At 45.8% G+C, this 57671-nt stretch carries 51 protein-coding genes, 1 pseudogene, 1 CRISPR repeat array and 1 riboswitch; of the genes and pseudogenes, 21 read left to right on the forward strand and 31 right to left on the reverse strand.

Going from position 1 to position 57671, the window contains the following annotated elements; genetic code table 11:
• Positions 1-492: Uma2 family endonuclease (locus QUA58_RS18615; RefSeq protein ID WP_333395211.1), on the forward strand; the 492-nt coding region annotated here is incomplete at its 5' end.
• A 262-nt stretch (positions 493-754) separates the two neighbouring features.
• Here QUA58_RS18615 and QUA58_RS18620 read toward each other — a convergent pair.
• Positions 755-1741: a glycosyltransferase gene (locus QUA58_RS18620; RefSeq protein ID WP_333395212.1), complete on the reverse strand. Its 987-nt coding sequence runs from the start codon at positions 1739-1741 to the stop codon at positions 755-757.
• A gap of 93 nt (positions 1742-1834) precedes the next feature.
• On the opposite strand from QUA58_RS18620, the gene QUA58_RS18625 reads away from it, so the two are divergent.
• Positions 1835-2065 carry a hypothetical protein gene (locus tag QUA58_RS18625; protein WP_333252038.1) on the forward strand — a complete coding sequence of 77 codons (231 nt, stop codon included), beginning with the start codon at positions 1835-1837 and terminating at the stop codon, positions 2063-2065.
• A gap of 23 nt (positions 2066-2088) precedes the next feature.
• Here QUA58_RS18625 and QUA58_RS18630 read toward each other — a convergent pair whose 3' ends face one another.
• The 5 genes from QUA58_RS18630 to atzF form a co-directional block, all read right to left on the reverse strand.
• Positions 2089-3303 carry a response regulator gene (locus tag QUA58_RS18630; RefSeq protein WP_333252037.1) on the reverse strand — a complete coding sequence of 405 codons (1215 nt, stop codon included), beginning with the start codon at positions 3301-3303 and terminating at the stop codon, positions 2089-2091.
• A 216-nt stretch (positions 3304-3519) separates the two neighbouring features.
• Positions 3520-3750 (reverse strand): membrane protein insertion efficiency factor YidD, encoded by a 231-nt coding sequence (yidD, locus tag QUA58_RS18635; protein WP_333252036.1) that lies wholly within the window; start codon positions 3748-3750, stop codon positions 3520-3522.
• A gap of 147 nt (positions 3751-3897) precedes the next feature.
• Positions 3898-4839: a tRNA pseudouridine(55) synthase TruB gene (gene truB / locus QUA58_RS18640; RefSeq protein WP_333395213.1), complete on the reverse strand. Its 942-nt coding sequence runs from the start codon at positions 4837-4839 to the stop codon at positions 3898-3900.
• Positions 4840-5091: 252 nt separating this feature from the next.
• A complete protein-coding gene (locus tag QUA58_RS18645; RefSeq protein WP_333252034.1) occupies positions 5092-5835 on the reverse strand; it encodes a calcium-binding protein in 744 nt (247 codons plus the stop codon).
• Between the two features lie 40 nt (positions 5836-5875).
• Positions 5876-7690, reverse strand: a complete 1815-nt coding sequence (gene atzF, locus QUA58_RS18650) for an allophanate hydrolase (RefSeq protein ID WP_333395214.1) — start codon at positions 7688-7690, stop codon at positions 5876-5878.
• A 195-nt stretch (positions 7691-7885) separates the two neighbouring features.
• Between atzF and QUA58_RS18655 the strand changes: the two genes are divergently transcribed.
• The 8 genes from QUA58_RS18655 (at position 7886) to QUA58_RS31575 (ending at position 17876) form a co-directional block, all read left to right on the forward strand.
• Complete coding sequence (locus tag QUA58_RS18655) at positions 7886-8143, forward strand: hypothetical protein (protein WP_333395215.1); 258 nt, start codon at positions 7886-7888, stop codon at positions 8141-8143.
• 126 nt (positions 8144-8269) lie between these two features.
• Positions 8270-8424, forward strand: a riboswitch (guanidine-I (ykkC/yxkD leader).
• Positions 8425-8566: 142 nt separating this feature from the next.
• Positions 8567-9634, forward strand: a complete 1068-nt coding sequence (locus QUA58_RS18660; RefSeq protein WP_333395216.1) for an ABC transporter substrate-binding protein — start codon at positions 8567-8569, stop codon at positions 9632-9634.
• 107 nt (positions 9635-9741) lie between these two features.
• On the forward strand, positions 9742-10593 hold the full coding sequence (locus QUA58_RS18665; protein WP_333395217.1) for an ABC transporter permease: 852 nt from the start codon (positions 9742-9744) through the stop codon (positions 10591-10593).
• 59 nt (positions 10594-10652) lie between these two features.
• The gene (locus QUA58_RS18670) at positions 10653-11429 is read left to right on the forward strand and encodes an ABC transporter ATP-binding protein (RefSeq protein WP_006630934.1); all 777 of its coding nucleotides are present in this window, start codon (positions 10653-10655) and stop codon (positions 11427-11429) included.
• Positions 11430-11870: 441 nt separating this feature from the next.
• A complete protein-coding gene (locus tag QUA58_RS18675) occupies positions 11871-12605 on the forward strand; it encodes an urea amidolyase associated protein UAAP1 (protein WP_333395218.1) in 735 nt (244 codons plus the stop codon).
• A gap of 77 nt (positions 12606-12682) precedes the next feature.
• Complete coding sequence (locus tag QUA58_RS18680) at positions 12683-13324, forward strand: urea amidolyase associated protein UAAP2 (RefSeq protein WP_333395219.1); 642 nt, start codon at positions 12683-12685, stop codon at positions 13322-13324.
• A 466-nt stretch (positions 13325-13790) separates the two neighbouring features.
• Positions 13791-17408 (forward strand): urea carboxylase, encoded by a 3618-nt coding sequence (gene uca / locus QUA58_RS18685; protein WP_333395220.1) that lies wholly within the window; start codon positions 13791-13793, stop codon positions 17406-17408.
• A gap of 336 nt (positions 17409-17744) precedes the next feature.
• The gene (locus QUA58_RS31575; RefSeq protein ID WP_445301887.1) at positions 17745-17876 is read left to right on the forward strand and encodes a WG repeat-containing protein; all 132 of its coding nucleotides are present in this window, start codon (positions 17745-17747) and stop codon (positions 17874-17876) included.
• Positions 17877-17919: 43 nt separating this feature from the next.
• Here the strand turns inward: QUA58_RS31575 and QUA58_RS18690 are convergent, their stop codons facing one another.
• Positions 17920-18708 (reverse strand): class II glutamine amidotransferase, encoded by a 789-nt coding sequence (locus tag QUA58_RS18690; protein ID WP_333252025.1) that lies wholly within the window; start codon positions 18706-18708, stop codon positions 17920-17922.
• Between the two features lie 353 nt (positions 18709-19061).
• Here QUA58_RS18690 and QUA58_RS18695 point away from each other — a divergent pair, with 353 nt between their 5' ends.
• Both QUA58_RS18695 and QUA58_RS18700 read left to right on the forward strand, forming a co-directional pair.
• Positions 19062-19238 (forward strand): hypothetical protein, encoded by a 177-nt coding sequence (locus QUA58_RS18695; RefSeq protein WP_333309558.1) that lies wholly within the window; start codon positions 19062-19064, stop codon positions 19236-19238.
• A 751-nt stretch (positions 19239-19989) separates the two neighbouring features.
• A complete protein-coding gene (locus QUA58_RS18700) occupies positions 19990-20265 on the forward strand; it encodes a hypothetical protein (protein WP_333309555.1) in 276 nt (91 codons plus the stop codon).
• A gap of 244 nt (positions 20266-20509) precedes the next feature.
• Here the strand turns inward: QUA58_RS18700 and QUA58_RS18705 are convergent, their stop codons facing one another.
• Together QUA58_RS18705 and QUA58_RS18710 are read right to left on the reverse strand one after the other, a co-directional pair.
• The gene (locus tag QUA58_RS18705; protein WP_333252022.1) at positions 20510-21400 is read right to left on the reverse strand and encodes a thermonuclease family protein; all 891 of its coding nucleotides are present in this window, start codon (positions 21398-21400) and stop codon (positions 20510-20512) included.
• Positions 21401-21468: 68 nt separating this feature from the next.
• Complete coding sequence (locus QUA58_RS18710) at positions 21469-22074, reverse strand: ACP phosphodiesterase (RefSeq protein WP_333252021.1); 606 nt, start codon at positions 22072-22074, stop codon at positions 21469-21471.
• A gap of 43 nt (positions 22075-22117) precedes the next feature.
• On the opposite strand from QUA58_RS18710, the gene QUA58_RS18715 reads away from it, so the two are divergent.
• A complete protein-coding gene (locus QUA58_RS18715) occupies positions 22118-22405 on the forward strand; it encodes a hypothetical protein (protein ID WP_333395221.1) in 288 nt (95 codons plus the stop codon).
• A gap of 134 nt (positions 22406-22539) precedes the next feature.
• Here QUA58_RS18715 and QUA58_RS18720 read toward each other — a convergent pair whose 3' ends face one another.
• The 5 genes from QUA58_RS18720 to QUA58_RS18740 form a co-directional block, all read right to left on the reverse strand.
• Positions 22540-23400 carry a restriction endonuclease gene (locus QUA58_RS18720; protein ID WP_333395222.1) on the reverse strand — a complete coding sequence of 287 codons (861 nt, stop codon included), beginning with the start codon at positions 23398-23400 and terminating at the stop codon, positions 22540-22542.
• A gap of 119 nt (positions 23401-23519) precedes the next feature.
• Positions 23520-24098, reverse strand: a complete 579-nt coding sequence (locus QUA58_RS18725; RefSeq protein WP_333252018.1) for a Uma2 family endonuclease — start codon at positions 24096-24098, stop codon at positions 23520-23522.
• A 134-nt stretch (positions 24099-24232) separates the two neighbouring features.
• Positions 24233-26203, reverse strand: a complete 1971-nt coding sequence (gene acs / locus QUA58_RS18730; RefSeq protein ID WP_333395223.1) for an acetate--CoA ligase — start codon at positions 26201-26203, stop codon at positions 24233-24235.
• A gap of 121 nt (positions 26204-26324) precedes the next feature.
• Positions 26325-26687 carry a DUF5615 family PIN-like protein gene (locus QUA58_RS18735; protein WP_333252016.1) on the reverse strand — a complete coding sequence of 121 codons (363 nt, stop codon included), beginning with the start codon at positions 26685-26687 and terminating at the stop codon, positions 26325-26327.
• Positions 26665-27015, reverse strand: a complete 351-nt coding sequence (locus QUA58_RS18740; protein ID WP_333252015.1) for a DUF433 domain-containing protein — start codon at positions 27013-27015, stop codon at positions 26665-26667. Before QUA58_RS18740 ends, QUA58_RS18735 begins: the two co-directional genes overlap by 23 nt.
• Before the next feature lie 257 nt (positions 27016-27272).
• Here QUA58_RS18740 and QUA58_RS18745 point away from each other — a divergent pair, with 257 nt between their 5' ends.
• From QUA58_RS18745 to galT, 3 genes are all read left to right on the forward strand, one after another.
• Positions 27273-28367 (forward strand): hypothetical protein, encoded by a 1095-nt coding sequence (locus QUA58_RS18745; protein WP_333395224.1) that lies wholly within the window; start codon positions 27273-27275, stop codon positions 28365-28367.
• 109 nt (positions 28368-28476) lie between these two features.
• Complete coding sequence (locus QUA58_RS18750) at positions 28477-29136, forward strand: restriction endonuclease subunit R (RefSeq protein WP_333395225.1); 660 nt, start codon at positions 28477-28479, stop codon at positions 29134-29136.
• A gap of 243 nt (positions 29137-29379) precedes the next feature.
• On the forward strand, positions 29380-30402 hold the full coding sequence (gene galT / locus QUA58_RS18755; protein WP_333395226.1) for a galactose-1-phosphate uridylyltransferase: 1023 nt from the start codon (positions 29380-29382) through the stop codon (positions 30400-30402).
• A gap of 245 nt (positions 30403-30647) precedes the next feature.
• On the opposite strand, the gene QUA58_RS18760 is transcribed toward galT, so the two are convergent.
• The 4 genes from QUA58_RS18760 to QUA58_RS18775 all read right to left on the reverse strand — a co-directional run bounded on the left by QUA58_RS18760 (position 30648) and on the right by QUA58_RS18775 (position 34921).
• The gene (locus QUA58_RS18760; RefSeq protein ID WP_333395227.1) at positions 30648-30932 is read right to left on the reverse strand and encodes a hypothetical protein; all 285 of its coding nucleotides are present in this window, start codon (positions 30930-30932) and stop codon (positions 30648-30650) included.
• Between the two features lie 156 nt (positions 30933-31088).
• Complete coding sequence (locus tag QUA58_RS18765; RefSeq protein WP_333252010.1) at positions 31089-32066, reverse strand: acetamidase/formamidase family protein; 978 nt, start codon at positions 32064-32066, stop codon at positions 31089-31091.
• 554 nt (positions 32067-32620) lie between these two features.
• On the reverse strand, positions 32621-33826 hold the full coding sequence (locus QUA58_RS18770; RefSeq protein WP_333252009.1) for a DUF4336 domain-containing protein: 1206 nt from the start codon (positions 33824-33826) through the stop codon (positions 32621-32623).
• Between the two features lie 252 nt (positions 33827-34078).
• Positions 34079-34921 carry a Uma2 family endonuclease gene (locus QUA58_RS18775; RefSeq protein WP_333395228.1) on the reverse strand — a complete coding sequence of 281 codons (843 nt, stop codon included), beginning with the start codon at positions 34919-34921 and terminating at the stop codon, positions 34079-34081.
• 243 nt (positions 34922-35164) lie between these two features.
• Here QUA58_RS18775 and leuB point away from each other — a divergent pair, with 243 nt between their 5' ends.
• Positions 35165-36250, forward strand: a complete 1086-nt coding sequence (gene leuB / locus QUA58_RS18780; RefSeq protein ID WP_333252007.1) for a 3-isopropylmalate dehydrogenase — start codon at positions 35165-35167, stop codon at positions 36248-36250.
• Between the two features lie 530 nt (positions 36251-36780).
• Here leuB and QUA58_RS18785 read toward each other — a convergent pair.
• The gene (locus QUA58_RS18785; RefSeq protein ID WP_333252006.1) at positions 36781-38067 is read right to left on the reverse strand and encodes a Glu/Leu/Phe/Val dehydrogenase; all 1287 of its coding nucleotides are present in this window, start codon (positions 38065-38067) and stop codon (positions 36781-36783) included.
• A gap of 320 nt (positions 38068-38387) precedes the next feature.
• Between QUA58_RS18785 and QUA58_RS18790 the strand changes: the two genes are divergently transcribed.
• Positions 38388-38999 (forward strand): DUF4126 domain-containing protein, encoded by a 612-nt coding sequence (locus tag QUA58_RS18790; RefSeq protein ID WP_333395229.1) that lies wholly within the window; start codon positions 38388-38390, stop codon positions 38997-38999.
• A 216-nt stretch (positions 39000-39215) separates the two neighbouring features.
• On the opposite strand, the gene hemH is transcribed toward QUA58_RS18790, so the two are convergent.
• Positions 39216-40379, reverse strand: coding sequence for a ferrochelatase (gene hemH / locus QUA58_RS18795; RefSeq protein ID WP_333252004.1), 1164 nt, complete (start codon positions 40377-40379; stop codon positions 39216-39218).
• Positions 40380-40846: 467 nt separating this feature from the next.
• Here hemH and QUA58_RS18800 point away from each other — a divergent pair.
• Positions 40847-41501, forward strand: a pseudogene (locus QUA58_RS18800) (class I SAM-dependent methyltransferase).
• 167 nt (positions 41502-41668) lie between these two features.
• Here the strand turns inward: QUA58_RS18800 and QUA58_RS18805 are convergent.
• The 3 genes from QUA58_RS18805 to QUA58_RS18815 form a co-directional block, all read right to left on the reverse strand.
• A complete protein-coding gene (locus QUA58_RS18805; RefSeq protein WP_333395230.1) occupies positions 41669-42790 on the reverse strand; it encodes a hypothetical protein in 1122 nt (373 codons plus the stop codon).
• A 367-nt stretch (positions 42791-43157) separates the two neighbouring features.
• Positions 43158-43874, reverse strand: a complete 717-nt coding sequence (locus QUA58_RS18810) for a GDYXXLXY domain-containing protein (protein WP_333252002.1) — start codon at positions 43872-43874, stop codon at positions 43158-43160.
• Positions 43875-43983: 109 nt separating this feature from the next.
• Complete coding sequence (locus tag QUA58_RS18815; RefSeq protein WP_333395231.1) at positions 43984-45384, reverse strand: DUF2157 domain-containing protein; 1401 nt, start codon at positions 45382-45384, stop codon at positions 43984-43986.
• 191 nt (positions 45385-45575) lie between these two features.
• On the opposite strand from QUA58_RS18815, the gene QUA58_RS18820 reads away from it, so the two are divergent.
• Positions 45576-46190, forward strand: a complete 615-nt coding sequence (locus tag QUA58_RS18820) for a Uma2 family endonuclease (RefSeq protein ID WP_333395232.1) — start codon at positions 45576-45578, stop codon at positions 46188-46190.
• A 257-nt stretch (positions 46191-46447) separates the two neighbouring features.
• Here the strand turns inward: QUA58_RS18820 and QUA58_RS18825 are convergent, their stop codons facing one another.
• The 3 genes from QUA58_RS18825 to QUA58_RS18835 form a co-directional block, all read right to left on the reverse strand.
• Entirely contained in the window at positions 46448-46729 is a 282-nt protein-coding gene (locus tag QUA58_RS18825; protein WP_333376365.1) for a hypothetical protein, read from the reverse strand.
• A 45-nt stretch (positions 46730-46774) separates the two neighbouring features.
• Positions 46775-47821: a CRISPR direct-repeat array (repeat unit 37 nt; unit sequence GTTTCAATCCCTGATAGGGAGTTAGGTTGATTGCAAC).
• Positions 47822-48069: 248 nt separating this feature from the next.
• Entirely contained in the window at positions 48070-48780 is a 711-nt protein-coding gene (locus QUA58_RS18830) for a DUF547 domain-containing protein (RefSeq protein ID WP_333395233.1), read from the reverse strand.
• A gap of 47 nt (positions 48781-48827) precedes the next feature.
• Positions 48828-49061, reverse strand: a complete 234-nt coding sequence (locus tag QUA58_RS18835) for a pentapeptide repeat-containing protein (RefSeq protein ID WP_333395234.1) — start codon at positions 49059-49061, stop codon at positions 48828-48830.
• 255 nt (positions 49062-49316) lie between these two features.
• Here QUA58_RS18835 and QUA58_RS18840 point away from each other — a divergent pair, with 255 nt between their 5' ends.
• Positions 49317-50795 carry a bifunctional orotidine-5'-phosphate decarboxylase/orotate phosphoribosyltransferase gene (locus QUA58_RS18840; RefSeq protein WP_333395235.1) on the forward strand — a complete coding sequence of 493 codons (1479 nt, stop codon included), beginning with the start codon at positions 49317-49319 and terminating at the stop codon, positions 50793-50795.
• 177 nt (positions 50796-50972) lie between these two features.
• Here the strand turns inward: QUA58_RS18840 and nrdJ (QUA58_RS18845) are convergent, their stop codons facing one another.
• The 5 genes from nrdJ (QUA58_RS18845) to QUA58_RS18865 form a co-directional block, all read right to left on the reverse strand.
• Positions 50973-52046, reverse strand: a complete 1074-nt coding sequence (gene nrdJ / locus QUA58_RS18845) for a ribonucleoside-triphosphate reductase, adenosylcobalamin-dependent (RefSeq protein ID WP_333276568.1) — start codon at positions 52044-52046, stop codon at positions 50973-50975.
• A 5-nt stretch (positions 52047-52051) separates the two neighbouring features.
• Positions 52052-53086 (reverse strand): NUMOD3 domain-containing DNA-binding protein, encoded by a 1035-nt coding sequence (locus tag QUA58_RS18850; protein WP_333395236.1) that lies wholly within the window; start codon positions 53084-53086, stop codon positions 52052-52054.
• 104 nt (positions 53087-53190) lie between these two features.
• Complete coding sequence (nrdJ, locus tag QUA58_RS18855; protein ID WP_333395237.1) at positions 53191-54435, reverse strand: ribonucleoside-triphosphate reductase, adenosylcobalamin-dependent; 1245 nt, start codon at positions 54433-54435, stop codon at positions 53191-53193.
• Positions 54436-54640: 205 nt separating this feature from the next.
• Positions 54641-54928, reverse strand: a complete 288-nt coding sequence (locus QUA58_RS18860) for a hypothetical protein (RefSeq protein WP_265236994.1) — start codon at positions 54926-54928, stop codon at positions 54641-54643.
• Positions 54929-55102: 174 nt separating this feature from the next.
• A complete protein-coding gene (locus tag QUA58_RS18865; RefSeq protein ID WP_333251994.1) occupies positions 55103-57265 on the reverse strand; it encodes a DUF4394 domain-containing protein in 2163 nt (720 codons plus the stop codon).
• Between the last annotated feature and the right edge of the window lie 406 nt (positions 57266-57671).

Raw genomic sequence — 57671 nt, forward strand, 5'->3', positions numbered from 1 at the left:
CAAGGTTTCATCCTATTTTACCTCTTGCAAGTCTACCCCCTTGACAATTTGCACTTTTTCTTAACTTGTCACAAATGGGTTTATCCCCGCCGTCTGGGCCGAATTTTTGACTCCGCAGGTGGCTTTATTTTACCTGATGCTAACCTCACAGCACCTGATGTTTCTTTTGTCCGAGCCGCACGTCTCAGGCAAAGTCCCCGTTATTTCGGAGAATTAGTCCCAGATTTAGTAGTAGAAATTAAATCACAGAGCGATCGCATTAAACCGCTCGAAAAAAAGATTCTGAATTTTATTGCACTCGGAGCACAAGTAGGAATTCTGATCGATCCAGACGAAGAAACTGTAACAGTTTATCGTCAGGAAGGTGAACCGCTTGTGTTGGGAAATGAAGATATTTTGACTGTAGGCGAACTTTTTCCTGGTTGGGAATTGCCAATTTCCCAACTGTGGCCACCAATTTTTACTGAAACAGAAACTCAAACTGAAGCATAATAAAGTTTAGGCAGGTTTCACACTGCAAGAAATGCGAAAACCCTCTCTTCTCTTCCTCTGTGATCTCTGCGTTCTCTGCGGTTAAAAAAAAACTCATTTACAAATCGGCGTTGCGGATTTAGGGTATGAAAGACTAAATATGCAAATCATAGAAACCATTATCCACAAAGCTTCTGGATTTTCAACTTATTTTTTTTCATACCCTGATTAAGCAACGCCTCAACCAGACATGACATAAAAGCTCGATCGACTATCCACACAATCAAGCTGGCGTACCGAGAATTACCCACTGCATTAACTCTTGCCACTCGGGAGATTGAGCTAATAAATCTGCATCCAATTCATTTCCCGCATCCTGCGAAAACTCGGCGAAAGCTTCCGCCCAATTAATTACTGTTTCCACAGGCAAATAAGGCGCATAATTCCAAGAACGCTGCAAAAACTCTACCATCTCAACAGAATGACCGGTGCGGTACAAATACCAAGCAATCCAAACTAAGGTACTGTACTTGATTTGCTTTTCCAACAAACGTATTTTATCCGGCAATTCGGGGCGGGCAAAAAAATTGTCCATGACTGCGGCGAGGGATTTAGCCTGGGGTAAACCTTTGTACATGGCGCTTTGTTCGTGCTGGCGGTAGCAAACAGTTACTTGCTGCAACCACTCTGCTTCGCATCCCATTAAGGCTAAACGCAGCACTAAATCTGTATCTTCTGCCGGGGGAAATCGAGGATCAAATCCGCCGGCGCGCTCTAACCACTGACGGCGAAATACCATCGCGCTGGGTAATACTGGTTTCCACCGCAGCCACATTTCTAAGTCTAATTTAGGGACATTTTGCCAGGGTTTGACATCTTTTAGCGGTTCGCCTATACTATTAACTAGACGCCAGCCGCTGTGGACTATTCCTAAATTTGGTTGCGCTGCAAATACAGCGATTTGTGCTGCTATTTTGTCTGGTAAGAAGTAGTCGTCCGCATCAAGAAAGGCGATAAATTCTCCTCGCGATAGCTCGATGCCGTGATTTCTGGCCATCGAAACTCCTTGATTTTGTTGGTAAATGTAGCGAATTCGATCGCCATATTTCTCTAAAACTAATTTGGTATCGTCTCGGGAGCCGTCGTCTACGACAATAATTTCCCAGTTAGCATAGGTTTGGTGCAGAACGCTATCTACGGCTTGGCCGACGTAAGCAGCGCAGTTGTAAGCCGGAATTACTACGCTCACCTGCGGGGTGCGATCGCTCATAATTAATATCAAGTTTTATGGATTATACCATTTTAGATTTTAGATTTTAGATTTTAGATTTTAGATTTTAGATTTTAGATTAAAAAACTGGAAATGACTGATGAGCGTCGGGCTTGGAACTTGCCTACAGTTGCATTCTTTTTGTCAACTGGTTGGAACTGGTATTATAATCCATACGCGCTGAGCTGGTTTACGGAAATCCCGGCTTTGAAAGCAAGAAAAACCATGCAGCCGCCCCTACAAGATTTATTGGTAAAATCCGGTGGCGTGTTTATTTTACAATACTTATCGGGTGCCCCGGAGGCTCACGCACCCGATAAGTGACGCTTGATGATCATAATTTGGGTTCAAGAATTTGCCAGGGTAAGTTGTCGTGAATGGAGTAAATCATGGGGGCGAATTGCGAAAGGGTAGCGATCACCTTTTACCTTCAAATACTTGTCAACTATTTGCAGAACCTGTTCGGGATTGGCTGGCTTGCTCAAAAAATCGGAAGCACCTGTCAATTTCGCCCGGGTGCGGTCAATTATACTGTCTTGACCGGTCAAAAACACGATCGGAGTTTCCCGAAAAGCAGGTGCTTTTCGCAAAAAATTGCACAAAGCAAAGCCACTTGTCTTCGGCATCACCACGTCCATAAAAATTAAGGCAGGCTTTTGTTTGGCGAGGAGGCCCACTCCCTGCATGGGATCTTGAATTTTTAGGACTCGATACCCCTCCGGCAACAAAATTTGCTCTAAAAATTCGCATACTGTCGGACTGTCATCGATACAGGCAATCAAAGGGCGACCCGGCCCTGCGATCGCCGCGGCCAGGCGCCACTGTTCTATAGGCGACGGCAAGTCTGGTACTGTTCGGAAATTTACTAAACCCTGTTTGATGTAATTAACTAAAGCGCGAGTTGCCACTGTCACGCACTGCTTTTTCTTAAATGCAATATCCCAAAGAGTATTCTCGCCGTTGAATACGTTACCCAAAGCGATCAAAGAATTAGAGCTAAATCGATTTTGCTGCAACTGGGCCGATGCTTTTAAAAGTGGTGCTTGTTCTGGATCTACCAGCCACAAACCCATTCCTTTCCACTTCTGCCAAATTTCTTCTGTACAACATAGAACTTTCTCTACTTCTGTTAAAGACAGCAGCAAAGAAGAGGTAATGGTAGAAAAATATTTCTGGGACGGACGCCACTCTCGGCGTAAACCCGATTGACCGATCAGAGCAAATAACACTTCGGAAAGGCTGCTGTGGACGATCGCCCTAGCTTGTTCCAGACTCATTTCGCTGGCTGCTACCCCTCGCTGAAGCAGTTGATATTCCCACAGTTCTCCAGCATCCAGGTTTCTGAGATCCACTTGAAAGTTTCGACAGTGTTGCCCGATCGCCCTGTACCAGCGCCTCGATCTGTGCGCTCCTCCTGTGGCATACACCAAACAACCCTGAAAAAAGTAAAGTTGCCACTGTTGTTCCCCTTGCTCTAACAGCAGTTTCCCCGTTGCTTGTTTCTGGCTGAGTACAGCCAGAGTATGGGACAACATTTTGTATCCAATTGCGGTAGCAGACATATCAACTCGCATCCCCTGTACTCTGTTTGTACCATTATATAGCTGCAGAGTTTTGAAAGATAACAGTGATATTACTGAATTTGGGTTAACAAAAACCACTAATTGTGCGAATTTAACCCCATCAGGGAGTGATTCCCCTCAGTAGTTTTAGCCATGAGGATGCAACGCCTATTTGCACTATTAACTAATTACTAAAATCCGGCTTCTAACTAATAACTAATTGCCCTCGCTATCTTTGGGAGGTACTGGATCGTAACCCCCAGCATGAAAAGGATGACAGCGCAAAATCCGCTTAACTGCCATTGAGCTGCCGCGGGCCGGCCCAAATCTTTCTATTGCTTCGATCGCGTATTGCGAACAAGTTGGCTGAAATCTACAGGCGTTAGGCAGGTAAGGAGAAATCCCCATTTTGTAGCCTCGGATTAATCCGATCAGCAATATTTTCACAATTTTTACCTCAGCGTTGGATTAGATTAATAGCAAAATCTGGTCCCATACCGCTGTAAGCTAGGTGAATCGAGAGCATTCCCAGCGGTTAGAGTTCCGCTAACTTTTAGTACCAATTATACCTATTTTTATTTTTATTTTAGATAGCTACAGCACAATTTGAGGAGATAATATGGTACTTGTCTCTGAGTTCGCTACTTGACCGATACCTAAAAAATTACCGTCTTGATCGTACACCTGTAAGGGATAGGGAGGTTGTGGTATTGGGTTGTGGGGGGGATTGGGGCTACTTTCCTCCTCTGGCCCGATCGGCGTTTCGGGAATCGGGAGGCGCTGTCCTTGAAACCAGCGTTTGGTATATTCAGGGGAAAGGACGATCGCGCCTAAATGTCCCAAAACCGCCGATGGCAAAATTGGGCAGAATTTATTTTCCTGCAATTGCAGTTCCAATTGTTCAAAACTGAGACTTTGGTCGATCGAAAAACCGCTACTTTCGGTGCGAGTCAAACAAGCCAAAGTACCGCCTGCATTCAACACCGCACCCAAATCCCGCGCGATCGCCCGAATGTAAGTACCCGCCCCGCAAGCGATCAACAAATCCAATTCAGGAAAATCCCCCGGCCGCCAATCCAAGATTTCCAGCCGAAAAACCTCAACATTTCTAGCAGCAACTTCGACCGTTTCGCCTTTTCTTGCTAACTCATAAAGGCGTTTTCCTCCCACCTGAACCGCACTAAAACTCGGCGGGAATTGCTCGATTTTTCCTAGAAATTTTGGCAGTGCAGCTTGCACTTTTTCTAAACTCAACTCCGGCACCGGTTGAGAATGGATAATTTCTCCTTCTAAATCGTCAGTAGCAGTAGTTAAGCCAAACCGAATCGTGCCTCGGTAAGCTTTATTGTGTTGGAGATATTGCAGCAGTCTGGTTGCTTTGCCCAGGGCGATCGGTAAGACGCCAGTCACAGCAGGATCGAGGGTTCCTCCGTGTCCGACTCGCTTGAGTTGCAATAGCCGGCGCACTCGCCCCACGCAGTCGTGAGATGTCATGCCCGCAGGTTTGTTGAGATTGAGAAAACCGTCAGTAGTCATTAGGAAGAAGGAAGAAGGAAGAGGGAAGAAGGAAGAGGGAAGAATGCAACGGGCAATGTATAGGATTTAACTTATACAAGGAAGCAGGAAAAAGGAAGATGAAAAGTTTTGAGATTGCTTTATTTGGGAATACAAAAGCTAACGTTACTCACAATGCGACAGCGGTTTTGAGTTAAAAAGTTCAACCTTAAAAACTTAAAACTAAAAAGTACCCGCCAGCCCAATTACCAATTCCCTATTAGCCATTACCCATTAAAAAATAAAGTCCGCCTGACTGATAGAAGAGGGGGCAACTCCGAACAAAGTAGCCAGAGTTACCTTGCTGTCTATAAGCTGAATAATTGTACTCGGCGAAGTTCCAGACCCAGCGGAAGTGATGAGTTTGTTAAAAGTGAGGCCGGCAGTCAAGCGAATTCGATCAGTACCATTAGTAAAATCTATAATCACATCCCCCTCTGCCGCAGACCCGATCGCAAAAGTATCGTTTCCGGCGCCGCCAGTTAAAGTATCTGCGCCGCGATCGCCCGATAAACAGTCATCGCCGATGCCACCAAACAGCGAGTCATCGCCGGCACCCCCAAAAAACGTGTCATTACCCGCGCCGCCCAACAAAGTATCGGTGTCTTGGTTGCCAAACAGCAAATCATTACCCTCGTCGCCGCTTGCCGAGTCAGCACCTTTGCCACCGTAGAAAGTATCGTCGCCCACGCCGCCCAAAACGCTGTCGCGGCCGGCACCGCCGAACAGTATGTCATTACCAGCGTCGCCCAGCAGTGAGTCATCGCCGTCGCCGCCGTAGAGGGAATCGTTTCCCCCTAAGCCCAAAATGCTGTCAGGGCCACCCAAACCAAATATCAAGTTAGCGCCCGCAGTACCCGTGAAGGAGTCGGGGCCGCTGGTTAAATTCCTGCCCCCAGGTGTCCCTCCGGGACTGGTACCGCTGGTGGGGGTTGGGGTTGTGACGGGAATTGGTACAAGTGGCACTGCTGATGGCATGATTTTGAAGATGGGTAGAAATTTGCAATTCTAACTTAACTTAAAAGCGGAAGTTATAACCTCGCCAACCGCCGAGATGAGAAATATCGATCGCACCCGCCACAGCATAAGATTCGCACAAAAAGCCCTGCACCGTAGAGCCATCCTCCAACACCAGCGTACCAATTCCCAAGGGCGGAGGAATTTTAGCGACAAATCCGCCAAAAGCCCCGATCGACAACTCCCAAACTTCCACCTCGATCGCACTACCGCCCTCTATCTGACGCACCAATCCCGGCTTGCCGATCGCAGTCCCCGTCAAAGCGTACAGCTTGTAAATCGGGCTAGTACGGCAGGCGCGCACCAAAATACCTCCGAGCTCGATTAATTGATAATTCAGCGGCTCACCGCTCAAATGAGCGCCAACCACAGCTATTTTGACTCGTTCTTCTGAGGGAAATTTGGCTGCGCTGGCGGGTTCCGGGAGGGTGGGCAGCGGTAGACCGGTTGCGCCCAAAGTTCCCCCCAAGCTGGCGTGGAAAGCAGAGCCCAAGCGGCAGAGGGATAAATCGTGCCACGCAGGAGCCATCAGCGTCAATCCTGCGGGCAATCCGCTGCTTTGAAACCCGCTGGGAACTGCGATCGCGCACAAATCGAGCAAATTTGCAAAGTTCGTGTAGCGCCCGAGATTGGTGTTGAGGGCGATCTGCGCGGCTGCAACTTCAGCCACAGTATAAATCGTACCTGTGGTCGGTACCGCCAAAACATCCATTGACTGCCACTGAATTTCTGCTTGCTGGCGGAGTTCGGCCAACCGGTACGACGCGCGGTAGGCCGAGACAGCATCGTAGCGTTTGCCGCCGCTGATAATCTCGTACACGATCGGATCGATCGCATCTGGGTGCGCGTCGAGGAAATCGCCGATCGCGGCCAACCTTTCTGCTACCCAAGGCCCGCCGTAGAGCAATTTGGCAGCCTCCGCAAAGGGTTTGAAGTCAATAGGTGCGATCGTGCAGCCCAAAGATTGCAAGCGCGCGATCGCTTCTCGGTAGCGCTGTTCGGCTTCTGCATTCCGGAAAAATTCAAGTTCGCCGTCTGCGGGAACTCCCACCCGTAAGCGGAATAAATCCGGCAAAACTTTCGTTTCAGGGTGGCGAGAAAACGCATCCTCAGCGTCAAAACCGCTGGCTACTTGCAGCACGGAGGCCGCATCCGCACAGGTGAGAGCGAACACAGAAACGCAATCGAGCGATCGCACTGCCGGTAGTAGGCCGCGAGTGCTGATTGATCCGCAACTTGGCTTCAGCCCGACAATGTTGGTAAAAGCAGCGGGAACCCGCCCCGATCCTGCGGTATCGGTACCCAGAGCAAAACTCACCAATCCGGCCGATACTGCTGCGGCGGAACCGGAACTCGATCCGCCTGGGATGTAGCGCCGATCGAACGGATTGCGGCAAACTCCATAGGGCGTGCGGGTTCCCACCAATCCCGTGGCAAATTGATCCATGTTTGTTTTGCCGATCGCGATCGCACCTGCGGCACACAAACGCTCTACAACTGCGGACGATCGCCCTGGAGTGCGAGCAAACTGCGGACATCCCGCCGTAGTGGGAACGCCCGCCCAATCGAGATTATCTTTGATCGCAAAAGGTATCCCGTAGAGCGGCAATTGTTGCGGGTCTAGGCTTTCCAAGGCTTTGGCGCGTTCGAGAGTTTCCGCCTGCGGTGCTAAATAAATCCATACTGCTGGATCTGCATAGCGTTCGATCCGATCGTACACGCTCGCGATCGCATCTGCAGGCGCGAGCGAGCCGGTGCGGTAGCGATCGAGCAGCGAATGAATGTCGAGACTGTTGCTGTAGTTAAGTTTTTCCATAATGCACCGTCAGTCGATTTTAGATTTTAGATTTTAGATTGAAGAGTTGACTTCATATCAATTCCGGTTATATGGGAATGATTTAACCGCAGAGAACGCAGAGAACGCAGAGGGAGATAAGAGTGAGATGAATAGTTCCCATGCTAAGGGATTTGAGAGCACAGGCTGTGTTTGGCGATCGTTATTGCAAATAGAATGTTAGTTTACCGCATTGTCGATATTGTCGATATTGTCGATCGTATTCGCATCCAGTCTAGGGCGATCGAAGTATTTATCAAAAAATCTTCAATCCTGGCCTTGCTGGTGCAAGTCTGTGTGCCCGTAAACTTCGCGATTTCCAACCGCCGGGTTTTATCCTCCAAAAACTTTAATTCTACAAATCCGAGAAAAGCTCTTTTTTGTAACATTCTACACAGTTTATCATCAAGCTTGCTGTTACCGTTTGAAACGTAGCAATCTAGTAAGATTGCACGCTACAGTATGCTTACCTTTCAAAAAGCTAAGCGCACTGCTGTTACCGACAGTCTCGCATAACTCTTTGGGTTGCAAACAGGATTTATACAGACAATAACCGAAAAATTTAACCGCTTCTAGGGTTCCGATTTGAATCAGTTTCTAACTTTGTTTAGACAGTTCGAGTGCTGGTCCGAGAGAAGCAGACTGGTCATCCCAATATTATATTAATTTGAGGGGAACACTAGCCAGTTACACGGCGGGATAAAAGCCCGGGAGAAACGCGATCGGTCAGCAAGGCTCGGTTCGTTAACTCTCGGGCTTTATCCTTGTATATCAAGGGTTTGCGGGAGCGAACAAAGCCAAGAAAGGTGCAAAAGCTCGATCGACATATTCACCTCTAACCAGCAACCAGAATATGCTATGAATATCCGATATTACTCCCCAAAAATAACGCGATCGCCCCTATCCTACTGCGCCATATTTTTCATTACCTTGTTTTTCGCTGTTGGCTGCGTCAACCCGGCAATTTACATCAAAACCACGACAGAAACAGAAGCAGCTTCTTCAGTAAGTGCTGATGCAGTTAGCCTCGGATTCAGCGCGTGGCCAGGCTGGTTTCCGTGGCAAATTGCCAAAGAGCAAAAGATATTTGAAGCCAACAATGTTGCAGTAGACTTAAAATGGTTTGACGGCTACTTAGAATCTATCAGCACCCTCACCGCAGGACAGATAAATGCTAACAGCCAAACCCTCGGCGATACAGTAAACTCTATATCAGGTGGCGCCGACCAAGTAATTGTTTTAGTCAACGACAACTCGACGGGAAATGACAAAGTTATTGTTGCCGAAGGCATCAATTCCGTTGCCGATTTAAAAGGGAAAAAAGTGGCAACCGAGGAAGGTACAGTCGATCACTTTTTATTGCTGTTAGGGCTGAGAAAAGCAGGTTTATCAGTGCGGGACATTCAATTTGTACCGCTGGAAACCGGCAAAGCAGCGGCAGCTTTCGTAGGAGGGCAAGTCGATGCGGTGGCAGTATTTGCGCCATTTACCACGCAAGCATTAAAACGATCGAACAGCAAGGAACTGTTTAGTTCCAAAGATTTTCCGGGGGCGATTTCCGACCATTTGGTATTCACGCGAAAGTTTATCAGCGAACACCCCGATCGCGTGCAAGCCCTGGTCAATTCATGGTTTGCAACATTGGAATACATGAAAGCAAATAAAGAGAAATCTTACGAGATTCTAGCCAACCGCGCCGGAGTTAGCGTCGAGGAATACAAAGAATATGAAAATGGCACTAAGATATTTACGATCGAGGAAAACTTGAAAGCCTTTCAACCGGGAAATGACATGACATCATTGCAGTTTGCGGCGGCCGAAATGACTAAATTTCTGGTCGATGTAAATTTAGCAAAAACCCAACCAGATATCAGCACATTATTTGACGATCGTTTTATAAAAGCTTATGCCGAAGGTAAAAGCTAAAAGGCATAATTTAGGATTGTGCAGACACAAAAAACCGTAAAAAAAATACTTTTTATAATCCCCAAAATCTACTCCAATTACTCGCCCAACCGTTCCGCAGTTAAATCATGCCACCAAATCCCGATCCGCGATCGATCCAATCCCACCTCAAGCAAAAAAGCCTAAATCCCACCGTTTTCTGGCGGATTGCGGAAGAGATACCACAACCCCTCAATATTGGGTTAACCGTAACATCGATCGCACTGCCGCTGCTGCTGTGGTGGCTAGTAACAACCTTCGCCAACGTAGACCCCAAATTTTTGCCTTCCCCCGGCAAAGTTTTAGAGGCATTTGGTCGGCTGTGGAACACTCGCGAACTTTTGAAAGACACGGTAGCGAGTTTGTGGCGGGTGGGAGTGGGCTTTCTGTTCGCCTTGGTTTTTTCCATACCAATTGGCGTGCTGATGGGCAGTTTTGCCAGTATTCGCGCCTTGCTGGAACCCATGTTCGGCTTGATGCGATATATGCCCGCACCAGCATTTATTCCCCTATTAATTCTCTACTTGGGAATCGGGGAAGAACCCAAAATAATGCTGATATTTATCGGCGTCTTTTTCTTCAATTCGCTGATGGTGATGGATACAGTCAAGTTTGTTCCAAAAGACTTGATCGAATCTACTTATATGTTGGGCGGGAATCGCTGGGAAATCCTCACTCAAGTTATTTTTCCCCACGTTTTGCCGGGGATTCTTGATGCTAGTCGCATCAACTTAGCTGCGGCTTGGCAATTGGTAATCGTCTCGGAATTGATTGCCGCAACCGAAGGCTTAGGCCGCCGGATCAGCGTCGCCGGTCGATTTCTCCGAACCGATGAAATTTTTGTGGGGCTGATTGTCATTGGGGCGATCGGACTGACTTTTGACTTGCTTTTTCAATATCTGCTGCGGGTTTCTTGTAAATGGTCAAGTCAGAAACAGTAAGCAGATGTTAAAAGTCAGAATGGTGTCATTTTTTTACTTACAACACAGAGGATAAACTCATGTTTCTACAAATCAACAACCTGCACAAAAACTTTGAAACGAAAAACGGTAAATTAGTTGTCCTCAAGGACATCAATATGAGCATCAAGCAAGGCGAATTTATCTGCGCGGTAGGCGCATCCGGTTCGGGCAAATCTACTCTGTTGAGGCAGATTGCGGGATTGGACAAGCCGACAACAGGGGAAGTGAAAATTGATGGCAAGGAAGTTGTTTCGCCTGGGCCGGATCGAGGTATGGTATTTCAGCATTACACTCTTTATCCTTGGATGAACGTGCAGGAAAATGCCGAGTTTGGCCTCAAACTTCAAGGCGTGTCCAAGAAAAAGCGGCGCGAACAAGCCAGCTATTATTTGAGTGTGGTAGGATTGACGCAGTTTGCTTCGTCGCTGCCGAAGGAATTGTCGGGCGGGATGAAACAGCGGGTGGCGATCGCCCGCGCCCTCGCTTCTGAACCTAAAGTGTTATTAATGGATGAACCTTTCGGCGCATTGGATATCCACACTAAAGAATCGATGCACGAATTCATGCTCGATTTGTGGCGCCGCACTCAGATTACAATCTTTATGATTACCCACGATGTCGAAGAAGCGGTGTTTCTTTCCAATCGGATTTATGCTTTGGGCGCTCGTCCAGGTACAGTGAGAAAGGAAATGTCGATTAATTTGCCCGATCGCACTCCCAGCATTAAACGGCACGCCAAATTCCACGATTACCGCGACGAACTCATGGATTTGATGCGGAAACACGGACAGGAAGCAGTTGCAATGGCTGCTTAAATAGAAATAGGTTTGTAGTTGGACTTTTTGGGCGGGCAGGATGCCCACCCCACAAGAAAACTCACTCTTTGTGGAACGGGCATCTTGCCCGTTGTTGAGAATGGTGCAAGATGTAAACGGACAGGAAGCAGTTGCAATGGCTGCTTAAATAGAAACAGGTTTGTACTTGCACTTTTTGCACCCGCGCCAACAGTACAACGGTCAACCTAAGTAAGTGGAAACTTAACATCTTGCACCCTTGTCAATTACCTATTTAGGAACGGGCAAGATGCCCGTTCCACAAAACTCAATTTTATTGTGGAACGGGCATCTTGCCCGTTCTTGAGACTGGTGCAAGATATCAGTGAAAATAAATATTACTTTGGGAGAGGGCGGGTTTGGCCGCTACAAAATACTATTGTTTTATTTCGCTGACCTACCCAAATACATCAAGAGGAACTTATGGTGCAACTATCATCGATCGACACAAACTCACAAATCGATTCAAGCCTCGTATTAATCGAAGAAACCGTACCGGGCGGCGCGTACTGGTCGGGAGTCATCAAGCGGGGAAACACCCTGCGAATCACCGATTTAGAAGGCTCTCGCGGCGTTTCCATGCTGTGCTACAACGCCGACAATGCGATCGAACGTTTCAACGCAGCAGACACCGCCAAAATTCAATTCAACGCCTTTCTCAAACAAGGCATGGCGATCTACACAGACATGGGGCGCATCCTATTTTCCATCACCCAAGACACCTCCGGCTGTCACGATTTGCTAGGAGGATGCAGCAACGCCATTAGCAATGCCAAAAAATACGGCGAAGGAGACTGGAAAAACTCCCGCGACAACTTCCTCAAAGCCCTAAGTCGGTGGGGATTGGGCAAAAAAGATATCATGCCTAACCTCAACTTATTTACTCGCATTGCCGTCAAACCAGACGGCACGATGGAGTTTCGCGAAGGCTGCGAAAAACCGGGTAGTTTTATCGATTTGCGAGCCGAGATGAACGTATTGACCATTATCTCGAATTGCCCCCACATCCTGCATCCGGGTTCAACTTACGACGATCCAAAACCCATCCAAATTCAGATTGTCAAAACCCCCGCACCCGCACCAGACGACTTGTGCCGCACCGCCAACCCGGAAGCAGTGCGCGGGTTCATCAACACTGATGCTTTGTTCGTGCAATAGACTCGATTCCAGCACTCAATCTTGTCCGCACCAATCTGCGGTAAAAAATTCTGCAATTCCATCACAAAAAGTGAACCATGACTGCAACTAGCCAACAAATCCTCGCTCCAGAAACAGCAATTTATAACGAAGTTTTACCAGCCAGACATCCCTGGTCCCGTGTCATCAAAAAAGGACAGATTCTCCGCATTGTAGATTTAGGCGGAAATCAAGCAGTAGATTTTTTAGTTTACAATGCCGATGACCCTTCCGAACGCTACAGCGCTCCCGATACGATCGTCAATCAAGGCAACATCTTTGTCACTACAAACAGCCAACTCATTTCCAACGAAGGGCGAGCCATGATGACCATAGTTGCTGACTCCTGCGGGCGGCACGATACCTCCGGCGGCGCCTGTAGCTGCGAGAGCAATTCGGTGCGGTTTGGGCTAGATAAAAAATACCAGCACGCCTGTGTTGAAAATTTCCTCGCCGCAATTCTTCCCCACGGTTTGGGTAAGCGAGATTTAGTCAGCAATATCAACTTCTTTATGAATGTTCCGGTTAGCGAAGACGGCACGCTTGAAATTGTTGACGGCATCTCTGATCCGGGAAGTACAGTAGATTTGCGAGCCGAAATGAACGCGCTGGTTGCTATTTCTAACTGCCCGCAAATGAACAATCCTTGCAATGCTTACAATCCTACGCCGATTCAGTTGATTGTTTGGGATTCTGTGTAAATGTAGGGTTGGCACTGTCTCCGCAATCTTTTTAGGGGCGGTATCTCGTGAATTGGTGTCAACAAAGACGTTAAACGTACTACGGATCTGCTGTCTGACGATTAGGGTTCGATCCCCCCTAGCCCCCCTTAATAAGGGGGGGGACAAGAGCGCTCAAAGTCAACCCCTACTCCCCTTAATAAGGGGGAAGAGCGCTCAAAGTCAACCCCTACTCCCCTTATTAAGGGGGAAGAGCGCTCAAAGTCCCCCTTATTAAGGGGGATTTAGGGGGATCGAGACTGGGCTACCAGCAAGAAATACGGAGGGTTTCAGCTTTAAGTTGACACCAATGGCTCTCGTGCTCACCCCACAAGAAAATTTAATGTTTGTGGAACAGGCATCTTGCCTGTTCTTTAAGGTAGTACAAGATGTAAAGAGACACCAATTACCAATTACCATTAACAATTATCAATTACCAATTACCTAAATGTTTAACAAAGTTTTGATTGCAAATCGCGGTGAAATTGCCTGCCGAATTATCCGCACGCTCGATCGCCTCGGAATTGCATCGGTAGCAGTATATTCTGAAGCCGACGCCCGCGCCAAGCACGTTTTCGCCGCCAGCGAAGCCGTTTGTATCGGTGCAGCCGCCGCAGCCGAGAGTTATTTGCGGTTCGATCGCATTCTCGAAGTTGCGCGCCAAACAAAAGCTCAAGCTATCCATCCGGGTTACGGCTTTTTGAGCGAAAATGCTGAATTTGCCGAAGCTTGTGCAAACGAAAATATTGCATTTATCGGCCCGACTCCGAGTCAGTTGCGCTGCTTCGGATTGAAGCACACCGCGCGGGAAATAGCCGCTGCAAATCAAGTGCCGCTAACTCCCGGAAGCGAACTTTTAGGAAGTTTGGAGGATGCGGAAAAAGCGGCTGGGGCGATCGGCTATCCGGTGATGCTCAAAAGTACCGCAGGCGGCGGCGGCATCGGTTTGCAGGCTTGTTTTGGCGATCGAGATTTGGCAGAAGCATTTGAAAAAGTACAGCGTTTGAGTCAAAGCAATTTTAAACAAAGCGCAGTTTTTTTAGAGAAATACATTCAAACAGCTAGGCACATTGAAGTCCAAATCTTTGGAGATGGCAAAGGCAATGTCATAGCCTTGGGCGAGCGAGATTGTTCGGTGCAGAGGCGCAATCAAAAAGTAATAGAAGAAACCCCCGCCCCTGCTATTAGCGACGAACAGCGAAATCAGTTGTACAGTGCAGCCGTGCGGTTGGGAAAAGCGGTAAATTACCAGTCAGCCGGTACTGTTGAATTTGTATTTGATGTCGATGCGAAACAGTTTTATTTTTTGGAAGTCAACACGCGCTTGCAAGTCGAACACGGCGTTACTGAAGCTGTCAACAACATCGACCTCGTTGAGTGGATGGTAAAACAGGCTTCGGGAGATTTGTTTCCCCTGGAAGAGTACCGCTATCGGCCGCAGGGACACTCAATTGAGGTGCGAATTTATGCGGAAGATGCCGGCAAGAATTTTCAGCCGAGTTCCGGGTTGCTCAATCAAGTTGCGTTTCCCGAAAACGTCCGCTGCGACAGTTGGATAGAAACCGGCACGGAGGTTACTCCTTTTTACGATCCGCTGCTAGCCAAAGTAATCGTTTGCGGGGATAATCGAACGCAGGCGATCGCTCAACTCAAAGCTGCTTTAGATGCCAGTGAAATAGCGGGAATTGAAACTAATTTAGATTACCTCCGCCAGATTTTGGACGATTCCCGATTCAGCCGGGGCGAACTGAGCACGCGCTTTTTAAACTCTTTTGAATACGCACCTTTAACGATCGATGTATTGGATGGGGGAACCTACAGCAGCATCCAGGATTATCCGGGGCGGATTGGCTATTGGGATGTGGGCGTGCCGCCTTCTGGGCCGATGGATCATCTGGCATTTCGATCGGCAAATCGTTTAGTAGGAAATCCCGAATCGACAGCAGGATTGGAATTCACAGCTACAGGTCCAACTCTGCGCTTTAATGCCGATACAGTTATTAGTTTGACTGGTGCAATTATGAAGGGAACACTAAACGGTGAATCGGTGCCGTTTTGGACAGCAATTCCCGTAAAAGCTGGCAGCATTCTCAAGTTAAAAGCCATTCAAGGCGACGGCTACCGCACTTATTTAGCAGTCAAACACGGCTTTAATGTCCCCGATTATTTGGGCAGCAAATCAACTTTTGTACTGGGCAAATTTGGCGGACACGCGGGCCGCACGCTGCGTCCGGGAGATGTGCTTAAACTGCTTCAAACTGCCACTCTGGAAGCGGAAATATCTTTGCCTCCGGAACTAATTCCCACCTACAGCAATAATTGGGAAATCGGCGTTTTGTACGGGCCTCACGGCGCGCCGGATTTCTTTACTGAGTCAGACATCGAAATGTTTTTCTCTACAGAATGGCAGGTGCATTACAACTCGACGCGGACGGGCATTCGGCTGATCGGCCCGAAGCCCACCTGGGCGCGTCAAGACGGAGGAGAAGCGGGTTTGCACCCGTCTAACATTCACGATAATGCTTACGCGATCGGCACGATCGACTTTACGGGCGATATGCCTGTAATTCTCGGTCTTGACGGCCCGAGTTTGGGAGGTTTTGTGTGTCCTGCTACTATTGTGCAGTCGGAATTGTGGAAAATCGGGCAACTGAAACCGGGGGACAGCATTCGCTTTCACTGTTTGAGTTTTGCTGAAGCTTTGCAGCGGGAAATAGCACAAAATAGGCAACTTACTATTTTTTGCTTGCCTGTTTTTGGGGAAAATGCGGAGGAATTGCCCGCAGTTCCAGCTTCTCCTATTTTGCACGAAATTCCCGAATCTCCGGGACAGGTTGCTGTTACTTACCGTCAAGCTGGGGATAAATATATTCTAGTTGAATACGGCCCATTGGTGCTGGATTTAAACTTGCGTTTTCGGGCGCACGCCTTGATGGAACATTTGAAAGCAAATCCGTTACCGGGTGTTATCGAATTAGTGCCGGGAATGCGATCGCTCCAAATTCACTTTGAGGGCAGCCAGATTTCGCAACAGCAGCTAATGCAGGCGCTGATTGCGGCGGAGGCGGAACTTCCGGCGATCGAGGATTTGGAAGTGCCGGCGCGAATTGTGCACTTGCCTTTATCTTGGGAAGATGAATCGACGCTGTTGGCCATTGAAAAATATATGCAGTCTGTGCGATCGGATGCACCTTGGTGTCCCAGCAATATTGAGTTTATTCGGCGCATAAACGGGCTTGACAGCATCGAACAAGTCAGAGAAATTGTATTTAATGCTAGCTATTTAGTGATGGGTTTGGGAGACGTTTATTTAGGCGCGCCCGTCGCCACTCCCCTCGATCCGCGCCACCGTTTGGTTACTACTAAATACAATCCCGCCCGCACCTGGACTCCTGAAAATGCAGTTGGCATTGGCGGCGCGTATTTGTGCGTTTACGGGATGGAAGGGCCCGGAGGTTATCAATTTGTCGGCCGCACGGTGCAAATGTGGAATCGCTTCAAACAAACGGCGGATTTCCAGTCTGGTAAACCTTGGCTTTTGCGCTTTTTTGACCAAATCAGATTTTATCCGGTTTCCCATGAGGAATTGCACCGCTGTCGGGAAGCATTTATCGAAGGGAAGTTTAAATTAAAGGTTGAGGAAATCACTTTTAATTTGAGAGAATACAATGAGTTTTTGCATTCTATTGCTAACAGTGCGGCTGAGTTTAAAGCGCAGCAGCAGGCCGCATTTAATGCAGAGCGCGATCGCTGGGCCGCATCCGGGGAATTTGAAGCTGAATCTGCCGCAGAATCCTCGGCGGATGTGGCTTCTGAAACAGTGGCGGAGGTTACTTTGCCGATCGGTTGTGAGGCAGTTGTCGCCCACGTTTCGGCCAATGTTTGGCAGGTACTGGTTAATGTTGGAGATGTGGTTGCAGAGGGCGATCGCCTATTAATTTTGGAAGCGATGAAAATGGAAATTGCTATTACTGCTGATGTGGCCGGCACTGTTGCCGAGTTGTTTTGTGAAAAGGGGCAAACGGTGACAGCAGGACAAATTCTAGCGGCTGTTAAACCGAATTAATCCCTCTGTTGTCAGTTCGGGGACAGTAGAAAGCTAAGCAACAACTAAATCTGTAACTACTCGGCGTTGCATAATTGCGGGATGATTTTGATTGTTTTGTGCGATCAGTTCCTGAGATCGTCCGATGTATTTTCACCGCAGGCGGGACACCCACAATAATCATCCTCAAATTGTGCAACGCCCGCTCATTTAATGAAGGTTTAGCATCAGTTAGGAATGAGAATTAAATAACTTCCACAAGTTTGTGGGACGGGCGGGACGCCCATCCCACAATAACAATTAAAATTGTAAGTTATTTAATTCGCGATCCTTAGCGGTTCAAAAAGGTGGGGATACATCAATACAGCAAGCCAGTGGGCGATCGCCCCCCAATTTTCGGTGGCGGGCAGTCTTTCGGAAGGCTTAGCCGCTGTCAAGCGCGATGGCAAATTTGGCTTAATCAATCAAGCTGGAAAGCCAGTCATTTAGCTGGTTGGGGCTTTGTTTAGGCTTTAAATTTGTTTAAGTCTCGTTAACTTAACTCCAGCAGCCCAGAATTGACCGGCAAACCATCTTGAAATACCAGCAATTCTCCCGGCAGAATTTGCGTCCAAACTTCGTTATCTGTCAGCGGAAAAGTGGCAATAACAGCCACGCGATCGTCCTCGTTGGTCAATTCCCGAAAATCGACTGTTACATCTTCGTCGATCGAGTGTGCGCTAGCAAAAGGTGCTTGTCGCACAATATAATGCAGATTAGTAGAACAGTGGGTGAACAAGTGTTCTCCATCGGAAAGTAAATAATTAAAAATTCCGTGTTGTGCCAAAGTTTTAGTAATTTCCTCCAGTACCGGGTAAATTTCCGCTAAAGCAGGCTTACTTTGAGGAAAAGTAGAGCGCAGCTTTTCTAATATCAAACAGAATGCTTTTTCGCTGTCAGTTTTGCCAACCGGTTTGTAAACTCCGGCACATTCTGGATAAAAATTTTCGAGATTTCCGTTGTGAGCAAATACCCAATAACGTCCCCAAAGTTCCCGAATAAAAGGGTGGCAGTTTTCCAGGGCAATTTCGCCTTGCGTAGCTTTGCGGATGTGAGCAATGACGTTAGTTGAATGAATGGGATAGCGACGCACTACTTCTGCCACCGGAGAAGCAATCGCAGGTTTAGAGTCTATAAAAAGGCGACATCCCAAACCTTCAAAGAAAGCAATTCCCCAACCGTCTTGATGAACGTCCGTTTTGCCCCCCCTTGCAGAAAAACCCTCAAAAGAAAAGCAAATATCTGTCGGAACATTGCAGTTCATTCCCAGTAATTGGCACATAGCTTTTAAGTCTCTGGAGTGTGGATCGATCGCGCAGCTATTGGCAGCTACAGATTTGCGGTGATAATATTATAGTATTAACGGGTTAAATAAGTTAAATACACTTATACCAATTCACTATGAAGGTACACTAAATATAGGCTAAAGTAGAGGAGATCCAATATGGGCAACAAACAAATTTCAGGTAAAAATCCAAGAAACGGTTGAGGAACTAGAGCACGACTCGAACGGGCTATAACAGCAGTAAGTAAAGAAAAATTACTGCTGTTATACTGGATTGCCACCAAAAAAATCTAAACAAGAGAAGAATTAGCCACGAGGCTGAAGCGAGACAAATCAACAATATATCGTTGTTGAAAACATACAAACAAGGTGGAATTACCGAATTACTAACAGTAAAAAAAGCTCCCGGCACGACTCCACATATACCACCAGAAGTCAGAGAAAAATTAATCAAAAAACTGCCAGAATCAGAGGGAGACAAGTTATGGCAAATTACAGCTATGGCTAGAAAAAAAATGCGGGATTAAAGTGAGCTATAAAGTCGTACATAACCTAGTTAATTATAAATTAAAAGCTTACATCAAAGTCCCAATACCCCAAAGTAATAAAGTGAACGAAGTTGCACAGACAAACTTCAAAAAAAAACTGTGGGAGATTATCAAAGTAATGATTAAATATTTCGGAACCGGACAGCCTGTAAGGATATGCTGTCAGGACGAGAGTAGATTTGGATTGATTACTATGCAGGGCAAAATGATTACATTAAAGGGGGTAAAACCCGTCGACAAAAAGCAATGGAAGCGAGGCAATTTTTATGTTTATGGAGTCGTAGAGCCAGCAACCTCTGAACAATGTTATCAATAATTTGATCGCATCGATAGGAACTGTTTTCAAGAGTTTTTAAATGGATTTTTTCAAAAATAATCAGATTATTTCAATCTAATTATTATGGATGATGGTATTTTTTATAAAGCTCTCTTATTAGACTGGCACGACCATCTGATGCCAATATATTTGCCTGCCTATAGTCCTGAATTAAATCCGCTTTAAAGATTGTGGTTATCTGTAAAAAAAGAGTTCAAGTGGGAAAATTTTACCAACCTAGATCGACTAAAAGAACAGTTAGATATAATTATCAAATCTCTCACAAATGAAGAAGTTTTATCTCTCTGTGGTTGGGACTATATCCTGGAAGCTTTATTAAGTGCAACTTCATAATAAATTGGTATTAAATCAACGGGCTATCTTAGGTTTATAAGCTTTGCTGTAATTTCTGCTATGACTGCCTATCCGTGTCAGGCACAAACTACTGTAAAATCACAGACAAATGTAAATGCAACACAGGAGATTACAATTACCGAGTCACCAAATCTTGCTAACACTTCTGCCAGCCTTCTCTGGAAAAATCCTAACGTTTCTAAATCTTTTACCGTCTCAGGATTGAATAGCACATCTCCTAACTCTAGTCCTCCTATAACAACTTCTCAAAATCAATCTGCACGCACAAATCCATTAGGATGCAGATTTTTTGATATTCCTTCAATGCAGCAATAAATGTTCCTGCATCTTTTGATAAATAGAATATCATGGCTCAATAGAGAGCGCTCGTTTTTTAGCATCGCCCTCTATTTGCGCGATCGTACTTCCTAAGAAAATTATAAGCGGTTCTGCATTTAAATTGTCTGTCAAAAAAAAATCAAACTTTTGTGGGGTGTCCCGCCCGCCTCGAATATGCAATTTAAATGCGCGACAGCTTATGTAGCAAAAAGAATTGATGAAATTAACTCTAGTTTAAATATTATCGGGGAAAGTCTGAAAGTTGTTTGATATCCTTCAAAACTATTTGAGGCTTCCCTTTGTATTGTTCAACCTTCCCACTGACATACACATATCCCCGTCCCAGACCCGCATAACGCTTCTCGATTAGCCGCTTCAAGGGAGCTTTTTCATCAGTTTTAGCATCAGGTATCCACAAATCTAATCTGTGATACGATGAACCTGCATAAATTCGAGCATGACCGCCGATCCATTGATTAATTCCCGCCTGTAAATCGCAGAAAATAGTAATAGGCTTAGCTGTCTCAGAAGCTGCTAAGATTTTCGGGTAGTGCAACCTCACAGAAAGCGCTTCTGTAGTTGCTTCAGACAAGCGGAAATCTTCGACAATCGAGCCGCGCATCGACCACCAAGGCAGTAAAATAGTATAGTTTCGACAGGGGATTTTGGCATTGGTAATCGGATTCCAAATCATCAGGTTGTAAGCTTTGGCAGCCGATTCTGCTTCAGTCATTGGTCGGTGATACAATCGGGAGCGCCCGTATTTCACAAAGTAGGGACTCCAGCCTTGTTGAATCAGTTTGAGGTTGTAATTTTCTCCATCTTTATGTACGTAACAGAGCAGACGCCCGTAGTTGTCGCGGTATTTTTCCACCGCAATTTCTATTGGGTCATCTGTATCAAATTCTATGTCAACTCTAGCAAATCCGCCATCCGCTGTGGCGAAATATTTTTTAGCCATTTCTGAAGCTGCTTTCCCCGCCGCAGTTACAGGTTTGGAGCCTCCCGAATGACTTTCTTCTGTATCGACGCAAATCAGGCGCAGAGACTCGGTTTTGCCGTTGAGAGAAATTTTGATGCTGTCGCCGTCAACTACTTTAGTTATTTGCAGGTTCGGAATTCTGGTTGCCATATTTTGAACCCTGTTGCATTTGAGATTTCATGCAGGTATCGCTTGGATTATACACGAGTTCGTTATCACTAGCAACTGGAATTTTTGTTTTTTATATTAAAATTTCCAACAGTCGCGTATTTTATCAAATCTGGAAAAAAATCCCGAAAATCCGATTCTAAGCGCTGATAGTTAGCTGTCAAATCTTCTATGCCGCTTGCCAAGTTATTTGTCCGTTTGAGTCGCGCCGACATTCTTGTAAGAGTGATGCCGATTTCGGCAATTTCCTGATAAGATGAAAGCAAGTCGCGGGCAATTATTGTGGGCAGCACCCGCTGGAGAGAGTCAGGTAATATATCGCGGTTGTCTTGCAGGATTTTATAGACATCCTGAGAAAAATCCCGGAGCGGAATTTCTGAATATTCCAGCCAATTTTTAGCTAAGAAGTGGTCGTAAAACACGTCAATCAAAACTCCAGCAAACCTTCGTCTGTGGGAAGAAACAAGGCTTTTACTCGATCGCACTACTGCATGAGAATCCGTGTAGCTATCGACTTTTCGGTGCAAACTGATGCCCTTTCTAATTTCCTCGGAATAAAGATTGACTGCCGAACCTTTGACAAAATCGCCTAGAAGATTGCCAATCAGCGATTCTGGCGTGCCTTCTGATAAGAATAGATGAGCTAAATAATTCATTGCTACAGTAAAAAAATTTAAGATAGCATAGGGAGAAAGAGTAATGGCTGTTCTCGAATGTGTAAAACCGGGTGCTAAACTCGGTCAAATTATTCTTGCCGTCGATCTTACTGTTGCCGGTGCTGTCGATCGCATTTTAGCAAAAATTCAAGACTTGGGATATAACCCAGAAATTCGTCATGTCAACTATCCGTCTGGAGTTCACGTCTTGGCAATTCTCAAAGACGAACAGCACAAGCAAGCAGTCGATGATGACTACTTGCTGGAGGATTGGCTACAGGTAAGATCGGAAATTAACGCCGATGCGGTTCATCTGTGGCGCGGTAAATAAGCTGTTTTTGGTATATCCGTGAATCTTGGATAACAAAAGAGCGATCGTCTAAATGTAGTGTGCAGGCGATAGCAGCACCCACGCTCGAATATTGCGATCGATCGATTGATGCTCGATCGTTTCACAATAGATGCTTATATCTGTGTAAACCAATTAGCATCCACTTCCACAGACTCAATCATTTTTATCTTGACACCAAGCCCCAACTCTTTTAGTCGTTGAACTAACTGCTCACCATCAATCAAATCTATTGGGGGTGCGCCATCTCGTGTTGCTTCTTTGACAGCATCTCTGGTAAATGTCCCAGTTGTAATGAATAAACCTTTGTCGGTTCGTCCCTGCATTGCCCCACGGAAGTCTCTAATTTGACTTGCCGTAACAGAACCCTGATAGCGCTTGCACTGAAACAGAACATGAAAGCTCAAGAAACCACTAATACGGGCAATACCTACACCATCAATTCCACCATCGGCGGACTTACCTGTAACCTCTACTTGTATAAAGCCTGATTCACGTAGTAGACGCTGTGCCAAACGCTCAAATGCAGAAGGTTCTAGTGATAGCAGTATTTGATGAAGTTGTTGATGCCATGCAGCTTCTTCTAAAGTTTCAACTGCTCCAACATTTTTGTTTAAATTATCTGGCTGCCTCACATTTTTCTTGTCAGTATCTCGAACAACCTTAACAATTTCTTTTGCATCCAGAATATCAAAATCTATAGATGTTGAAACTAAAGACCACACGCCACGTGCCGAATTTTGTAACAGCCCGTATTTCTTCAAGTAAGTACGACTCCAACCAAGTCGATACTCAACCGCACTCTGGGATTTGTTGCCATGTGGGAGATCCAGCACCTCGTCAGGTAAGTTTAGAATCTGCGCTACTCGGTCATAAATCTCTGCCGTAGTTCCAGAGCCACCAAGCATTTGTAGAGCCTGAATTGTGGGCAAGAGCATTGAGTAAAATGTAGGGATTGAATGGGTAGATATGTTCATCTAAAAACTGTTGATATAATTTGCAAAACACTGCTTTTTTAATAATAAACTGAGCGGATCAAAATACTGACGGCTTCTTGGCTGCTACCGTCATACATAATTTGCTAAATTGCGATCGGCTACATCTCTCGACGGAACGCTCTAATAGCTTCCCCTGCATCAGTTTCGGCCATCAAAATACAGCGTTTCATCAAATCGAGATCGAGGTTGTTGAGTCCGGGTAGCTGACTGCGATCGCTCTTTTCATAGCTACCGTCATGGAGATGATATATCTTCAGTAATCCATCTTCCCAAAACCAAACCTCTGAAACACCCAAAGCTTTATAGCGCTCTAACTTACTGATTCCTCCACTGGTAAAGACAACTTCGATCGACAAATCAGGAATCGGTTTTACACTCTCAATGCAGTAGGATTCGTCTGCTTGCACAGAGACAACTCCCGATCTTTCCTGCGTCATTGCCCCTGTAGGCTTGAAGAAAATTCCCTGTTCGACGAGAAAAGTAGTCACTAAGTAACCGATAACATGAGCAAAAGTTTCGTGGTCTTCTCCAGGCATCAGAATCTCGATCGTCCCATCATAGTAAAATAGTCGCACTCTAGGGGAGCCTTCAAAGCCTTTTTGGATAAATTTAAACCGTTCCCACATTCCATGATGAACAATTCGCTGATCTGTGGTTTTGCTAAGTAGTGGAGGCATCGCGCTCAGATCCAGTCCAGAAGTTATCTTGATTGTAGCTCATATTTAACAATTAAACCGCAGATGAACGCAGATCAAATTATATCAGCGTTCATCTGTGTTAATCTGCCTAAATCTGCGGTTGCAAAAACTGCCTAGGAACCGCCGCGCAACTTATCCAAAACAGTCCGATCTTCCAAAGTAGAAGTATCCCCAGAAACCTCTTCTCCCGCGGCTAAAGAACGCAGCAACCGGCGCATGATTTTGCCGCTGCGCGTTTTCGGCAAAGCATCGGTAAATCGAATTTCTCCCGGACGGGCGATCGCCCCAATTTCTTTAACAACGTGCTGCTTCAATTCCTTAACTAATTCATCGCTAGGTTGCTGTGAGTTGTCCAGCGTGACAAAAGCCACAATTTCCTCACCTTTAATCTCATCCGGTTTACCAACAACCGCAGCTTCCGCCACCGCTGGATGCGATACCAAAGCTGATTCAACTTCCATCGTGCCGAGTCGGTGTCCGGCGACATTAATTACATCGTCAACGCGGCCCATTACCCAGAAATAACCGTCTTTGTCCTTGTGCGCGCCGTCTCCTGCAAAGTACACGAATTCGCCATCTTTCGGGTGCAAATATTCCCAATAAGTGCGGCGGAAGCGATCGGGATCGTTGTAAAGTGTCCGCATCATTCCCGGCCAAGGATGTTTTACCACTAAATAACCGCCGCTTTCGTTAGTTACTGGTTCGCCATCTTGGTCAACGATATCGGCCACAATTCCGGGGAACGGTAGGGTTGCAGAACCGGGTTTTGTAGGAATTGCACCGGGCAAAGCGGTAATCATAATTCCGCCGGTTTCTGTTTGCCACCAAGTATCGACGATCGGACAATTTGAGTTACCAATTACGCGCTGATACCACATCCAAGCTTCTGGATTTATCGGTTCGCCTACTGTTCCTAACAATCGTAAAGATGACAAATTGCGCGCGTTGGGCAAGTGTTCGCCCATTTTCATGAATGTTCTGATCGCAGTGGGTGCAGTGTAGAAAACGGTGACGCCGTATTTTTCGATCACATCCCAAAAACAGCCTGGGTTGGATGCGCGGGGCGCACCTTCGTACATGATTGTGGTAGCGCCGTTGGAAAGCGGGCCGTAGACTATGTAACTGTGGCCTGTAATCCAGCCTACGTCGGCGGTGCACCAGTAGACATCAGTATCTTGAAGGTCGAAGATCCACTTGGTTGTCATGTGGGTGTAAAGGTTGTAGCCACCTGTGGTGTGGACGACTCCTTTCGGTTTTCCGGTACTTCCCGAAGTGTAGAGTACGAACAGCATATCTTCGCTGTCCATCGGTTCGGCGGGGCAGTCGGCGGAGGCGTCTTTTTGCAAGTCGTGCCACCAATGATCGCGCCCTGGTTCCATGTCAATTTGCTGTTTGGTGCGCTGAACTACCAGAACGTTGGTAACGCTGGGTACGGCATCATTTGCTAATGCTTGATCGACTTGTGTTTTGAGGCCGACGGCGGTATCTTTGCGGAAGCCACCGTCAGCGGTGATGACGAGTTTTGCTTCGCCGTCGTTGAGCCGATCGCGCAAAGCTTCTGCACTAAAGCCGCCAAAAACAACGCTGTGTACTGCACCGATTCTGGCGCAGGCTAGCATGGCGATCGCAGCTTCGGGAATCATGGGCATATAAATGCCGACGCGATCGCCCTTTTGGACTCCCAATTCTTTGATGACGTTCGCCATTTGGCAGACTTCTCGGTGGAGTTGCGCGTAGGTGAGGGTACGGGAGTCTCCGGGTTCGCCTTCCCAAATTAGGGCGGCTTTATTTTTGCGCCAAGTGGTTAAATGGCGATCGAGACAATTGTAAGAAATGTTAATTTTGCCGTTGACAAACCATTTGGCAAAAGGCGGTTGCCAGTCGAGCACGGTATCCCAGTTTTGGAACCAGTGCAATTCTTGGGCGGCAAGTTCTGCCCAGAAGGCTTGGGGGTCAGCTTTGGCTTTGTCGTAGAGGGCTTGGTACTCTTCTAGGCTTTTGATGTGAGCTTTTTGAGAGAATTCAGCGGGTGGCTGAAATAGGCGTTTTTCATGAAGAATTGATTCGATGGTATCTTGTGACATTGCTTTTAACTTTAACTTCGGTTAGTCTTTTTAACTATTCTTTGCATAAGTTGGGGCAAAAGTATGTTTATTTTCCTTAAGACTTTGGGGAATTTTGTAAATATTGGGACTGTATTAGAAATTATGGTAGCGGTAAATGCTCAATTTTATCTTGGTACTCATCATCAAACGATCCTTCACAAATCAAAATCAGTTCGTCAATATTTTGACCAATACTCAGCTTGGAATTTAGGATGAATATTCCTGGGATATGGCGATTTTGCTTTAGATGATCTGTTAAATGCACGGGCATAGAGCGGCGGTTGTTGGTAACAAGAATGAAATTGTGGATTTCGCACCAAATAAGAATTTCTGGATCGAGAGTGCCTTTGGAAGGTGCTGTTAGTTCTCCCACTGCTAGAACAACCATATCGGGATTGCGTCTGCGAATTTGATTGACATACGCAGGATCGACATTTTCATCAAAGAGATACTGGATTGCCATCAGCCTTTCTCCTTGCATCTCTTTCTGCTCTCAGTTTGCGGATTTTTTCATATACTGGACGAGGATTACGAGTTTGTTCTTCTCGCATTTTTTCGCCCCATTCCAGCCATTCGGTTATGTATTTACCGACTGCTTCTTTGTTGTGCAGGTAGTACAAAATGGTCGCATAAACTTGTTCTAGGGTGAGCGATGTATAAATGTTGGCGATTTCTTCGGGAGTTCGAGCGCGAAACAGGTATTCATAGAGAATGGTTTCGATGCCAATGCGGGAACCTTTGAGCCGAATATCATCGGGTCTGAGGAAGTTGAAATAGTCTTCAAGTTGCATTGCTTGGTGGTTCGGATAAGGATTGATAATATTATAATACCCGAACCGAAGATGGTTTGAACTGTTTTTTTTAAAGTTAATAAAAATAAATCAAACGGGCTTCACTCCTATGCTAACGGCTTTATAATATAGATAGTTTACTGGACGAGCCGATCGCACTAAAGCCATGACGCAAAATTTTGACAGATATTGACAAGTGCTGCAAATTAGAGGATGATTGACTGCTATTAATACAAACAACCACAAAAAAATTAATTATGCTGAGATATTTTAAAGGAAAGTTTTTATTCAAATCCGAAGCTTTGCTAGAAGAATTTACTTGGTTGCATCTAAAACCCTTGCTCAACTTAGAACCTATCAAAAGACAGCTCTCGATCAATAAAGGAAACCGCTCGGATATTTTAGGTGTAACAAATTTAGGTCAATTAGCTCTTGTTGAATTAAAGAAAGGAGGCGGCAAAGACAGTATCGACCAATTGATACGATATAGAAATAGCCTAATGAGCGAACGCCCTCAAAGTTCGGAATTTTCAAGTGTAGATTTTAATCAGGGCTTTCTGCTTGTGGCTGTGGCTTCCCACTTCTCTCTTACTGCTATCGATTATGCTAAAAGTAAGCTGCCAGGAGTTTTGCTGTTAACTTATGAAATCACTAAATATTCAAGAGAAGACTATTATTTAACTTTCAATCAACTAAATACGAAAAAAATCTCACGAGTTAAAATTGATATCTTAGAAAATTCATTATTTGATTCACTTCCGTCGTTTATCCAAGGCTATTTATTAGGTAATGGCGAGAAGCGAAAACCTATTTTAAACATCATCCAAAAGATTCTAGGTTACAGTTCAACTATGAGTTTTAATATCCTAAGTGGCTACTATGCAAGTGGCCTGATAAAATCTCTAGAATTTGCCAAATATAACCAACAAGGTAAAATACTTGGCAACAAAATATGCGCTGCTTTGTTATACTCTCCGTCGGAAAATTTTCCTAAAGGAAAGCTGTCTCTGCAAGTGTACTTACCAACGGTTGATTTCAATCCACGCAAGCCGATCGCCAAACGTTGGACGAACGGAGTAGCGGGGATATTCGTAGAAACTGATGATTTTATCCATGCCCATGAAGTCTGGGATCTAAATACAAAATTATGTACACCAAATTCAGACTGGAGATTAGAATATCCTCTCAATACTCCTGAGATTAATGAGAGATTTTCCTGTTTTGAAGACTACTATATCAATTATCGCAAATATATGAAATCTCGCAAAAAATTAAGGCCTGTTACCCGTGCAGATTTTGCGACTGTAGAAGGAATGGTGCAAATGGCTTTAGAGGATTGGTCTGTCAGATAGTCGAGTTTATTGGTAATTCGTAATTCGTAATTGGGTGCTGATTGGGGAGTACCTCACGAGCAAAGCCTCTATAATATAGTTTACTGGATAAGCCGATCGCACTAAAGCCATGACCCAAAATTTAGAAGCAAGCCAACTTTCGCTAAATGACGTTCGCCACCTTCTCAAACTGGAAGAGCGAGAAGGAGACGCCTTCACCGATTTTTTCTCTTTGGAACCGCTGTCAGAATTAGAACAGCAGGAAATATTAAAAATTAGAACTGACTTTCGACGCTACTTATCCGCAGGAAAAGTTTCAGAAGAACTCGTTAAATTTTTAGTGCTTTCACCGTTAATGAGATTAGCAGGATTTTTTGATATTCCGATCGTGCTGACAATGGAAGGTAGCATCCCGATCGAGGTTGAGGATGGGGATACTTTAATTAAAGGGCGCTTGGATATTTTAGCGGTAAATCAGCCGGATGCGGAACTCGCGGCGGCACAGTTTTGGATTTTGGTAGTCGAGGCGAAAAATAGTGCGATCGATCCTTGGGCCGGTTTGCCGCAATTGCTGACTTATGCTTATAAAAGTTTGCAGCAGCAATCGTCTGTTTGGGGATTGACGACGAATGGACGTAACTATCAGTTTGTGTATCTGACGCGGGGCAATCCTTGCACTTATCAGATTTTACCAGACTTGAGTTTGACTGACCCAGAGCGATCGCTCTTGTTGGCGCAAGTGTTGACAGCGATTTGCAAGTTGCAGAATGTGCAGTTGCAGTTGGCTTAATCTCTGCGGTTAAAATCGGTGCTTGCCTGTACTGCCTAGACAGATATTCTGTAACATCGATAGCAACCACTTTAGTCCCTAATCGCCCTCTATCCTCGATGCCAACTGTTGTTAACTTCTGTTGGGAAACGGCTGGGAAAATTAGAAATCAAGATTTGTTAAAAAATTGCAGTAGCGAGTGACAAAAAACCCATCATTCTATACAATAATAAACGGTTAAACCCGGAAACTGAAGGTAAGAAAATGTCTGAACTTAGACAAAATCTAATTACCAGAGATTGGGTAATCATCGCCACCGAACGGGCGACAAGACCGGATCAATTCGCTAACAAAAAAAAGTCAGCCGCAGCAGTGCCACCGCACCGGGCAGATTGCCCGTTTTGTGTGGGAAATGAGGAAGACGGAACCTTAGAAACTTGCCGTTTGGGCGATCGCACCGGCTGGAAAGTCAGGGCAATTCACAACAAATATCCCGCCCTATCCCCGACAGCAGAATGGATGAGGATATCATCGGGAATTCACCGCACGATGGCGGGAATTGGAGTTCACGAAGTAATTGTCGAACACCCGCGACACGATTTAACGACAGCTTTGTTGAGCGTTGAAGAAGTTGCAAACATACTTTTAGTATACCGCCAGCGCTATGTAGAAATTAGAAAAAATCCCCACATTGAAACAATTATTATCTTCAAAAATCACGGGGAAAGTGCCGGAACTTCACTAGAACACCCCCACTCGCAGATAGCAGCCACGCCCGTTGTGCCCAGCCAATTTCGTAGCCGCATCGACGAAGCTATTAGATATTTTGATGACACGGGAGAATGTCTGTTTTGCCGCACTTTGGAAGATGAATTAGCGGCGGAGGAAAGAGTGATTTGTGAGAGTGAACATTTTGTGGCTTTTATCCCTTACGCTGCACTTTCACCGTTTCATACTTGGATTTTTCCGCGCCGGCATTCCTCTTCGTTTGATGAAATTACTGATGCGGAAATTACGGATCTTGCTGATACTTTGAAAACTGTACTGGCTAAGTTTTATTACGGATTGAACAATCCCGATTACAACTATAATATTCGATCGGTGCCGATCGCCCAACGGGCAACAAAATACTTTCACTGGTATATCGCAATTATTCCCAGAGTCACCAAGCAAGCTGGGTTTGAATTGGGCAGCGGGATGTTTATCAATACTGCTTTGCCGGAAGAAAGTGCAGCGTTTTTGCGATCTCTCGAAATTCCTAGCGACAGTAATTTCCCCCCCATCTAAAGTATCCTACATCACAATAGTCAAATTTACTTCAAATTGGGTGGAAATGCACGCAGCCACTCTGAGTTGCGAGTCTGTGTTGGGGGAGGAAACTGATATTATTTGAGATTTGATATTAAAGAGGTGGGATTAACGAATGATCTAATGGTTTAGATCACCGGCCTAAAGTTAGATTCTTTTTTTAAACTGGTATAACTTACGCTCTCAAGTTATGAACGTACAAATACTTATGGATTTTACCAAACTCACAATAAACTTTCGACATACTGCCAGCCGTCGTCGCTAAAAGTAGCTCTCAACATATCTCTAATTTTGGCATCGATCGATAATAGCCCCTCGTCCGACTCACCATTCTCGCCGATTTCGCAACTGTCTTCAGACATATGTTCTTGGATGTGGGCCAGAGTATCGGCGAAATTAGCCAGAAAATAATGTTCGTGCACCCACGCTGTTGGATCTGGTATTGCTGCACTCCCAAAAGCTCGATCGACTAAATCTTTTTTTGCAACATCGTCAGTCTGGTTTTTCATGTTGAGTTCGATTTAGGTAGATTTCTTAACTTATCTCATTTTAAGCTTAATTGTCAACAGGAGCGCGATCCGGATCGACCACAGCAGTGACAAATTTGTGTAGTTTGTGCGATCGCGATCCTAATTTTTTTGTCGATCGCGTGTTACCATACTACCTCAAACTCGGTGACCAATAATTTTCACCTCCGGCAAAATACACTTGGGCATCATTCCGTGAACTCCTTTTTGGGGATTGTTGACAGCCTGCGTAATCCGAAAATTTACCGCGATGGAACACAAAACATAAGCATCTTCCTCTTTGAAACCTGCCAACTTTTGCAGCCAATAAACCGTCTGTTTTACCGCCATCTCAAACGCTTCATCTAATGTTCTACCGAATCCCATAATCACAATATGAGTGGGCGTTTCTGCAAACGGAAATGTCAGAATAAAATCCTTGCGTAAGATGATTTGAATAGTCCCGTTCATCGAAGTTTCTATAGCAGTACCGTCAACTTCACCGTCTCCTTGTGCCGAATGTCCGTCGCCGATGGACAGTAAACCGCCGCGCATAAAAACAGGTAAAAATAACCGCGTTCCTGCTTGGAGTTCCTGATTGTCCATATTGCCGCCGTAGCGCTCTGGAGGAATAGAAGAACGGTTAATTTCAGCATTGGCGACGCCGATAATTCCAAAAAAAGGATGCAGGGGAATCCCCAGGCGGCTACCTGCGGGAAAGTCCGCAGTTTTTTGCTCTAAATCTAGCGGAATAAACCGCAATTTAGGTTCGGAAAAATAGTCAGGTAATGCTCCCCATCCGGCGCGAATTGCATTAAATCCGACTGGTAAACTTGGGTAAACATCCTCAATGTGAATTTCTAAAACGTCTCCCGGTTCGGCATTGTTAACATAAATCGGGCCTGTCAGCAAGTGCGGCCCTGGGCCAACTTTGCGGTTGGGAGGCAAATTCTGACAAATATCTAAAAATTCCGGGGTGAGAAATTCCGGCGGCGCTTTGTCAGCAACATAATATCCTGAATAGGTTTCGATGTCGATGCGATCGCCCGAATCCACCCTTAAAGCAGGTTCGATATTCGGAGAGAAACCGCCCAAGTGTACGGTTTTGCAGTTAGCCTTGAGAAGGTGGCGAGTCATGGGATTTTAGATTTTAGATTTTAGATGGAAGGAAGGGTGTTAAGAATGTTATATCGCAAGTCTCAAGCATTTTTGAGAAAGATTTTTTTTAATGAACCGCAGAGGGCGCAGAGGGCGCTGAGAAAGAGAATTCAGAGATAAGAAAAGGTCAAAAAATGATTGAGGTTTATTATATCTGAGATAGTCTACTAATTTTTTAACTTTTTGATAACTTTGGTAGTTAAAAATTCAAAGTCTAGCATCTCAAATCGATCGCTGTTTTTTCTTCAGACTAATGATTGTTCCGTAATTCAGTTGGCGGGGGCGACTTTATCTGTATTTGGCTTGGCAGTTCTATTTTGCTGGTAAAACCTGGCCCTACAGACTAATGACTTCTTCCTTCTATTGACACAAATGGGCATTGCCGTGTCCCTACAGATATCGGATTAAACTGAGATGTTGCACTATTCTCAATTACCTGTTTAGCAACGGGCAAGATGCCCGTTCCACAAAACTAAATTTTATTGTGGAACAGGCCGGAAAGCCTGTTCTTAACAATGGTGCAAGATGTAAGATTAAACCTTTTCTTTCGCAGGCGGAACCAAACCAGTTTTATTCAAACCGGCATCAATCTGCCTGAGCAATTTAAAATCGTCTTCGGGTAAGGAATTAACAGGTGAGTGTTTTTCCAGAAACGAGAATGCTTGCCGAAATTCACGGGGCCGGGAGTCGATCGCACTATCGAAGTGACAAGGTACAATCCTTTGAAAGTCCCAACTCGCCACTTTATCCACCCAATCGAGAGTTTCCCTCGGCGCGCGGTTGAGAATCAATGTCTGCAAAATCGGCGCGACAAACAACCGCCCTCCTCCCCGCAAAGCCTCAAACGATCGCACCCAATCTGTTTTCCACTTGAACGGATACAACCCGAAATAAGCTTTCCTAGAGCGTTCTGGCGCTTTGAGTGCGCTGGCTAACACCCCCGACCACGGCGGCACTTCCAGCACGCTAGGGCTAAAATACATGGCAAATAAGGCGATTCTTTGCCACCCTTTGCGCCGATTTTCGTGGGTGTCTGCCACCGTGTCCGAGGCGCTTTCTTTGGCGTGAAATAGCAGCGGGTAGGAGTCGAGTTGGACGATCGCGGGCGGGTTTTCGGGAATGGAAACCACGCAATCTGTTAACATCAGTGTGCGCGATCGCCTGTGAAATAAGGCAACTTCGGCAAATTTGCCCAAACCAAGGTCGATCGGGCCGAGAATTGCCCAGTCAAATTCATCTGCTAAAGGCGTGTTGCTGCTGTCAAAGGGCAAAACAGACGTGCGTTTGGCGGGCAAACCCAGCCAACTCAGCGGCAAATTCAGCGGAAAACTCCACTGCTGTGGCGCGACAAACACCTGCGCTTCGGGAAAACTCCTCGCAAAGGGGCCGACAAAAACTTTGTGCTCGATGCCCGAAACCGTTGTCAGCAAAATATACTTAACTTCGCCGTGCTCTGCGACTAACTCGTTTACCAAGCGGATGCACTCAGGAGTCGGTGCAACGGGGGCGTAGACGAGAAGGCCTTCGGGTTCTAGTTTAATTACTGTCATCCGAATCGGCACGACTACGTAGAAAATGCCTTGTAGCTGGTCAAAAGTCCAGATTGTGTCCTTGACTATTTCTTTGCGGATGGTGTGCCGCTTGCTGTAGGGATAGAGGGGGACAACTGGCCAAAAAGCCCATGAATAGTCCCGATTGTCAATCTGTGCTGATGTTGGTGTGCCTTCGCCCTCTGCCACTGCGCGACTCCTTGCCGATTTTTTTGTACGTGCGTGCGATCGAACTCTTTTTATCTTATTTCACTCCTGTTGCGCGGATTCGAGGAGTTGAAAAGGGGTTTCACCAGGCCTGAGTGCGAAAACTATTAAACTCACATCTTGCACCATTCTCAAGAACAGGCAAGATGCCTGTTCCACAAAGAGTGAATTTTCTTGTGGAACAGGCATCTTGCCTGTTTCTAAAAAGTAATTGAGAATGGTGCAACATCTCAGTTAAACCAACTGTTCAGGATCGATGCCTAACTCCCGCAACCGCGCCGCTAGTCTTTCCTCTCGCTGTTGAGATTCTGTCAGTTGCTGTTGAGATTCTGTCAGTTGCTGTTGAGCTTCAATTACTTGCTGTTGAGATTCTATCAGTTGCCGTTCCGCCGCCGTCGCTCTTTCACTCGGACTCAAAATCAAACCTCCTTGGGCCGTAAACCATCGCAACCACAAACGATTCATACTCTTATAAGTGCCTTGCCACCAACCTAAACTCAACTGCAACTCAGGAATAAATAACCGCCCATAAATTAATTCTGCAGGTTCATAGTGGCCTCCTACAAAATGAAAAGCTCGCAATTCATCCGTGTAGCGACTGAACACAAAATAGTAAGGAATCCGCAAAATTTGTTCATAAACTTGCCACTTAGTCGGCGGTTCCCCAGCTTGCTGAACAGTCCGCCCTAAATCTTCATCTTCAGTTCCCGGCGATAGCAATTCCACCACCACAAACGGATTTACCCGTTCTTGCCAAACTACATAACTCAAACGCATATCGCGCCCTTGATAAAGCCTTGGCACACCCACCGCAGCAAACCAATCCGGGCGTTTATGCCAGCGCGGTTGTGTTGCATCGTAATACAAATTTAGGTCACTGGCTGTAAAGACTTGTTCCGCATCCCATCCCGGCGGCAAAAACGTGAATTCCAAAAGTTGCGGCTGATCTAAATGAAATGTATCTAGCAAACCGGGTTCCTTTGGGTCTTCGCTAGGTAAATCATACATTGTTGGCAAACTCTGCTGGGGGTCTAGAGGCGGTTCAGCTTGAGCAGGCGGGTAAGTCGGGAATGTCATAATGAATTCTGAGGTTGCTTATCCTGATATGATTATAGCCTTGTGAGAATGTCTGGCATTGCTCAGTAGGTGGTTACAAATAAACATGAGGGAGGGAGCAGGTTTTGCACTTTTTCACTCGCTTGTACCAGAGGTTGTTAGCTAAACCCGCCCCTACAAGATACTATGTTTTTTGGTACTTACCTACTTAAATAATTCCCGTCAACTCAATCTCAAATCTCAAATCAAAACTCCTAAATCGATATGACTCAAAACTACCGCATCACTCTTTTACCAGGAGACGGCATCGGCCCTGAAATTATCGCTGTAGCGGTAGATGTCCTGAAACTTGTCGGTCAACAATTGGACATCGGCTTTGAATTTCAAGAAGCTTTAATGGGTGGCGCGGCTATTGACGCAACAGGCAATCCGCTACCCGAAGAAACACTGGAAAAATGCCGCAACTGCGATGCAGTATTGTTAGCAGCTATTGGCGGTTACAAGTGGGATAATTTGCCCCGCGAACAGCGCCCGGAAACGGGATTATTAGGACTGCGCGCCGGATTGGGATTGTTTGCAAATTTGCGTCCTGCGACTATTTTACCGCAATTGGTTGATGCTTCTAGTTTGAAACGGGAAGTTGTCGAAGGCGTGGATATTATGGTCATCCGCGAACTCACAGGCGGCATTTATTTTGGCAAACCCAAAGGCATTTTTGAGACGGAAACAGGCGAAAAACGCGGCGTCAATACAATGGCTTACACCGAGTCGGAAATTGACAGAATCGGGCGAGTCGCTTTTGAGACGGCCTCTAAGCGGGGCAAAAGGCTGTGTTCCGTTGATAAAGCGAATGTTTTGGACGTTTCACAACTGTGGCGCGATCGTATTATTGCCCTTTCTTCAGAATACCCTGATGTCGAACTTTCTCACCTCTACGTTGACAACGCCGCCATGCAGTTAATTCGCTGGCCGAAACAGTTCGATACAATTGTCACCGGCAATTTATTCGGCGACATTCTTTCGGATGCGGCGGCGATGTTAACTGGTAGTATTGGAATGCTGCCTTCTGCTAGTTTGGGAGCAACCGGGCCGGGAGTTTTTGAACCCGTGCACGGTTCCGCACCCGACATCGCCGGACAAGATAAAGCAAATCCCATTGCCCAAGTTTTAAGCGCGGCAATGATGCTGCGCTACGCCTTAAATCAGCCGGAAGCTGCTAATAAAATCGAGCAAGCAGTTGTCGAAGTTTTGGATCGAGGTTATCGCACTGGTGATATCATGTCGGAAGGCATGAAACTCGTTGGCTGTCGGGCGATGGGCGATGCTTTAATTGAATTTTTGCAAGGTTGATCTATTTATTTTGTAGATACTTTCTTGACCTGTCAAGGGGTAGCGTTCAAATAATTTGGCTCGAAAGGCTTTTGGGATTTTAAAATCCCAAAAGCCAAATGCAGCAACTTCCGATATCATTGCATCAGGTGGTTGTCCATACATCATAACTGCGGGTCTTGTACCATGAAGTAGTTCGTAGAAATTAACACATTTCTCTCTATGTAAAATCTCTATGTAAAATCTCTATTTAAAAACATCTTTCGTCTTTGGTAGCACCAAAGTGGCGGTTAAATAAACTGCTGCGTGGATGCCTAAAATTCGCCAATAATTCAAAGCTAAGGATCGTGAATTAAATAATTTGCATAAGCCTGTGGGATGGGCGTCTCGCCCGTCCCTTATAGACGGGCGAGACGCCCATCCCACAAGAAAATAGCATTGCAGGTTATTTAATTCTGATTCCTAAGTTTTGCCAAGTCGGTTCGTAGACTGAACTCTTCTCGAATAGCTGCGGTAAGATTGTACGATCGGGCAATCTTACCGCACTTCCCTCAACCGTTCACATAATAATCCCGCGTTCCCTTCGCATTCATCGCTTCTCCGAGTCGATTTAACCCGTACACATAAGCAGCAGTTCTCATGGAAACTGACAATTCCTGAGATTTTTTCCAAATTGCCTCAGTTTCTTCGACCATTTTATGCTTCAACCGCTGGTTGACTTCCTCCAGCGTCCAATAAAGTCCGCTGCGATTTTGCACCCACTCAAAATAACTAACCGTTACGCCTCCGGCATTGACTAAAATATCAGGGATTACCTGAATTCCCCTCGCTTCTAAAATCAAATCAGCAGCCGAATCAATCGGCCCGTTAGCTACTTCAAAAATAAACTTAGCCTTAACATCATTAACATTCGCTTCAGTGATTTGATTCTCCAAAGCTGCTGGAACTAGCACGTCTACATCTAATTCTAAAAGCTGTTCATTTGTCAATATTTCGTGTTCGATAATATTGCAAACCGAACCTTCGCAGTAGAGAGCTTTGATACCTTTGTTAGAGTTTTTAAAGCCTCGAATACTGGGGATATCCAGCCCTTGTTTAGCATAAATTCCCCCTTGGGAATCGCTGACCGCAACAACTTTGTAACCTGCTTTCCAGAGCAGTTCTGCTATTTCTGCACCGGCATTACCAAAACCTTGTACTGCTACAGTTGTATCTTGAGGATTTAGCTCAAATTTGGGTAAAATAGTTTGTACTACAAAAAAAGCACCCATTGCTGTTGCCGTATCTCTACCCAAACTGCCACCAATTGTCACTGGTTTTCCAGTCACAACCGCTGGAGAAAGCTGCCGCTTAATAATATTGTATTGATCCATCATCCAACCCATAATCATGGGGTTGGTGTAGACATCCGGCGCAGGAATATCGACATCGGGGCCGATGAAATCTGCGATCGCATCGACATAGCCCCGGCTCAACCGTTCCAATTCCAGTTTGGACAATTCCTTGGGATTGAGAGTAATTCCGCCCTTGGCTCCTCCAAAGGGCAAGTTGAGAACCGCACATTTAAAAGTCATCCAAAATGCTAAGGATTGCACTTCATCAAGGGATACTCCCGGATGATAGCGCACTCCTCCTTTAGACGGGCCTCTGGTATTGTCGTAGCGCACCCGATAACCTTGGAAAATTCGCAGGGAACCGTCGTCCATCCGCACAGGAATCGATACTATTAAACTGGATTTGGGATATTTTAGCCGTTCGATCGTATCCTCGGAAAGGGACACATATTTTAAGGCTCGTTCTAATCGGCGACTGGCATCGGCAAATAATGAATCAGACATAAGAAGTTAGTTGACTGTTGACTGTTAACTGTTGACTGTTGTCAGAGAGAAGAAGGCTTCGAGTGCTTAAGCTAATTTAATCACAATCCAGGTTGAATTCTGTCAACTGTCAGCGGTCAACTGTCCACAAACTACCTTGTGTCGATCGACAATATCGCACTCCCAAGCAGAGATTAAGCAAATACACTTAAAATAGAGGGATATATTTAAGCTCAAGGAGTAATTTGAGTTCGTGAGCTCAAATCACAGCCAGCCATCAGGGGAATTAAATTCTGAAATAGATCGAGGCTTTAGCTGACGTTAGAAACTGAATTATTATTATGGTTGGACTCCTAGCCGCACTCTCTGCGTCTGCGGCAGGGGGTATGAGAATTGCCATGCCCCTGCTGTTAATTGGTTTGTTGCGGATTGACAAACTTTGGTCGGAAATACCTCTATTATCGGGGGTTCCCCCCCAGGTGGCTATCACCATCTTGGTGAGTTGGTCGCTGTTAGAGTTATTTGCTTCTAAAACCTTTGTAGGACAGCGGGTACTGCAAATTGTGCAAATTATTTTCAGCCCCATTGTAGGAGCAATTATGGGAATTGCGATCGCTCAAGTAAGTTCGATCGAGGAAATTATTGCTCACCCTTGGATGCTGTGGATAATTGGTGTTGTCGGGGGTTTGTTGGCTTTAGTGCTGCAACTGGTACAAGCTGGATGGTTTTATCGGCTGCGGGGTTTGCCGATTTGGGTGATTTTCCTGCAAGATGTTCTGTGCATTTCCTTGGTTTTGTTTGCCTTTGACGCGCCGCGGCAGGGAGGGTTAGTTGCTATGATCCTGCTGTGGCTGGCAATTCGCAGTTCTAAAGAGTGGTATCGCTGGTACAAAAGTCAGGGAATACCGGGCGATAGGGGAAATCCCCGCCGCCGCAAGCGCGATCCTGATTAATTATTGATTAGTTATTGGTGATTAGTTATTGGTGATTAGTCATATTGTTTGCGGTTGTTTCGGAATGATTTAACCGCAGAGACCGCAGAGGGCGCTGAGTCTCCAGAAGAGAGTGATGAATAATTCCGATACCAACGGATTTGATATCATTAGTCATTTGTAATAATAGTCAACAGTCAACTGTCAACAGTCAACAGTCAACTGTCAACAGTCAATTTAAAGCAATCCGATCGAATGTAGCGGGCCCTGACCCGTAATTAATTCCAGCAATAGTGCCACAAAACCAATCATCGCCACACGACCGTTCCAGACTTCCGCCCCCGTGGTCAAACCCCACTCCCACTGCTCTTGAGGGTACATTTTCACTGTCTTGGAAGGGCGTATCACATCCGAGAATTTAACGCTGGGAGATTCGATCGACTCGATGACTAAATCGGCCAAGGCCTCAATAAACACCGGATGAGTATTCAGTGCCGGCACTCGGTAGAAATTTTCAATCCCCGACTCTTCTGCTAATTCTCGATACTCCATGTCAATTTCTTGCAGAGTCTCGATGTGCTCGGAAACAAAACTAATCGGAACTACCAACAAATCTTGGACTCCATTTTCTGCCAATTCAGTAATCGCGTCTTCGGTGTAAGGCTTGAGCCATTCCACCGGGCCAACCCGACTTTGATAAGCGAGAGTGTGTTCGTTCGATCGGTTCAAATGTTCCATAATCAGACGAGTGCAATCTTCAATCTCGCGCTGATAGGGGTCTCCAGCCTCTTCTACGTAGCTGAGGGGGACGCCGTGGGCGCTGAAAAAGATGTGAACTCGATCGGGATTTGGATTGTGGTCTAGTTGTTGGGCTATCAGTTCCGACATTGCCTGAATGTAGCCTGGCCGCTGATACCAAGAAGGAATAGCCGTATATTCGATATCGTTGAGGGCAGGATCTTTGCCCCACATTTCTTCTAGCTGCCGGAAGCTAGAACCGCTGGTGCTGATGGAAAACTGAGGATACAGCGGCAAAATGGTCAAATGTTCAATGCGATCGCGCTTAATTTTGGCGATCGCCTCTTCGGTAAAAGGATGCCAATAGCGCATCCCCACGTACACTCGAGCATCCTGTCCCTTGGACTGCAAGAGTTCTTGCAACGCTAGGGCTTGTTCCTCCGTAATCCGCCGCAAAGGAGAGCCGCCCCCGATTTGGCGGTAGTTTTCCTGAGATTTCTGAAAACGCAGAGTCGAAATCAACCAGGCGAGCGGTTTTTGCATCCACGGAAACGGAATGCGAATGATTTCCGGGTCAGCAAACAAGTTGAACAGGAAAGGACGGACATCCTCGATTTGATCTGGCCCGCCCAAGTTTAATAGCAATACTCCCACACGGCCCATAGCAGTTACAGCTCTCCCATCGTCTCAGTTCTGTTACTTATTTTAACAATATAGCCTCTTGACATCCACCCCGACCGTCGCGGACGGGGATTCCCAAACCTCGCGATTTGAATTTCTGCTTCTTCGCAACTGCCTCCACCCTCAAAGAGATTTGGTCTTATGTTCGCTCCACAGACTAACCCCGCAAGCCCTGCGGTTTTTACGTGTCGAATACCAAACGGAATTCTTCGTAGTTTTGATTCTAGGGTTGGACTGCCCATTGCCCTGTCCTCTTTTCCCGGTCTACCTATTTTTCTTTCCCGTTGCGGTTGTCGCAAACTTATTAATTAGGGTTTATGTTCACATAGTCGCGGGTGGGTCATTGACAAATTATATTGTAACACAAAGCCGTCCTAAAAGGACGGGGTTTCTACCCAATTTCTCGGATGATATCTTAAGTCGATAACAAGGTATACATAATTTTGACTGTGGCAACATTTTTTAGAGATTTAAGTTATCGGTATCAGCGTCTCTACGATGCGATCGCGCGTCTGGCTGCTTTGAGCGTAGGCGGCAATGCTCGTTTGGGTCAACTAGCCTGGGCAAATTTGACCATCAGCGCCGAAACTAAAATTTTAGACCTTTGTTGCGGTAGCGGTCAAACTACGCAATTTCTGGTGCAATATTTCCAGGATGTCACAGGAATCGACGCTTCGCCATTGTCGCTGGAACGGGCAAAAAAAAATGTGCAATCAGCCAATTATGTAGAAGCTTTTGCCGAGTCCATGCCTTTTGGCGACTGTCATTTTGATTGGGTACACAGCAGTGTTGCGATGCACGAAATGCGATCGGGCACAATTGCGACAAATCTTTGAGGAAGTATACCGCGTACTCAAGCCCGGTGGTCTATTCATTTTGGTAGATTTTCACTCGCCCACAAATCAGGTATTTTGGCCAGGGTTGGCTGTTTTTTTGTGCTTGTTTGAGACAGAAACAGCTTGGAATTTGCTCGAAACAGACTTGGGGAGTTTGTTGGCAGAAGTGGGATGGCGATCGTACAATTCCAAAGAAGCTCAACAACCCAAAATTTGTGCTGGCGGCAGCATTCAAGTAATCCAACTTCAAAAGTCAGTTGACAGTTAACAATTGTCAGTTGACAGTTGTCATTAGTGAGTGCGCGGGTAAGAAACCTGGTTTCTACGAATTTTGGGTTGAGTGACGATAAATCTCGGAAGAAACCCGGTTTCTGAGGTCGGCGCGCGCATCTTACTATACTTGTCAACTAATGACTAATGACTAATAACTAACAACTAAGAAAACTTTTTCGCTGCTGCCAAAGCAGCCTCAAACTTAAGCAATACATCCTTTTCTGTGTGAATAACTTTCTCTTGTTCCAGCAGCGGACGGCCAAAGCGAAAAATGCCGTCCTGTTCTACGTGGTCTACATAAGGTAGCGTTTCTGGATGCGGCAAAAATTTTCTGCCGATGGTATACGGCGTGTGGAAAGAAAAACTAAAATCGGGAAACTTGTCGCTCTTGATTTCCAGGTAGTAAAGCGAGTAATAATCTTTGGTTTCGGAGTACACGCATTCGCGGCATCTATTTACCAGCTTGCGGTTCTGATAGAAAAAATCCCACTTATCCCAATAGTAGTCATCTTTCATCATTTCCTGGTGGTCGTCGCACAATTCGAGATATAATTTGTCAGAATCTGCCGGACGGTAGAAGTAAAGCATGGCGTAAGGCATTTCAATCAGTAACTTGACTGCTTGATTTTTTCGCTGGTACCATTCCTGCTGGTGAGCTTCGTAGACTTCCTTATATTTAATTGCTTTAAAGCTGTTGAGCTGATTTTCTTTGGCCCAGCGCGACGCCCAAACTGTCCAGTAAGCTAGCTGGAAGGTTGCTGAAATTTCCGCCGAACCTTGTTCTTTCCAGTCGGCAATGATTTTTTCCCAAGCTGAACTAAAAGCTACTCGTGATTGTTCGTTTTCTTCAGGCTTTTCTGTATTGATTGGGGTGGGTATTTGGCGATTATTTTTAATCTGCCCTTTGGGTTCTTTGCGCCAGTTATTAATATCGGTTGGCGTTAGACTTAAGATGAATCTTCTGTCGTGAACGGGATATTCGAGATGGATTCCTGATTTGCGGAAAGAGCGGTATTCTAGAATAGGGAGTTTGTCTTGTTCAATCCACTGCTGGCGTTCTGCTGGCGAACACTTGAGTATTGCTTCTAATTCTACCGGATCGACGGCTAATTCACTTTTGAATGTCTCCCAAAATCTTTCTTGTTCGGCTGGATTTGCTTCCAGCAGGGATACAATTCGGTTGACGAGATGATCGGTTTGGTCTTGGCAATTTTCGGGAAGTCCTAAGAAGTCGAGGAGTTTGGTCTTGAGTATTCGTCTGGCAGAGATTAGCTCGGCTAACATGAGAAGCTCCAGTAGATTCATGACTTGCGCCCTTGAACTGGCAAGATTTTTGCAAGTCTTATATATCTTAATAGATTCTCCTGGGTTGTCGGCAATTGAAATGTCCGCGCGAGCGAAGCTATCCCGATCGCGCCTGGGAGTCCGTTGCGGTAGGGAATCGCCGAACCTAGGCCCCCTCCCTAAGCCAAAATACTCAAAACAAGGGCAAAAGGTCGATCGACCTTTTGGCTAAATTGGCTAAAACTCATATGTTGCAACATTCTCAATTACTTGTTTAGGAACAGGCTTTTCGGCCTGTTCCACAAGAAAATTTATATTTTGTGGAACAGGCATCTTGCCTGTTGCTGACAATGGTACAAGATATCAGCTAAAATCGATAATTGCGATCGCGCACCCACAAACTCACAGGCACAGCATGGCCTGTTTTGTCAACCTTTACTTCTACCAAAAAAGATTGTCGCTGCTTCCTTTGAGCTTCGCTAATGTCCTGATTGACTTTTTCCCTTTCATCCTCTGGCATATAATAAGTTTCTAAGCCGTATTCCATCTGCCAACCGTTATATTTGCCCTTAATTGCGATTTGGTTGGCGGGCAAATTGGCGGGATTTTCTAGGCTGACGCGGACGGGTTTCCAAGCTTGGGGGCGGCCGGGATTAGTCGCGGTTTTTGGCGCTTCTAATATTACATAAAAACTGGTTGGCGGCTTGACATTCTGTGTATTTTGTGGACAAGCAACCCCGGGCGGACAAGGTGTTTTTTCGGCAGGTAAATCTTTCCAGCCGGGGAGTTTTTGCAGATTTGTGCGATCGGAAATATCATAGCTCAAAACTTGGTAATATCCGCGCAAAAAGTCGTAAGGATCTACTGGTGCTGTTTGCAGGACAACTGTTTTGCCAGTAATAAAAGTGTAAACTGCGGGAGCTGGTACGGCGGCAATTAGTCCGATTTGCAGCAGCAAAGGAACCCACAGCCGCCACGCGGGAAGGCGTTGCGCTGCGGGGGGAAGGGTGAATGATGGGGGATTAGCGCTGGTATCTGCTATTTCGGAACTTTGATCTGTTGAATCTGGATTTTCGGTGTTCATATGGGGAATTGGGAATTGGTTCGCAGAATAATATCGTTGAGCTTTGAATCGGCATAATCATCTTCCGAGTGCAGTGCAAGGGGGACGATCGCACTATAGTAGAATGCTCCTATTCATCGGGAATTTTTGCGAAGTGGCGCTCGAACCACAAACCCGCTGCAATTACGCCAATTCCGCATAAAACAAAGACAAAAGATTTGAGTAACAATCCTGTGTCATATTCAAAGACTCTGCTGATGATTTGCAGGGTGATTAATACCATACCTCCCCAAAATGTCTGGCGGTTTCCTAAAGCTAAACCTTCTCGGATTAAGCCGACAGCGAGCAAAAATGATAAAACATTGAACAGAAAAGTTGCTAATTGAGGAAGGGGAGTAAAATTGAAGTGAATAAGCGGTATTAAGGCGCTGGCGAGAATTAAAATGCCGATCGCACTTGTAGTCAAATCCACTGCTTTTTGTCTTGGTCGCCGCAGTTCCAAACGTCCCAAACGCAGCCACTCAAACACTGTGAAACCGCCCAAAACAGCGACATTTGCCAGCAAAACCCAATCTGGCTGAGTTGAGGCAGGATTCGGCGAATCTTGCCACAACCAGTGGAAAGAAAGAAAATAAAATAAACTGGCGAGAAACAGCAGTGCTAAACTGCGGGCGGTAGGTTGAAACAGCTTGCTGCGTACCTTCGGCCAGATTGCATCGTCGTATCCCCACAGCAAAGCGGGTGGTAGGGCGCAAAAAATTGCTGTACCCCAGGTTAGATTTAAGCCTTGGACGATAGAAACTTGTAGGGAGAAAATTATCGCGATCGCACCTATGGCAAAAATAGCACGCGATCGACACCAATAAGCCAGCGGCACAAACATTATACTGGCTGCGATCGGCATTTGCCGCACCAAAACTTCCAGCCAAGAAAACTCGACTTTAGAAGACCAATCTAACACGGCAAGCCAATAGCCCAAACCGATTAAAAGTGCGGACAAAACGCCCAAGGAAGTCAACCGCAAACTGTAAGCCATTCCGAGCACGCCGATTCCCCAAGCAAGGAAAAGTCCGTAGGAAGAACCGCCAATATGAAACATTTGCGCCATCAAAGCCATATTTGCTCCTAAAATCAGAGCACCTAATAGCAACAATCCTTCACCTAGGAGTTTGTTTCGCCCTTTTGTGGCGGGCATATTGGGATTGGAGTTTTTGCTTCGGGATGGGGGAATTCGCCACAGATAGAAACCTGCTGCATTGACTGCTACGAAAAGACTTAGCAGCAGTGCAACTCTCACTTCGCGCGACCAAACTTGCCAGTTTGCGGCTACAAAGGTGATGACTCCTATACCGAGGAGAATGCCGCCGAGACTCATCAGAATGCTGAGGAATCGGTTGCGGGAGGCGGTTTCGAGTGTGTTGAATTGGTAGCGTTCGGAAAGTTGTTGGTAGAATGAAGTATCGATGAGTCCTTCTGCTTGCCAGAGTTTGGCTTGATCTCGCAACTCGCGCCGAAATTTATCTGAAATCATTTTTAATATTCCAGAGGATTTGAACTGTGATAGTTTTTAATATGTCATTTGTGGCTCGATTGTCGATGGAGGCTGGGACACCTGCTGAACTAGCACAGCAGTTTTGATTGATATCCTTCGGCTGTTGAAACCGTTTCTAGATAAACAAACTCCCAGCAGAAAGAAACGAATAAATCAAGGAATGTAATATTATGGTACAAGCTCAATCTAAAAAATTAACTTTTGACGAGTACCTTAATTACTCAAATGATACGGGTCAACGCTATGAGTTAATTGATGGGGAGTTAATAGCTTTGCCACCAGAATCTGAACCTAATAATTTCATTGCTAACTATCTATTTTTCTATTTTGCTAGCAGCGGGCTAGTGCCACTCAGGCTGATTAAAACGCATAATTGCGAGGTTCAAGTTGCCGTTTTGCGATCGGGAGATGCGGCCAACCGCTACCCCGATTTGATAATTCTGGAACCTGAACACATTCCGCTGACAGCAATCAGGCTAACTATCACTTTCGATATGCTGCCTCCTCGGTTGGTTGTGGAGGTAGTCAGTCCGGGTAGAGTGGGCAGCGATCAGGATTACGATCCTCTTCGAGGGCTTCGCCAACGCAAACGAGCTCAGTACGCAGCGCGGGGCATTGCAGAGTATTGGGTTATCGATCCAATTGAACAAGTGGTGACGGTTTTGCGACTTCAGGATGGGCAATATGTTGAGGTTGGGGTGTTTCGGGATGGAGAGGCGATCGTATCTCCGATGTTTCCACAGCTAAGTTTGACGGTTCAACAGATTTTGAGTGGAGAGGTTTAAGGGCGGATCAATAGCTAATTGGTTAGCATTCATCTAACCACCACCGATTAGTGAAAATCTCCACTCTCAACCTGATTAAGCCTATGTTTCCATCCCTGATAGGGGTTTAGTTTGATTGCGGCGAAGAAGGAGTCAGGAGTCAGGAGTCAGGAGAAGAATACCCTCTTTCCTCCTGTCTCCTCCTCTCCTGAATACTTCCGAAAGTTTCAATCCCCGATAGGGATTTAGGTTGATTGCAACGGCGATCGGCATAAATCTTACTTTTGCCGTCGCGACGACCACACCAGCGCGGCGGCAGGGGGAGCTATCAAGCCGGCAAAGCCCAAGGCTACCCGCAAGTTGATTTGGTCTTCACTGGCAAACCGAGACAGAAAAACACCTAAAAACAAACCCACAACGCACGAACCGAGCAAAATCAAAGCATTAGCACCCTCGATTTGAGTAGCGCGCTTACCACCAACAGGGGCACCGCAGTGAGGGCAGTTAGTAGCAGTTGAGGCAACCTTACCGTCACACTCTGAACATTTGATTAGAGCCATAAAATCGGATTCTCAAAATGTTTGGGTTAAACACTAAAATATCATGTTTCAATCCCTGATAGGGATTTAGGTTGATTGCAACAATTTCTGGTAGAGCTTTTGCGGCATTAGGTCAGTTTCAATCCCTGATAGGGATTTAGGTTGATTGAAACCAGCGCCGCCCCAAAACCCATTAAAGCATTCTCGTTTCAATCCCTGATAGGGATTTAGGTTGATTGCAACAGGTTGGAAAACTTCAGTGTATTGCTGGAGGCAAAAGTTTCAATCCCTGATAGGGATTTAGGTTGATTGCAACAGTGTTTGTCAAGTGTCCGGTTGCCATTATTCAGTTTCAATCCCTGATAGGGATTTAGGTTGATTGCAACGCGGCAAAGCCCAAGGCTGACGATAATTTTATGAGCTCAATGTTTCAATCCCTGATAGGGATTTAGGTTGATTGCAACATCCGATCGTCATCGGCTGGTCTGGCGGCAAAGACTCGTTTCAATCCCTGATAGGGAGTTAGGTTGATTGCAACGATACGGGACGTGCTTTCACTACTGCAAATTTTTTGTTTCAATCCCTGATAGGGAGTTAGGTTGATTGCAACTAAAAGCAATGTTCACCGCAGTCTCTGAAGTAAAGTTTCAATCCCTGATAGGGATTTAGGTTGATTGCAACCGAAACACTAATCGCTCACACTCTGTTAATTCAGTTTCAATCCCTGATAGGGATTTAGGTTGATTGCAACTCATTCTGTTAAATATCTTTGTTGATTTGAAAAGTTTCCATCCCTGATAGGGATTTAGGTTGATTGCAACAAAATATCTGGCAAAGCATTGTCAACTACAGCCGGTTTCAATCCCTGATAGGGAGTTAGGTTGATTGCAACTTTCGGTCGGATGCGATCGCTAATTTGGAAGATTCATGCAGTTTCAATCCCTGATAGGGAGTTAGGTTGATTGCAACCGGAATTGCTTGATCGAACTGACGCAGAAATCAGCCGGTTTCAATCCCTGATAGGGAGTTAGGTTGATTGCAACCTTCCTAGAGTAACTGGTGAATTGATTTAATTTGTTTCAATCCCTGATAGGGAGTTAGGTTGATTGCAACAGTTAGTTTCTGAAAATCTTACTGTATTTAGTTTTCAAGGTTCGTTTGCGTCTGTACATATTAAAAGTACCATTTCAAGATCGACCTGTCAAGAGGCAAAATTTTCAACAAGCCTCAAAACCTTTCACAGCAAGCAATACAGCATTTGCGTCGGATTTTTTCTAAAATGTCTTAAACCCATACTACGCAACTGATACAACCGAAAAAAATTACCCCCTCAAAAAAACACCTACCCATAGACGAAAAACTCAACCCTCAACCCGATTCAAATTCCAGTCGTAAGGCAAAAAAACGATCGCCAATCCATCACCCACAGCCGCCTCCGGCCCCAAATAACCGCCCACATACTCAGCCACCGAACCCGCCGCCTTTACAAAATCCTCGCCGTACCACTTAAAAATCTTGCTCAAATAAAGCGTCTTTTTCTCGGCATCATATCGCACCTTATCAGGATTGTGAATAAAACGGCTGGCATCCGCTTCTAGTTGAGTCCGTAGCGACTCCGGGAAATAAGCCCCCCGGCGCAGCAGCGGGCACCCGACAGCAGCGCAAACTAATGCAAAATGGATGCGCGGTTCCGCAAATTCCGGCCGCAAAATTGCGTGTTCGATTTGATTGAGACTGTACTTTTTGCCGCCAATAATCGAATTTGAACGAGTGAAAAAATCCAAAAAACTCAGCCAGTTGGGAATTCCAAAAACTTTGGGACGGATGGACGCGATCGGATATACTTCCAGAACTTGAGAAATTGCGATCGCATTATACGCATTCAGCCACAACGCCAGCCGCGCATCCGCATCAGTAACATCCGCCAAATCCACATCCGCCAAACTTTCCAGCCACGCCCTCAAAACATCCGCCCCCTCAGCTTTCCAGCGCCGATAATTGACGCGGCCGAAATCGTCAACGTAGCGTTGCAGCAACTCGTCCCAAATCGTAAAGTCGATCGTACCGATCATTTATTACTATCCCTAATATAAGGCGGGCATTGCTTTAGCTTCTGCTTCTATTTAATACTACCGTCAACCCAAATAACACCTGCAACGGTAGCATTTTTTAGATTAACCCCCTCAAACGGGCTCTGGATTAAATTAGCATCGCTCAAATTAGCGCCTTGTAAATTAGCTTGCCACAAAGAAGCGCCGCTCAAATTTGCCCCTGATAAATTAGCTTCCCTAAAATTTGATCCTCTCAAATCTGCATTTGCTAAACTCGCGTGCCGTAGGTGAATGCTGCTCAAATCGTCGCCCGGACACTGGTTAGTTTAACACAACTAATTGACTTGCTGCGGCTTAGGTGAAATCACTGGTGTAGCCAACCCGAAAATCATTCCCCATGAAACTGCTCCCAAAGTTACAGATTTCCTGCTCTTTACCTTCTACAATTTTAAAAGATTCTTAATTTCAATTTCAACGGGGATCGGTTTCTTCCGGCACAACACCCCTCCCACTTTGAGCTGCAATTTTTTAAATTCCCCTTACCTCCATAACACACTATGACGGATCGAACCAACTTTTTCGATAAACTGTTAGCGGCTGTTGAAACCAATCAAAGTTTGCTTTATTTAGCCCTCGACCCCGACCCGGAAACCTTGCCCGCGCTGGTTTCCATGACTGGGGAAGAAACTCAAACTTTTGTAACGGATTTGTTTTCAAAGCTAAAAAGTGCGATCGACCAAACAGCCGATTTAATCTGTGCCTGCAAAATCACCCTCGGTTTTTACCAATCTCTCGGTATTCCCGGTTGGGCATTGCTGCAAGAAATTTTAACAATTATTCCCCCTCACCTGCCAGTAATTTTAGATGCCAAACACTGCGATTTAAATACCAGCACAGTGTTTGCCAAAATTGTATTTCAAGACTGGCGAGTTGACGCTATTACTTTAAGTCCCTATCCCGGATTCGACCAAGTAGCGCCATTTTTGTTATACGCTGGAAAAACTGTTTTTGTCCTCTGTGCCACCGCCAACCCTTCAGCCGCGGCTGTGCAAGAATACCCGACGCCAAACAACCCTTTTTACTTGCAATTAGTCCGACTCTCTCAAACTTGGGGAACTCCCGAAAAAGTCGGTTTAGAAGTAGGAGTAATGCCGGATATCTTAGCCCGCATCCGTCAAGAGGCTCCTGAACGCCTAATTTTAGTCGAAGGAGACATCGCCGCAGAAAATGACCTCACAGAAGAAAACGACCTCGCACAACTGCTGGCGGCCGGTTTAAGCAAGAATGGTGAAGATTTATTGCTGCCAGTCCCCCCAAGTTTATTAGCGGGAAAAGAGCCGCGCCGAGAAATTGAGAAATTGCGGGATAGTATTAATAAACTGAGGCTGCGGGCGATCGAAGGTAGTCCCACTTGCGAATTGTGGCTGCCGGATGTTTGCTTTTTACAACCGGAACCTCACCGCGATTTAATCTTGCAACTTTATGACATCGGCTGCGTAGTTTTTGGCGACCACGTACAAGCATCGGGAGCCGTATTTCCATATTACATCGATTTGCGGAAAATAATTTCTATTCCGCAGATTTTCCATCAAATTGTCAGCGCTTATGCAGACATTCTCAAGGATTTAAAATTCGATCGCATTGCGGGAATTCCCTACGGTTCTTTACCCACAGCAACGGGTTTAGCATTGCGGATGGAACGCCCGATGATTTTCCCGCGCAAGGAGGTGAAAACTTACGGTGCGGGCAAATTAATTGAGGGGCATTTTAATGCAGGAGAAACGATTGTCGTAGTCGATGATATTTTGATTAGTGGCAAAAGCGTGATGGAAGGCGCAGGCAAGTTAAAATCGGCTGGGTTGAATGTGGAAGATATCGTGGTATTAATCGACCACGAACAGGGAGTTAAAGATAAATTGCAGACCAACGGTTATCGCGCCCATTCTGTGTTAGCGCTTTCGGAAATAGCTGAAGTTTTGTATCGAGCAAGTCGCATTGATACCGAGCAATTCAATCTTTTGACAGCGGAACATTAAACCCCAATTCCTGTAGGGCCGGGTTTTACCAACGATAATCTAATACGGTTTACTTAAGAGAGCGGGTTTTGCCCTCTTAAGTAAACCGTATTGGGTCAAGACAGTATCTACGATTTTATGTTTATCTGCAATTAAACATAAAAAAATCCCCCGTTTGGGGGATTTCTTTCAAGGCTATTACATAGCCTTAGTTTCCGGCATCAAACACTTATCAGAATCGCAGCCCGCCGGCCCAGAATCCATCATTTCACCCAAATCATAACGGCTCAAAGCTACGTGAAAAACTTCAGTTTCGCGGCGCGATAAAGCCTCTGCTACCATTTTGGTGTAAGTTTCCTTATTTATCGGTTCAAAGGGCAAACGCGGGAAAGTTTCCAGAGCATCAAACCGAGCCAAAAGTGCTGCGGAAATGTAGCCTTCGTCATCGCGAATCGCTTCGTAAATCCGAGTACCCAAACTTTCTACTTCATTTTCCCGCAACTCAATCGTCGCCGAAGTGTTGTGTCTGACATAGAACTTTTGCACCTGCATATAAAAGTCCATTTGTGCGGCAGCCGAGAACTTGTTAATGTCAATTTCATCAGCACCGGGCAAGTCAGCCCAACTTACCGCAACTGGTATTTCTACCAGCCATTCTGTACAGCGTTCATCGAAGGGATTGTTGAGCAAATTGCCGTTTTCATCTTTGTCAGATTGAGACGGAATCACGTTGTATCCGTAGTCGATGCAGGCGAGGGCTACAGGGTCGTTTTTGCCGAAAGTGATTCTGCGAATAAAACGCTGGGCTTTGGGCGGATGCCACCCCGGAGAAGCGCCTGTGAGCAGAGATTTAGTACCGGATGGTTGTACGGTTGTGCAGCGATTGGGGCGTTTTAAGGAATGGCGATCGCAATAATCCCAAACTACCCGATTCACAATCTCCCGCCAACCAGTCAAATACTCTTCTTCCCGCTGTTTAAACGCGATTCCTTGCGAAGTTTGCGGGCGGCCTTCCACCCACCAGCGCAGCCACTCAACGCCGAAAGCATGAACGAAGAAATCGAACAATCCAGTAAAAGATACACCGACGATCGGGTCTAATTCGCGGCTGTATTGATAGCGCGGTTCGAGGAATTTGTGATTGAGAAGTACCGCGACAGATAAACCTGCAGCAGTGAAAGCTTCCTCCTGTTCTTTGAAATTGTAAGGATCAATTTGATTGAGGTGAACCTCAGAAAGATTACAGTGGAAGTTAGAGCCGATGATTTCCAGTTATGTTACCCTAAAGGCTTTTTATCCTCTAGTTCTACTGCTTGATTTTTCGCAGTAGCTCCGCGTACCTTTTGCGCGTATTCCCTCAAATAATAGAGGAGTTCCTTTCTGCTACATGGCTTACCTGTAACAATCTGAGATATTGTTCTGATATCCAGAATGTTATTTTCTTTTTGTATTGAGTCATGTAAAGGTTGAAAAAGCTCTTTTAGGTTATTCAACTTTACAGATAAGAGGGCTTCATAATTATCCAAGGCAAAAGTATGAGCTAATGTTTGAATATCAGAATTAGTTGTTGAAGTTTTTCCATGCTGCGATTGGACAGAGCAATTTTTTGAACAAAAACGACGCTTGGATACTTTGTGTTGTATAACTTCAAAACTGTTCTGAAAAAATTCACAAGTAAGAATAAATCTAGGTACTAACGCACCTGTTTTCTTTCCCTTGCGTGACTCATGGTATGCTTTTCGCTTGGGACTATTGAGAAACTTCTCTTTGAAACTAGGGTCGGCAAATCTTGCATTCGCCTTAGCTTTGATTTTGGCTTTGGTACTTTCAGATTGAGTAACACCATACATAGGGTTTTTCTTTCCGAAATTATCCATGCCTCTTACCTTAGCATGAGATTTCCATTCCTGTTTCAAATGCTCAAATACAAAAGGAGTATCCTTGATGAGTTGTCTTAAGCCCTTTTCTTGAATAATCGTAACTTTTGCGTTGTACTCAGACTCAAAACGCTGAATTTTTGGCAAGTCACTTTGATAATTAAAAGTGCCTTTAATTTCGACATACTCACCATTTTCAAGAAGGAAGTCTGGTTTGTACCGAACTTCATTCGAGAGTAAATAAGTTTTATGTTCGTATGTCCAGCCAATTTTCATGTAGTCCAGGTATTTCGCGTAAATGTACTCAAGGCTTGACCTTAAACAATGCTCACCGTAGAAACCTGAGTAGCCATAGAAGGTGCTTGTCATACGCGCCCCCACACTCTTGGAGAGATTATATTCTAGATTGCTTTTTTCATTGTAATCTAGTTTCACTCTCTACGCTGTACGGTGTCAAAAGCTTTTTATTTCTTCTGATTACCACGGGATTAGCATTTCAGCTTTCCCCGTATTTGCGAGGTTTTTAACGTGAGGCAAAATTACTTACCACACGGGTTTAAGCCCAAACGGACTGACCGATGCTCTAATTCTTCCGCAGTCATATTAGGATGACGTTCCTGCAACCACTGTTTAGCTTTTCCTTCATCGTAAGCTTTCAAAAATTCAAGTTTAAGACTTGGTGTTGAAAGTAAATCAACGTTAGATCGAGCTACAGCTTCACCGGCCCATTGAATCGCACCTTCGCCGCTATAATACTGTTGGCGAACGGCATCAATACATTCTTCCCGCGTTGGTTTATGATGAAAAACGCGAGAGTGGTTTGCCATTCTCAAAGCATCTCGCTCTGGGTCAATTTTCCAGTTGCCACTTTCATCTTGCTGCCACAGATTGTTTTTAGCATTTGCCCCCAGTTGATCACTAGAATCAAACTGACGAATTCCCGCGCTCCTTCTAATATTGCCAGCGACGATTGTGACCGCCGCTTCGTCAATCAATACGCAGCATTCTACTGAATTTAACTGCCGCCCTTGAGCCTTATTCAAAATTGCGGCGCACCGCTGATAAAGGTCGGGCAATTTCACCGGATTTGCTACTCCGCCAAAGCCTTTTAAAGGTTCTCCCACCGGGCGAACGTCGCTCAAATCGATGTAAATTCGAGCTGTTCCTGCAAACCTTTCATCTGTGGATAATTCCAGCAAAGCTTGATAGGATTTTACCCAACCTTGGCGGGAATCTCCGACATAAATAGTGGCGGTTTTTTCGTCTATTTTTACTTCGGTTTCTTGGCGGCGCTCTAAAGCGGGTGTAGAACCGATCGCACCTTGGACTGTCACGGTTAAGCGGTTGCGGATCGGGGGCAGTTGGTTGATGTATTGTGGTTCCAAGACTGCCCCTGTGCCACAGCCCATCATTGCCAAATCCATCAACAAACCAAAGGCGCGCCAGTCGAGAATATTGGTTGAGGAGCAATTATATGCGCCGGAAAAGTTCTCTGGTTGTTCGATCCATTTGCTGCCGCCTACCCACAGCCAGCGACCTGAAGCGAGGGTTTTGAGCTCGTTTTGCATCCGGTGCAGCAGTTGTGTTTCTTCGGGGGTGAGGTTTCCGAGCTTTTGGAGCCCCTTGACTGTTCGATCGCACACTTCGGCCCAAGTCTCCCGCCCTGTCTCGGTACGGCGGCTGTACGTCCTAAAAAATACTGGATTGGCTGCGGGTGCTGTTTCGGGAAAATCCGACTGGTTGCGTTTCTCGCGGGCACTCGATCGCTCTAATTCTCGAACCATAGGTTGTGTACTGACGTGTCGGAATATATCAAACTACGAATATACAACAGGATTCAGATTTAGGGTAAAAGGTTAATATATTTGACAATTTGCACTAGATATGGGGCACGGAAGTTGACAAGCTCGATCGCGCGATCGGCCAAAAACTTCACCAAAAAACCCGATCTCTTCCAGAAACCGGGTTAAACACAAATGTTGTTAATTGTCAATTCTTTGTCAATAAAAACTCAATATTCGGCAGCAGCGGGTCTTGAACAACCCCCACACCGTTAAATCCCCAACGTTCGAGTAGCTTTTTTACCTGAGAACCGGAAATCGATTCTACTCCGAATCGATCGGCAACATCAGCAGCGTGGGCGTTGAGATAGCTCAAAGCGTCATAGTCTTCGCGAAACATCAGCAGGTAACTCACCGCCGAATCTGGATTGGGACAAGCGCTGATATATTTGCCGTCAGCACGAGAACGTAGCAAGTAAAAAACTTGAGATAACATCTTATCTAGGTTGTCAAAATAATATGTTACCTCAAATTGGGAATTGGGAATTGCCCAAAGGATTTTAGACTGACAATTTCCGATGGTATAAAAGTTGATTTTTTTTCAACTTTATACCTAAAAAGTACATAATTGATGCCTAAAATCAATCTAAAATCGATGAGAATTTAGCAGTTAAATCAAAGTCAGTGCTAAGCCTTTAAATCCCCTGCCATCGCCAATTTGACCGACAATCGAAGCTTGACCGGTCGTCAAATTGATATTGTACAGGCTGGAAACTCCGCCAACCTCGATCGCAGCCAAAGCCCTCTCGTTACCGCCAACACTCCTGACATCAAAGCCGAGAACGGTACCAGCATCAATTCCCAAAGATCCGATCGTATTCAACACTCCATTATTCGGCGGATCTTGCCGCACCAAAACGTCTAAATTGGTGTCAATTGCAAATAATGTCGTCGAAGCTGCCCCTGCAAAGTTATTCAGATAGGCAGACCCCCCAGCCGCGCCGGCATTGCCAAAATTGCGATCGCCCGCAGCATAAGCCAAATTCCCGTCGAGTTGAATTCCCCCCGTCAGCGTGTCAGTATCGACAATTGCCCCAGTATCAGGGTTGAGGCGGGCGTTTTGACCGGCTTGATTGACAAACCGAATTCGATCGACTGTGGGATTGAAATCAAAACCCGCAGACCCCGGAGTTAGGGGAACAGCAAACTGCCCGCTACCGACTTGACTTGCAGCCCCAGTCACCGGATTGATGGCGTACAAGCGATTGCTAGAACCAACACCGTAAAGTTGGCCGTTAGCGGGGCGAAAATCTATTCCCAGCAAACTTTCTCCCGGCTGCAATCCGGTAACTGCTGCGTCGCTGAGAATCGCCCGCGGTGCCGCCTCGTTAAAACCGACAATTGTTTCAGCGCCATTTCTGACAGTTAAGGCGTAAGCTGTAGGCAAAGGCAAAGCCAAACCGTTAATCTGTCTTCCGTCGGCAATTTGACCGACAAAGGAAGCTTGACCGCTACCTAAATTGATATTGTACAACCCGGAAATGCCCCCAACTTCCAGCGCCGCCACTGCTACCTCGCGGCCACCAATACTCCTGACATCAAAGCCGAGAACGTTAGTAGCATCAACTCCCAAAGATCCGATCGTATTCAAGACTCCATTATTCGGCGGATCTTGTCGCACCAAAACATCAAAATCGCTGTCAATTGCAAATAGTGTGGTCGAAGTTGCCCCTGCAAAGTTATTCACATAGGCAGCCCCTGCAGCAGCCGGAGAACTTCCAAAATTGCGATCGCCCGCAACATAAGCCAAATTCCCGTCGAGTTGAACTCCCCCCGCCAGCGTGTCAAAATCCACAGTTGCCCCGGTATCTGGGTTGAGGCGGGCGTTTTGATCGGCTTGATTGACAAACCGAATTCGATCGACTGTCGGATTGAAATCAAAACCCGCAGCCCCCGGAGTTAGAGGAACAGCAAACTGCCCGTTACCCACTGGACTTGCTTCCCCAGTCATCGGATTGACAGTATACAAGCGATTGCTAGAACCCACACCATAAAGCACACCGTTAGCGGGGCGATAATCAATTCCCAGCAAACTTTCTCCCGCTTGCAATCCAGTCACGGGCAAATCTGAGATCACACTTCCCGGATTGGAAAGACTAAAACCGACAATCCGATTAGCAGGAGTTAAAGCATAAGCCGTTGTCCGCGCGGCAGGCGGGGGGGTGGGAACAACGCTGCCAATATTATTAGTGAAACTTGCCTGGTTAATCGCACTTTGTCTCACCCCTTGGAGAGTAGCGAGAAATTCTCCTGTTACGCGGTCTTGAATAACAGTATTGTTTCCTGCTTCCAGAATATTTAAGTCGCTAAAACTGACACCTTCGCCCAAACCGATTAAATCTGTACCTGGTACAAAATCGGCGATCGCGTCCGCGTTTCCCAAATTAACACCGCCGCTGGTACGGAAAGGCTCAGCCTCAGCGTAGCGCCTCAAAACAAATACGTCTGCCCCGTCTCCGCCTATCAGGATATCAGTATCTCGATCGCCCGACAAAACATCATTCCCGGAGTTGCCCGATATGGAATCGCTGCCTTTTCCGCCCACTAAAAAATCGTTACCTTCTCCGCCGTTAATAGTGTCGTTATCTAAATCTCCAAAAAGCGAATCTTGACCAGAATTGCCCTCAATAAAATCGCTTTGTTTACCTCCATAAATGCTGTCATTACCAGAGTTTCCGGCAACGGTGTCATTGCCCATCAAACCAAAAATTAGGTCATCTTCTGGAGTTCCGGCTACCAAGTCTGCTTGTGAGGTACCTCTAATTTCTGCCATGCTGTAATCACCCTCTAATTTTGATAGTTCTGTGGCCTAACGGCCGCGGTATTCTCAGTCAAAATATCACAAATTCGCACTTTTAGGATAGTTTTTCTTATTTTCGGCTGTAGGGGTTGGTTGCCATAAAAGTATTACACGCAGCTAAAATGATACATAAACCCTCCCCCCGATTCAAATAAACTCACTCCTAAATACAGATCGCTTAGCCGTATTTTATAGTTGGCTGTGCAGCAAGGGGGCGATCGCAGATCAACTGCAAACAGGCAAGCTGAAATTTTTAGCGGTGCGAACCTATGAAATTTTGTACTGCGTTCATGAGTAATATACGCTGAATCTATAATTTTGGATCTGTCCAGTCAGAAATTATTTTTCAACTTTAATCTTAAAGCCTCCGAAGGTGGGC

This window comes from Microcoleus sp. N9_A1, from assembly GCF_036701795.1.
Classification (GTDB): Bacteria; Cyanobacteriota; Cyanobacteriia; order Cyanobacteriales; family Microcoleaceae; genus Microcoleus.

Coding starts and splice junctions, on each gene's coding strand:
- QUA58_RS18805 (WP_333395230.1), bottom strand. CDS start 42,790: ATGTTAGCCGAGCTAATCTCTGCCAGACGAATACTCAAGACCAAACTC.
- QUA58_RS18815 (WP_333395231.1), bottom strand. CDS start 45,384: ATGATTTCAGATAAATTTCGGCGCGAGTTGCGAGATCAAGCCAAACTC.
- QUA58_RS18760 (WP_333395227.1), bottom strand. CDS start 30,932: ATGAAAAACCAGACTGACGATGTTGCAAAAAAAGATTTAGTCGATCGA.
- QUA58_RS18860 (WP_265236994.1), bottom strand. CDS start 54,928: ATGTTATCTCAAGTTTTTTACTTGCTACGTTCTCGTGCTGACGGCAAA.
- QUA58_RS18750 (WP_333395225.1), top strand. CDS start 28,477: ATGACCCAAAATTTAGAAGCAAGCCAACTTTCGCTAAATGACGTTCGC.
- uca (WP_333395220.1), top strand. CDS start 13,791: ATGTTTAACAAAGTTTTGATTGCAAATCGCGGTGAAATTGCCTGCCGA.
- leuB (WP_333252007.1), top strand. CDS start 35,165: ATGACTCAAAACTACCGCATCACTCTTTTACCAGGAGACGGCATCGGC.
- QUA58_RS18725 (WP_333252018.1), bottom strand. CDS start 24,098: ATGCCTCCACTACTTAGCAAAACCACAGATCAGCGAATTGTTCATCAT.
- nrdJ (WP_333395237.1), bottom strand. CDS start 54,435: ATGGTTCGAGAATTAGAGCGATCGAGTGCCCGCGAGAAACGCAACCAG.
- acs (WP_333395223.1), bottom strand. CDS start 26,203: ATGTCACAAGATACCATCGAATCAATTCTTCATGAAAAACGCCTATTT.
- QUA58_RS18775 (WP_333395228.1), bottom strand. CDS start 34,921: ATGACATTCCCGACTTACCCGCCTGCTCAAGCTGAACCGCCTCTAGAC.
- QUA58_RS18840 (WP_333395235.1), top strand. CDS start 49,317: ATGACGGATCGAACCAACTTTTTCGATAAACTGTTAGCGGCTGTTGAA.
- QUA58_RS18660 (WP_333395216.1), top strand. CDS start 8,567: ATGAATATCCGATATTACTCCCCAAAAATAACGCGATCGCCCCTATCC.
- QUA58_RS18715 (WP_333395221.1), top strand. CDS start 22,118: ATGGCTGTTCTCGAATGTGTAAAACCGGGTGCTAAACTCGGTCAAATT.
- QUA58_RS18865 (WP_333251994.1), bottom strand. CDS start 57,265: ATGGCAGAAATTAGAGGTACCTCACAAGCAGACTTGGTAGCCGGAACT.
- QUA58_RS18680 (WP_333395219.1), top strand. CDS start 12,683: ATGACTGCAACTAGCCAACAAATCCTCGCTCCAGAAACAGCAATTTAT.
- QUA58_RS18700 (WP_333309555.1), top strand. CDS start 19,990: ATGACTGCCTATCCGTGTCAGGCACAAACTACTGTAAAATCACAGACA.
- QUA58_RS18810 (WP_333252002.1), bottom strand. CDS start 43,874: ATGAACACCGAAAATCCAGATTCAACAGATCAAAGTTCCGAAATAGCA.
- QUA58_RS18710 (WP_333252021.1), bottom strand. CDS start 22,074: ATGAATTATTTAGCTCATCTATTCTTATCAGAAGGCACGCCAGAATCG.
- QUA58_RS18745 (WP_333395224.1), top strand. CDS start 27,273: ATGCTGAGATATTTTAAAGGAAAGTTTTTATTCAAATCCGAAGCTTTG.
- QUA58_RS18830 (WP_333395233.1), bottom strand. CDS start 48,780: ATGATCGGTACGATCGACTTTACGATTTGGGACGAGTTGCTGCAACGC.
- hemH (WP_333252004.1), bottom strand. CDS start 40,379: ATGGGCCGTGTGGGAGTATTGCTATTAAACTTGGGCGGGCCAGATCAA.
- QUA58_RS18645 (WP_333252034.1), bottom strand. CDS start 5,835: ATGCCATCAGCAGTGCCACTTGTACCAATTCCCGTCACAACCCCAACC.
- QUA58_RS18825 (WP_333376365.1), bottom strand. CDS start 46,729: ATGGCTCTAATCAAATGTTCAGAGTGTGACGGTAAGGTTGCCTCAACT.
- QUA58_RS18790 (WP_333395229.1), top strand. CDS start 38,388: ATGGTTGGACTCCTAGCCGCACTCTCTGCGTCTGCGGCAGGGGGTATG.
- QUA58_RS18620 (WP_333395212.1), bottom strand. CDS start 1,741: ATGAGCGATCGCACCCCGCAGGTGAGCGTAGTAATTCCGGCTTACAAC.
- QUA58_RS18655 (WP_333395215.1), top strand. CDS start 7,886: ATGTTAGTTTACCGCATTGTCGATATTGTCGATATTGTCGATCGTATT.
- QUA58_RS18690 (WP_333252025.1), bottom strand. CDS start 18,708: ATGTGCCAATTACTGGGAATGAACTGCAATGTTCCGACAGATATTTGC.
- QUA58_RS18765 (WP_333252010.1), bottom strand. CDS start 32,066: ATGACTCGCCACCTTCTCAAGGCTAACTGCAAAACCGTACACTTGGGC.
- atzF (WP_333395214.1), bottom strand. CDS start 7,690: ATGGAAAAACTTAACTACAGCAACAGTCTCGACATTCATTCGCTGCTC.
- galT (WP_333395226.1), top strand. CDS start 29,380: ATGTCTGAACTTAGACAAAATCTAATTACCAGAGATTGGGTAATCATC.
- truB (WP_333395213.1), bottom strand. CDS start 4,839: ATGACTACTGACGGTTTTCTCAATCTCAACAAACCTGCGGGCATGACA.
- QUA58_RS18665 (WP_333395217.1), top strand. CDS start 9,742: ATGCCACCAAATCCCGATCCGCGATCGATCCAATCCCACCTCAAGCAA.
- QUA58_RS18735 (WP_333252016.1), bottom strand. CDS start 26,687: ATGGCAATCCAGTATCTCTTTGATGAAAATGTCGATCCTGCGTATGTC.
- QUA58_RS18705 (WP_333252022.1), bottom strand. CDS start 21,400: ATGGCAACCAGAATTCCGAACCTGCAAATAACTAAAGTAGTTGACGGC.
- QUA58_RS18625 (WP_333252038.1), top strand. CDS start 1,835: ATGACTGATGAGCGTCGGGCTTGGAACTTGCCTACAGTTGCATTCTTT.
- QUA58_RS18670 (WP_006630934.1), top strand. CDS start 10,653: ATGTTTCTACAAATCAACAACCTGCACAAAAACTTTGAAACGAAAAAC.
- QUA58_RS18740 (WP_333252015.1), bottom strand. CDS start 27,015: ATGCAACTTGAAGACTATTTCAACTTCCTCAGACCCGATGATATTCGG.
- QUA58_RS18720 (WP_333395222.1), bottom strand. CDS start 23,400: ATGAACATATCTACCCATTCAATCCCTACATTTTACTCAATGCTCTTG.
- QUA58_RS18785 (WP_333252006.1), bottom strand. CDS start 38,067: ATGTCTGATTCATTATTTGCCGATGCCAGTCGCCGATTAGAACGAGCC.
- QUA58_RS18820 (WP_333395232.1), top strand. CDS start 45,576: ATGGTACAAGCTCAATCTAAAAAATTAACTTTTGACGAGTACCTTAAT.
- QUA58_RS18675 (WP_333395218.1), top strand. CDS start 11,871: ATGGTGCAACTATCATCGATCGACACAAACTCACAAATCGATTCAAGC.
- QUA58_RS18630 (WP_333252037.1), bottom strand. CDS start 3,303: ATGTCTGCTACCGCAATTGGATACAAAATGTTGTCCCATACTCTGGCT.